Genomic DNA, 52,823 nt, shown 5'->3' with positions numbered 1-52,823 from the left:
CGAACGGGCCCGCAGCCTGCGGATCGAGCTTGCGGCGGACTACCTGGTGATGGCGGCCTGGCTCGCCTTTCTGAAGTCGCGGCTGCTGCTCCCTCCGGAGCCCGGGGACGAGGGGCCTTCAGCCGAGGACCTGGCGGCGCATCTGGCCTTCCAGCTGGAACGGCTGCAGGCGATGCGCGATGCGGCGGCGCGGTTGATGGGGCGCGACCAGTTGGGGCGGGATTTCTTTGCCCGTGGTGTGCCCGAGGACCTGACGCATCAGAAAAAGGTCAAGTGGACGGCGACGCTGTTGGACCTGATGCGCGCCTATGCGCAGATCCGCACGAAGGACGAGTTCCGGCCTTTCGTGCTGGACCGCGAGCATGTCTATACGATGGAGCAGGCGCTGGACCGGATGCGCGGGCTGATCGGCTATGCGGGCGACTGGGCGACGCTGGTGAGCTTCCTGCCCGAGGGCTGGGACGCGAGCCCGATGGCGCGGCGGTCCTCGCTGGCAGCGCATTTCGCGGCTGTGCTGGAACTGGCAAAGCGCGGGCAGGTGGTCTTGCGGCAGGGTGAGACCTTTGCGCCGATCGAGTTGCGGCTGAAGGACGGATGATGGCGACCGAGGACGCAACCGAAGAAAGCCTGTTCGACGCCCCGCCGATGGGCGAGCAGGAGCGGATGGTCGAGGCGATCCTGTTTGCCTCGGCCGAGCCCGTGACGCTGGCCGAGCTGCAGGCCCGGATGCCGCATGGCGCGGACCCGGCCGAGGCCTTGGTGCATTTGCGCAAGCGGTATGAGGGGCGGGGGGTGAACCTCGTCAAGGTGGGGGATGCCTATGCGTTCCGAACCGCGCCGGACCTGGGGTTCCTGATGCGGCGCGAGACGGTGGAGGTGCGGAAACTGTCGCGCGCGGCGATCGAGACGCTGGCGATCGTGGCCTACCACCAGCCGGTGACGCGGGCGGAAATCGAGGAGATCCGGGGCGTTGCGGTCAGCCGGGGAACGGTGGACCAGCTGTTGGAGCTGGACTGGATCAGGCTCGGCCGCCGCCGGATGACGCCGGGGCGACCGGTGACTTTCGTGGTGACGGAAACCTTCCTGGACCATTTCGGGCTTGAGTCTGCCCGCGACCTGCCGGGGCTTAAGGAATTGCGGGCGGCAGGGCTGCTCGATAACCGGCCCGCCCCGGGGCAGGCCCTGTCGAGCGACGACGAGGACGAGGCCACGGCGGGACAAAGCGAGCTTTTCGAGGACTGAGAGGCTCTGGAATTGGCGGCGAGCGGCCCCATATCAAGCGGGCGGTGAGGCGGAGGTTGAGATGGATCTGAACGGTCTGCTGAGGATGCTGACACGGATGTTCATGGGTAAGGCGATCAACGCCGGGATCGACTATGCCGCGCGTCGGGGCAAGCCCGAGGCGGAAATGACGCCGGAGGAACGCGAACAGGCCCAGAAGGGGCGCGAGATGGCGGCGCGCGCCAAGGAAATCCAGAAGGTCACTCGCCGGCTTTGGCGCTGAGGCCGCAGGGCTGGCCCAGGCCCAGCGAGGCAAGAGTCTGCGACAGCGGTTCAGGCAGGGCCAGGCCGCGCTGGATGTAAAGACCCGAGGCGAGTCGGTCATCCAACCGCGTCATCCAGGTGACTGACAGGAAGGGTGCGGGCGGCTGGCGGGAATGGTAGGCGTCCACCGAACCCAGATCTCCGGCAACCAGTGCCTGCAAGCCATATGACACGGCTTCGACCTCGGCCCGGGTTGCCCGCCAGCGCATCGGCTTCGGCGCCGGCATTCCCACCCCGGTCACCTGGACCAGGCTGATCCAGCCGTCGGACACCGCGAAGGTGCAGGACACCACATGGTCGGGCGAGGCATCGGGCCAGACCTCGAAGGTCAGGCGGTTGGCACAGGCGGGCAGGGCGGCCAAGGCGGTCGCGATGCCCCACACCAGACCCTGCAGACGTGACTGCCCCATCGGCGGCCCCTCTGGTCCTGGGGGAAGCCTAGCACGAATTGGCCGTCAGGCCGACCGGAATTGCTTGGCGAGTTTCAGCCCCTGGCCCTGATAGTTCGAGGCGATGCCCGCGCCGTACAACGTATCGGGCCGTTCCGACATGCGTTCATAGACGAGGCGGCCCACCACCTGCCCGTGCTCCAGCACAAAGGGTGCCTCGTGGCAGCGCACTTCCAGCACCCCGCGCGAGCCCGCCCCGCCCGCCGCGGCATGGCCGAAGCCGGGGTCGAAGAAGCCCGCGTAGTGCACGCGGAATTCACCGACCATGGCCAGGAAAGGGGCCATTTCGGCGGCATAATCGGGGGGGATCGTCACCGCCTCGCGGCTGACAAGGATGTAGAAGGCACCGGGGTCGAGGATGATCCGACCGTCAGTGGTGTGGAGTTCCTCCCAGAAGTCGCGGGCCGGGTAGTGGCCGATCTTGTCCAGATCGACGACCCCGGTATGCGGCTTGGCGCGGTAACCGACCAGCGTGCCCATGGCGGGTTTCAGGTCGACCGAAAAGCCCAGACCTTCGGAAATCATCGCCTCGCCCGAGACCAGCGGCTCGACGGCGTGAAGCGCGGTCAGCTCGGCATCGGTCAGGACCGCCTGACCCTGCCGGAAGCGGATCTGGTTCAGTCGCTGGCCTTCGCGGACCAGCACCGAAAAACTGCGCGGGCAGACCTCGGCATAAAGCGGGCCGGCATAGCCGTCGGGAATCCGGTCGAATTCCGTCCCGCCATCGGTGATCGTCCGGGTCAGAAGGTCCAGGCGGCCCGAAGAGCTCTTGGCATTGGCGACGGCACGGACGCCCGGGGGCAAGGCGACGCGTTCGGCCAGGGGAATCACGTAGACGCAGTTCTTTTCCAGGACCGCACCTTCGGCGAGGTTGACCTGGTGCATGGTGAATTCGGCCAGCCTCTCTTGCACGCTGCGGCCATGGCCGGCCAGGAACGAGGCACGGACCCGGTAGGCAACGGGGCCAAGCCGCAAGTCGAGACTGGCGGGCTGGATCTGGTCGTCGCGGATGTCAGGCGTTCCGGCAAGCGCGCCTTTGGCGATCAGCTGGCGCAGTCCTTGGGCGGGCAGCACTCCGGATGTCATGGCGTCCCCCCGTGGGCCAGATATGAAACCGCCCGCACTGCCGGGTGGCAGGCGGGCGGGTTTTCGATGGTCGGGCCGGAGAGATTCGAACTCTCGACCTCCCGCCCCCCAGACGGACGCGCTAACCAGGCTGCGCTACGGCCCGACACGGGGCGATACATACTGGTATTCCGGGCCGGTGCAAGCGGGAAAGCGCATGACGGACTTAGTCGCCGATGCCTTCGGCGCGGGCGGCAAGCCGGGCGCGGTGGCGGCGCAGGCGCGCGGCAATGCCCGCGAGTTCCGGCCGGTGCGCCTGTAGCGAGCCGTGCGGCAATCCCCTGATCAGGCTGGCAAAAGTCGCGTCGTCACGCAGGGTGGGTTTCCGCGGGGCGGCTGCCGTGGCAAGGGCGGGCGGCGCGTCGAACAGGGGCAGCCCGGCCTGGGCGGGCGCAACCGGGGCAGGCGACGCGACCGGAGGTGCTGGCCGGGTGTCGGGCATGCTGGCCGCTTCGACTGGCGCGACCGGTTCACGGTCGTCCATGGCAGGCGCAGTGCCGGTTTCGGCAACCGTCAACTCGTCCAGGGAAACGCTGTCATCGGTCAGCCCGGCCACCTGCCGCACACCGTGGTCGCGCAGGATCTTCTGCACACCCCGGATCGTCAGGCCCTCATCATGCAACAGCCGCTTGATGCCGGTCAGCAGCGCCACATCCGAAGGGCGATAGTACCGCCGCCCGCCCGCGCGCTTGACCGGCTTGATCTGCGGAAACCGGCTTTCCCAGAACCGCAACACATGCGCAGGCGTGTCGAGATGTTCGGCAACCTCGCTGATGGTGCGAAAGGCGTCCGGCGATTTGTCCACCCGCTAGACCCCTTTCAGCGCTTCTTTCCGGCCGCCACGCGGTCCTTCATCAGGTGCGAGGGGCGGAAGGTCAGGACGCGGCGGGGGGAGATCGGAACCTCTTCGCCAGTCTTCGGGTTGCGGCCGACGCGGGCGGTCTTGGACCGGACCGAGAAGGTGCCGAAGGACGAGATCTTCACCGTCTCACCGGAGGCCAGCGCATCCGACATGTGCTGCAGGACCGCCTCGACCAGATTGGCGGATTCGTTACGGCTGAGCCCCACTTCGCGAAAGACGGCTTCGCTGAGGTCCATCCGGGTCAGTGTCTTCTCGCTCATCTCGTCCCCCCATTGAGCTTGTTCGGACAAGCTTGTTGTCGGGGGAGATTGGGCCGGATGGATTTACGAGTCAATATCAACCACTTGGGAAGCGCTGTTAAAGGCGCTTACCAGCGCAGGACGACCGATCCCCAGGCCAGGCCGCCGCCGATGGCCTCCATCACGATGAGGTCGCCCGGCTTGATCTGGCCGCGGGCCTTGCCGACGGATAAGGCCAGGGGAATCGAGGCGGCCGAGGTGTTGCCGTGGTCTTGGACGGTGACGACAACACGCTCCATCGGGACCTGCATGCGTTTGGCGGTGCCCTCGATGATCCGGATGTTGGCCTGGTGCGGGACGATCCAGTCGATGTCCTCGCCGGTCAGGCCCGCCTTGTCCAGCGCGGTGTGGGCGGTTTCTGCCAGCTTTTCAATGGCATGGCGGAAGACTTCCTTGCCTTCCATCACCAGGTGCCCGGTGGTGCCGGTCGAGGTGCCGCCGTCGACGTAAAGGATGTCCTTGTAGCGGCCGTCCGAGTTGAGGTCGGTCGCCAGGATCCCCCGGTCCTTGTTGGTGCCGGCTCCTTCGACCGCCTCCAGCAACACTGCCCCGGCGCCGTCGCCGAAAAGGACGCAGGTGGTGCGGTCCTTCCAGTTCATCAGGCGGCTGAACGTCTCGGCCCCGATGACCAGCACGCGGGTGGCTTGGCCCGAGACGACAAGGGCGTTGGCATTCGCCAGGGCATAGACGAATCCCGCGCAGACGGCCTGGACGTCGAAGGCAAAGCCCTTGGTGATGCCAAGCGCGGCCTGGACCATGGTAGCGACGGAGGGGAAAGTCAGGTCGGGGGTCGAGGTCGCCACGATGATCGCGTCGATCTGGTCTGCGGCGATCCCGGCATCGGCCAGCGCGGCCTGGGCGGCGCGGGTAGCCAGGTCGCTGGTCATCTGGCCGTCGGCGGCGAAATGGCGGCGTTCGATCCCCGAGCGGGACTTGATCCATTCGTCCGAGGTCTCAACAATGGCTTCGAACTCGGCGTTGGGGACGACACGTTCAGGCAGGTAATGCCCGACGCCCCTGACTGCGGCGCGTATCGTCATTCGGTCGGATTGCCTCCGGTCGCTGGCCCCGCTTGCTGACGGTCGGCCTCCACACGGGCGGCATCCTGCCCCGCGGCTTCGGCGGATGCAACCCGCGCTGCAAGGCGTTCCAGGAAACGCACTTGTGCCAACTGGTAGGCCAGCCCGATTGCGGCGGCGACGCCCGTGGCATCGGCCGAGCCATGCGACTTGACCACCGTCCCGTTCAGGCCCAGGAAAACCCCGCCATTCACCCGGCGCGGGTCGATGCGCATTTGCAGGCGCTTCAGCGCCCCGCGGCCCAGAAGCGCGCCAAGCTTGGCCATCAGCGTCGAGGTCAGGCTTTGCCGCAAGAGGTCGCCCACCAGCCGCGCGGTGCCCTCGATGGCCTTCAGCGCGACGTTGCCGGTGAAGCCGTCGGTCACGATCACGTCGACGCGGTCCGAAAGGATGTCCGTGCCCTCGACAAAGCCCACATAGTCGAAACTGCCCGCCTCGGCGCTGTGACCCAGAAGCCGGTGCGCCTCGTGCAGCTCGGCCCGGCCCTTGTGTTCCTCGGTGCCCACGTTCAAGAGGCCCACGCGCGGGCGGGTGATCGACAAGCCGTTCCTGGCATAGGACGCGCCCATGAAGGCGTATTGCAGAAGATCGCCCGGATCGGCCTTCACGTCGGCACCCATGTCCAGCATGACGTTCATCTTGCCGGGGGTAGGGGTCGGGAAGAGGCTTGCGATGGCAGGACGGTTCAGGCCGGGAAGCTTCCTCAGCCGCAGCATCGACACCGCCATCAGGGCGCCCGTGTTGCCGCAGGACACCGCCGCCGCCGCCTCGCCATCCTTGACCGCGTCGATGGTCCCGAACATCGACGTGCCTTGCCCGTGTCGCATGACCTGGGCGGGCTTGTCCTCCATCTTCACCACGCGGTCGGCGTGGCGAATGGTGATGCGCGGGGCGAGATCGGGATGCCGGGTCACAAGCGGCCGCAGCACAGCCTCATCGCCGTGCAGGATCGCATCCATCCGGGGATGGCGCGCCAGGGAATCGATCAGGCCGGCAACGACGGCTGCCGGCCCGCGATCGCCACCCATGGCGTCAACCGAAATGACAACGCGCTCACTGGCCGGGGCAGACGCAGACTCTGGTCCGAGTGCCATCGGGACGGGCGCGGCGCGGGCGCGGCTTACGCCGCGTCTTCGTCCAGGTCGACTTCCCGCGCCATCGAAACGACTTCGCGCGAATCGTAGTGGCCGCAAGCGCTGCACACATGGTGCGGACGCTTCAGCTCGCCACAGTTCGGGCATTCGTTCGGGTTGGCGGCAACCAGGGCGTCATGCGCACGGCGCATGTTGCGGCGGGACTTCGTGGTGCGGTTCTGCGGGACAGCCATGTCTCAACCTTTGGGCAGTGGGGACATGCCCCGGATTTCCTTTGCGATTCAGCACCCTGACCGTCCCTTCGGACAGTAGCCTACGGATGCTGCTTCACAGCTTGAATGAGGCGCGGAACATACTCGGATTCCCGTGCTGCGCAAGCCCCTTTTCGCGGGTGCGAAACCGGCTTGGGCGGGAGTTCACTCAGCCGCCTTCCGACCCCGGTTCATCCTTGGCCGCAAGCTTGGCGGCAAGCCCTTGCAGCCCGGCAAAAGGCTTCAGATCCGCATCCGAAAGGGGCGTCACGCCCTGTTCCGCATGCACAATCTGGCCCAGCTCTGCCCCCGGCGCACGGGGATAAAGCGGCAGCGCCAGGGCCAGCGCCTCGGCCGCAACCTCGGCAAGGTCGATCACTTCGGGCATCGGCTCCTGGCTGTCGTCTTCGGGCATCTCGACCTCGTCGCCCTCGGGCTCTGCCAGCCCGGCGATATAGCGGCGGCGCACGGGTTCGGTCACGCTGGCCGGGACTGGGGCCAGGGTGATGCTGCAGGCCTGATCGGCGCGGGCGACAAGATTGGCTTCCAGCACCAGCTCATCCCGACCCGCGGGCCGGATTTCACCGGTCAGGTCCAGCGCATAGAGGGCCAGAAGGCCCAGCTCTTCGGCCAATGCCGCCCGTTCGGCGGCATCGGGGTGGTAGGCAAAGCGCGTGGGCTTTCGCGGGCTGAGCGCGCTGGTGCGAAAGCGGGTCGGGCGCGGTTGCGCGGGGTCGGACATCATCTGGGCCTTTGCGGCTGGGGCCTGGCTCCGGTCTGGCGGCGCCAAGCGGGCGGCTTGACGGTCACAGGCGGCAGGGTGCGGCGTTCCATTCTTGAACTTTGGGCTGATAGTCTGTTATCCCGAAGCCCAAGGGTTTTGAAGAACCCGCGTCGACATTCGGCGTTTCAGCGGGCATGAGGGCAGGCATGGCAGATTTCCGGTTGGCACGGTCGGTCCTTGCGGCCTGCCAGCATGTGCGGCGGCAGGGGCTGGTCCTGGTGCTGGTCGGTACGGTCGCGGCCTGCTCGCCCGTCTTCCGCAACCATGGCTATGTTCCGGCCGAGGATGAGCTTGCCCTTGTCGAGGTCGGCACCGACACGCGGGAAACCGTCGCCCAAAAGATCGGCCGCCCCTCGACCTCGGGCCTGTTGAACGACGTCGGCTGGTTCTACGTGCAAAGCCGCTACAAGCTGGTCGGCCCGCGCGAGCCGCAGGAAATCGACCGTCAGGTGCTGGCGGTTACCTTCACCGAGGCCGGCGTGGTCGAGAATATCGCCCGCTATGGCCTGGAAGACGGCCGCGTGGTCGAAATCTCGCGGCGGGTGACAGAGCCCAATGTGCGGGGGCTGTCGTTCATCCAGCAGATCCTGGGCAGCTTTGGCCGCTTGCAGGCCGGGGAAATCCTGTCCGACTAGTCTTTCGGATCGAAGGTCAGCGCGACGCCGTTGATGCAGTAGCGCAGGCCTGTGGGCCGGGGGCCGTCGGGGAAGACGTGGCCCAGATGCGCGTCGCAGCGGTTGCAATGCACCTCGGTCCGGCGCATGAACCAGCTGTTGTCGGACTGCTCGCCCACCATCTCGGGGTCGAGCGGGGCGTAGAACGAGGGCCAGCCGGTGCCGCTGTCGAACTTGGTCGCCTGGTCGAACAGCGGCGCGTCGCAGCAGACGCAGCGGTAGGTGCCGGGGTCCTTCGGGAAGTTGTCATGGGTGAAGGCGCGTTCGGTCGCGTGCTTGCGGGTCACCTTGTAGGCGAGGTCGGAAAGCTGGGCCTGCCATTCGGCATCGGTCTTGACGATCTTGTCCATCGGGGTCTCCTTTGTGGGCCAATCTAGGCTGCCTGTGGGCGGGGGGAAAGGCGTGGAAACACTCCGTAAAGGCAAGTTGATGGCGCGGCTGGCCGAGGGCCGGGACATGGACCGGGTCATGGCCTTCCGCCGGGCGGCCTTTCCCCGGGTTTCGGGGGCGGAGGAGGACGACCAGGATGCGCTGTCGGCGCATGTGGTGGTCGAGGGCGAGGGGGAGGTGCTGGCCTATTTCCGGGTGATGCTGTTCGGCTGGGGCGCGGGGCTGACGCAGGGCTATGCGGCGCGGTTCTATGATGTGGGGCCCTTGTCGGGCTATGCCCGGCCGATTGCCGAAATGGGCCGGTTCTGCGTCCGGCCCGGGGGAGTGCATCCGGATGTGCTGCGGCTGGCCTGGGGGGCGATGACGAAGGTGGTGGACGAGGGGCAGGCGGGGTTGCTCGTTGGCTGCACCTCGTTCCGCGGCGCGGGGTGGGAGGCGCATCGGGCGGGCCTGGCTCTGCTGGCGGCGGAGTTCGTCGGGCCGGTGGAGCACTTGCCGGGGCGGAAGGCGGCGGAGGTGGTGGAGTTGGCTGCGGCCGGGCCGGTGGGGGAGCGGAGGGTGACGCTGGCCTCGCTGCCGCCGCTTCTGCGGACCTATCTGGCGATGGGGGGCTGGGTGTCGGACCACGCTGTGGTGGATCGGGAACTGGACACGCTCCACGTCTTCACCTGCGTCGAGGTGGACCGGGTTCCGAAGGCGCGGGCGGCCAGTCTGCGTGCGGTGGCGGGGTAGTTGTCCACGGTGGACAGATTTCCAATCTTAGGGGTTTCAATGGGTTGGGCGCGGACGTTAACTTTCCGTCAGGGATTGGTCACCCCCCGCCGTGGAGTGCCTTGACGGCGTCGCCGATGGCGTAGGCTTCGGCTTCGACGGCCTGGTGGTCGCGGACGTAGCGTCTGGCGAATTCCAGGAGGCCCCAGCGGCGGAACTGTTCGACGTGCTTCACCTCATGCGCCCAGAGGGCGACGTTGTTTTCCGCATCCCACGCATTGGCGAAGACGATGGTGTCGACCAGGGTGATCGCGGTGGCGTCGCCGTGCCGCATCACGAGGGACTGTAGCGTCGAATCCTCGGGGATGCCGGTGCGGTATTCGATGCTGTCGAGGAGGTCGGCCGGATACCAGTCGAGAAGCGCCTGGCGGATGTGCGGTGGCATGGGCTGGGTGCCCTCGGCCCAGGCGGCGTCACGGGAGAGGACGAGCGCGTTGGCGAGCGAAGCGGCGGCGATGTCGAGGCTGGTCTCGACGATGGCGCGGCCGGTTTTCTCCCACGGCTGGCTGGGGTTTTGGGCCAGTGCGGGGGTGGTGAGAGCGAGGGCGAAGAAGAGGCTGCGCATGGCGGAAGGGTGCCAAGAGTGCCGCTGTCCTGCAACCGGGAGGCAAGGGTGGTGCCGGAAAGGTGACCGGGGGCGGGGCGACTAGCAGATTGAGCGCGTTCCGCGCGAAGACTCTTTGTCTCGTGATCTTGCGTGAAGGACGCAAGATCACTCGGAACTGCCTCCGGCGGGGATACTTGAAGACATGAAATGGGGCTGCCTTCAGGGCGAGGGCAGCCCTTGGGGCTTTACGCCCGCCCGCGACGGCCGCCGCGACGGCCACCGGCGGATTGGGTGGCGGCGGCGGATGCGTCGGCGAAGCTCAGGCCGCCTTCGACGGCTTCCAGCACCTTGGCGAAGCGGATCCATTCGCCGCCGTTCGCGTCGTGGTTCATCAGGAAGTTGGCGGCGCGGATCGCCTCCATTTCCTGCTGGCGGACCGGGTTCATGATCGCCGAAGTCATGCCCGCGCCGATGGCCATCGGCAGGAAGGCACCGTTGATGCCGTGGCGATGCGGCAGGCCGAACGAGATGTTCGAGGCGCCGCAGGTGGTGTTGACGCCAAGCTCTTCCCGCAGGCGACGGACGAGGGTGAAGACCTGCTGGCCCGCGCTGGCCATCGCGCCAACCGGCATCACCAGCGGGTCGACGACGATGTCATGCGCGGGGATGCCGAAATCGGCGGCGCGTTCGACGATCTTCTTCGCGACGGCAAAGCGGACATCCGGGTCGGGCGAGATGCCGGTGTCGTCGTTCGAGATGGCGACGACGGGGACGTTGTATTTCTTGACGAGCGGCAGGACGAGTTCGAGGCGTTCCTCTTCCCCGGTGACCGAGTTCAGAAGCGGGCGGCCTTCGCAGGCCTGCAGGCCCGCCTCAAGCGCGCCGGGGACCGACGAGTCGATGCACAAGGGCACGTCGACGGTCTGCTGAATGATCTCGATCAGCGCCTTCATCAGCGGCGGTTCGACGAAGTTGTTGTCGGCATAGCGTGGGTCTTCGGCCATCTTGTTGGTGAAGACGGCGCCGGAGTTCACGTCGAGGACCGTTGCCCCGCAGGCGACCTGTTCGAGGGCGTCCTTGATGACGGTCTCGAAGTTGCCGGCTTCCAGTTCGGCAGCAAGCTTCTTGCGGCCCGTCGGGTTGATGCGTTCGCCGATCACGCAGAAGGGTTCATCGAAACCGATGATGACGGTTTTCGTTTTGGATTCAACGACGGTACGGGTCATTCTTGAAGCTTTCTATCAGGCGGTGGCGGAGGCGGGAACGCCCGAGGCGCCGCCGTGTTCGGTGACCCAGGTGGCATTGGTCTTGATGCCGCCCAAGGGGAAGAAGTGGACCTGCTCGATCCCGAAACCAGGATTCGCGGCTTTGTGGGCGGCGAGGGCCTCGAGGACTTCGGTGGGTTCATAGGGCAGGAGGAGTTTGGTGACGTCCATCGCGCGTTTCTGCAGCACGCGGAGGCTTGGCCCCACGCCGCAAGCGATGGCGAACTTGATGAGGGTTTGCAGCTTGGCGGGGCCCGCGATGCCGATGTGGACCGGCAGCTTGATGCCCTCGGCTTGCAGGCGGTTGACCCAGTCGATCACCGGCTGCGCCTCGAAGCAGAACTGGGTAGTCATCGCCATCTGCGCGTCGGTGCGTTCCGCGAAGGCCGATTTCCAGCGGGCGGCTTCCATCACCATGCGGTCGGAGCCATCGGGATCGATGTCGCGGTTCCCCTCCGGGTGGCCCGCGACGTGGAGTCGTTCGAAGCCGGTAAAGGCCCCGGATTCAAGGAGTTCCATCGAGGAGCTAAAGTCACCGACCTGCGCGGCGGGGTTGCCCGCAAGGATCAGGCCTTGCTTTACGCCCACGTCCTTGTAGCGCGCGACCCAGTCGAACAGCGTGGCCTTGTCCTTGATGATGCGCGCGGGGAAGTGCGGCATCACGTCAAAGCCTTCGTCGACGATCCGCTTGGCGGTGGCGGTCATCTCCTCGATCGGGCTTTCGATGTTGGCGATGTAGACGCGGGTGCCCGAGGGTAGGATGTCGCGGAAGCTTTCCACCTTTTCGGCGGTCCGGGGCATGACCTCGATGGAATAGCCCTTGAGAAAGGCCTCAAGCCCGCCGGTCGCGGGGGCGGCTTCTTCCTTGCGGCGGAAATTGAACAGGGCCATCACGGTCTCCTTAAAGGTGGAAGGCTTGGGCGGGGTCATCAGGGCGTCAGGCCTTGGCCCAGCCTTCGGCGTCGATCAGGGTCTTGATGCGGGCGGTGTCGAATTCGGCTTCGAGCTTCGCGGCATAGTCGGCGGCGATGGTGTCGGGTTCGCCCTCGAGGTCCGCGACGACGACCTTGCGCCATTCGGCGAGATAGGCGTCGGCATCCTTGGCGCCGATCTTCATGGCGCAGCGGTCTATGGCTTGCTCAAACCGTTCGGGAAGCTGGACCTTGGAGCCGCGCCGGCCCTTGCCGACGATGACCTGGGCCGGGATGTCGCGCCAGTAGACGATGGTAACCTCGGCCATGTTCAGTTGATTCCCTGCGCTTCGTGTTGCCCTGTTGATAGACGTCGGTCCCCGACAACCGGTGTCGGTTTTCGACATGGCGCGCAATGGATGCGACCCCGGCTGCACTGCCGGAGCGGAAGGTAACCAAGCGCAGGGCGAAGGGCCAGCCCGTGGCAGCCCAGAAATCTTCATGAAGGTGATGAAGCGGGCTGGAGCCTGCAGGCTTACCAGCGGACGTTCATGCCGACCTGCAGCTGGTTGAATTCGACCTGCGAGGTGGTGGTGTCGAGGTAGTTCGACAGGTCAAGCTTGCCGAGATCGACGTGATCGTAGGACACCGCAAGCGTCACGATTTCGCCGATCCGCTGTTCGACCCCGACGCCCAGGGTCCAGCCTTCAAGGCTGGCATCGGCGATGGTCACCGCGCCGCCCACGTTGGTGGCAAGGGCGTCCGCCCTGGCGTAACCACCGCTGGCGAACAGAAGCGTGTTGTCCATGGCATAGCCGGCGCGGCCGCGCAGCGTCACCAGGTGGCTGATCTCGGTCTGGCAGTTGACGCAGGTGAAGTAAAAGCCGCTGGTCGGGGTGGCGGCAAGATCGCCGGTGTAAAGTGAAAGTGCCGCACCGAAGGCCAGGTTGCCGCGCTGCCAGTCATGGCCCAGCGAATAGGCGGAGACGCCGCCGTTCCAGGGGCCCGGGATCAGTTCGTGGTCGTCGAGGCTTTCGACCCGCCAGCTGTTGTCGCCCTGCGGCGTGGCGACGGCCGCCCCGAAATAGAATCCGGTCCAGTCGCGCGGGGTTTCCGTCCCCTCGGCCAGGGCGGGTGCGGCAAGCGCAAGGGTAAGCAGGCTGGCTGCCAGCAGGTCCGGTCGGTATGTCATCGCTGCCTCAATTCTTTTTCCGGCATTGTGCGGGCTGCGACTGCCTGCCGTCAACGCTTGCCGACAGTCTGGGTTAACGTCGCAGGCGGGTCGAACACGGATGCAACAGGGGGGTGACCGTGCCGTCCGCGGCCGTGCTTGTCAGGGCGGCAAAAGGCGACTACCTTGGGTCCAACCACAGATGGAGGGCGGTCATGACGCCCGAGCGTCCCCGTAGGGCGGACGCGACTGACGCGCAGGTCGAGACGCCAATGGCAGTTTCCCGCGCCGAGGAGCCGTCAGCCCTATCCGACCCGGGGTCGGCACCGTTGTATGCGGCGCTTGACCTTGGGACCAACAGTTGCCGGATGCTGATTGCCCAGCCGCTGGGCAGTCAGTTCACGATCATCGACAGCTTCTCGAAATCGGTGCAGCTGGGTGTGGGGCTGGAGGCCTCGGGCCGGTTGTCGCGGTCCTCGATGGGGCGGACGATCCAGGCCCTGCGGATCTGCGAGAAGAAGATCGAAAAGCACGGCGTGCGCCGGATGCGGCTGGTGGCGACCGAGGCCTGCCGCCGGGCGCGGAACGCCAAGGACTTCATCCGCCAGGTGCGGCGCGAGACCGGGTTGGGGCTGGAAATCATCGCGCCCGAGGAAGAGGCGCGGCTGGCGGTCATTTCCTGCGCGCCGCTGGTCAACCCTTCGACCGAGCAGCTTCTGGTGGTGGATATCGGTGGTGGGTCGACCGAGCTCGTCTGGATCGACCTTTCAGCGGTGGAGCCGGTGGATCGGCCGCGGGCGATCATGCGGCTGCACATGGGGTTCAACGCGCAAGGTGAGGGCGCGGTGGCCCGGGTGGTGGACTGGATCAGCGTGCCCCTGGGGGTGGCGACGCTGAAGGACCAGTTCGGCGATGTCGACGATGACGCGGCGCGGTTCGCGCTGATGAGCTGGTTCTTCGAGGAGAACCTCGCCAACTTCAGCCCCTACAATGCCAACAACCCGCGCGAGGGGTTCCAGATCATCGGGACCTCCGGGACAGTGACGACCGTGGCGGCAAGCTTTCTGAACCTGAAGCGCTATGACCGGACCAAGGTCGACGGGCTGCAGATGACCTCTGACCAGATCGACCTGGTGATCCGGGAATACCTGTCGCTTGGGCCGGAAGGGCGGCGGAACGACCCGCGGATCGGGCGCGACCGGCATGCGCTGATCATGTCCGGCGCGGCGATCCTGCAGGCGCTGATGCGAATCTGGCCGACAGACCGCTTGTCGGTGGCCGACCGGGGCCTTAGGGAGGGGCTTCTTTACGCGCAGATGAGCGCGGATGGCGTGCTGGCGGACGGGCCCTATACATGAGCGAGAAGCAAACTTCGGGGCGTGGCCAGCGCGAGCTGCGGGTGCGGGTGAAGACGGCGAAGGGGCGGAAGCTGTCCTCGACCCTGTGGCTGGAGCGGCAGCTGAACGACCCTTACGTCCAGCGGGCCAAGCGCGAAGGCTATCGCGGGCGGGCGGCCTACAAGATCATCGAACTCGACGACAAGTACGGCTTCCTGAAGCCCGGGGCGCGAGTAGTGGACCTGGGCTGTGCGCCCGGCGGCTGGTGCCAGGTGGCGGTGGACCGGGTGAATGCCCTTGGCCAGAACCCGAAGAAGCCGCAGGGCACGGTGCTGGGCGTCGACCTGCAGGAGGTGGAGCCGATTGCGGGGGCCGAGATCCACCAGCTGGATTTCCTGGCCGATGATGCGGATGAAAAGGTGAAGGGCTGGCTGGGCGGGCGGGCCGATGTGGTGATGTCGGACATGGCGGCGGCGGCGTCGGGTCACAAGGCCACGGATCACTTGCGCATCGTGGCGCTGGTCGAGGCGGCACTGGCCTTTGCCTTCGATGTGCTGGACGACGGCGGAACCTTCGTTGCCAAGGTGCTGGCGGGCGGGGCCGAGAACGAGATGCAGGCGATGCTGAAGCGGAACTTCCGCAAGGTCGCGAACGTGAAGCCTCCTGCCAGCCGGGCGGACAGTTCCGAGAAGTTCGTCGTGGCGATGGGCTATCGCGGGCGCGAGCTTGCGGGACCGGCGGAAGAATAGCGGCTCCTCGTTCGCCTTCGGCTTCTCGTCGCGGGGGCCCAGCGAGGAGTGGTCGAAGACCATCGACGAGCGGGTTCGGTCAAATGCAAATGAAAAAGGCGCCCGAAGGCGCCCGTTTTCCAGACTTGACCGGGGTCAGCCGCCCCAGCTGCGGACCGGGCCGCAATCCATGTGGACGAAGTTCGACCGCGAGTACTTGCCGACGCCACCCGCCGAACAGGCCGCCGCCGCCTTGGCCATCTGCCCGACGGACCGCGACGACAACCGCAGGTCGGCCGCCTGGCCCTTCATGTGCAGCGAATTCTTGGCCACGCCGCGCGACTTGGACCGCAGCATCGCGTTGGTCTTCGGGCAGCGGTAGCCCGAGAGCAGCATGTAGGGTTCCGAGACATCCATCAGCCGGTGCGCGGCTGCCATGATGTCGATCGTGCGCATGTCCATCTTGGTGGTGTCGTTCGACCGCCAATCGCGCATGAAGTAGTTGATTTCCTTGACGACTTCCGGGATGTACTCGCCTTCGATCCAGTAGATCGTGTCGATCGCCTCACCGGTGCGGCCCGAATACATCCGTATGCGGCGGATATCGCCTGCACCCTTGAGGACACCGAAGGCATTGCTGAGGGTGGGGGCTGCGATCACTGCTGTCGCTGCGAAGACACCAAGAAGACCGCGCCGAGAGACGCCCAAAAGTCGATTGTCCGTCATTCTAACGTCTGTCCCCGTGCTGTCTTCGACTGCGTGTCGCAGTTCTGCTGCCACTTCTTCCCCAAGTGCCCCGACCTTATGGCACAAGTCGAATCGAAGCTGAAGCGCCGATTGTCCGCGATGGGGGCAACACAACCTGAATCGGCAAATTTCTGCTTAACCGCCGCGAAATCCGCCGACTGTGCCCCTTCTGCATCGCTTGCCGCACCGTCTGTTGCCGGAGGCGACACAATTTTGCGGCCAAAGCGCGGGTCTTCGGCTTTGTGAATGGACAAGGTTCACGGTTCCGGCAAAAGATGATCACAGCGCTTCAAGGTATTGAGATCGAGGGTGGAATGACCTTTCTTGCCTTGCGCGGGCGGACCGTCCGGTCCTGGCTTGCGCCTTTGTCCCTGGTTGTGGTCCAGGCCGTTGCACCCGTCGCTTTCTCACAGACTGCCGCCTTCACCCAGTCGCTTGCCGCAAGCGCCTCGTCCGATGAGGTCGTGGCCGCCTGGTACCGCGAAACCGGCTATGAAACGCTGTGGACCGGCGCGGATGACGCCGCGCGCCGGACGGCGTTCCTGACCGCGATCCGATCGGCTGCGGATCACGGCCTGCCGGTGGCGCGGTATGATGCCGATGCGCTGATGGCCAAGCTGCGCGCCGCCGAGACCGAGGGCGACCGGGGCCGGGTCGAGGTGGAGATGACGCTGGCCTACCTGGCCTGGGCGCGGGACCTGACCTCGGGTGCGCTCGACCCGAAAGAGGTGGACGCGGGGATCCTGCGCGAGATCGACAGGGTCGACCCCAAGACGCTGTTGACCCGGATCGCCAATGGCAATCCCGAGGCAGTGCTGAAGTGGCTGGAGCCGAAGTCGACGGTCTATCTGCAGCTGATGAAGGCCAAGTTCGGGCTGGAAGCACAGATCGCGGCGGGCGGCTGGGGCGAACAGGTTCCGGCGGGGGCTCTCGGTCCGGGGGACACGGGGCCTGCGGTGGTGGCGCTGCGCGACCGGCTGGTGCGGATGGGCTATCTGGCGCCCACGTCAGTGGCCAGCTACGACCGCATGCTGCAGGCGGCAGTGACCGGGTTCCAGTTGAACCACGGGCTGACTGCGGATGGCGTGGTGAACGAAACGACGCTGGCCGAGATCAACATCGGCCCCGAGGCGCGGCTGAAATCGGTGATCGTCGCGCTGGAGCGTGAGCGTTGGATGCACTACGACCGGGCCAGCAAGCATGTCTGGGTAAACCTGCCCGACTTCCGCGCCCGCATCATCGACGGCGGCAAGACCATCTTTGAAACCCGCGTCGTGATCGGCAAGAACGTCCCCGACCAGCGCAGTCCCGAATTCTCGGACCAGATGGAGCATATGGTGATCAACCCCTCCTGGGGGGTGCCGCGGTCGATCATCGTCAAGGAATACCTGCCGCTCTTGCGCCAGAATCCGAATGCCGTCGGGCATTTGCAGATCATCGACGGGCGGGGCCGGGTGGTGCCGCGCAGCGCGGTGAACTTCGGGGGAAGCTTCCCCTATGGGATGCGCCAGCCTCCGTCGGATGGGAACGCGCTGGGGAAGGTGAAGTTCATGTTCCCGAACCCCTACAACATCTATCTGCACGACACGCCGTCGAAGTCGCTGTTCGACCACGAGGTGCGCGCCTACAGCCATGGCTGCATCCGGGTGGCTGACCCGTTCGACCTGGCGCATGAGCTACTGTCCTGGCAGACCGACAATGCCGAGGCCGAGTTCGAGGCAGCGCTGGAGACCGGTGACGAGACCACGGTCAAGCTGAAGCAGGTCCTGCCGGTGCATCTGGTCTATTTCACCGCCTATCCCGACCAGCGCGGCCGCATCGGCTATCGCCGCGACATCTATGGGCGGGATGCGGCGCTGTGGGAGGCGCTGCAGGCCGCCGGGGTGGAACTGGCGGGCGTTCAGGGGTAGACCTTGCGCTGATACAGCCGGGGGACCCATGGGCCACAAGATCCGTGACATCGCAACCGCGCTTGGCGCCGAGGCGGAGGGCGACCTTGACCTGACCGTGCGGGGCGCGGCCGAGCCTGCGGCGGCGGGTCCCGACCAGTTGGCGCTGGCGATGGACCCTCGGTACGGGGACGGAATCGCCAAGGGCGGGGCGCGGGCGGCGGTGGTCTGGCCGGGGGCGGATTGGCGCGGCATGGGGCTGCAGGCCGCGATTTTCGCCCCGCGCGGGCGGCTGGCGATGGCGGGGCTGACGCGGCTGATGGACCCGGGGCCTGCCATTGCGCCGGGGGTGCATCCGCTCGCAGTCGTGGAACCCACGGCCGAGATCGGCCAGGGGGCGGCAATCGGGCCCTTCGTGGTGATCGGCGCGGGCGTTCGGATCGGTCCGGGGGCGCGGATTGCAAGCCACGTCTCCATCGCCGAAGGCGCGCGGATCGGGGCCGAGCCACTGATCCTGCAGGGCGCGCGGATTGGCGCGCGGGTCACCATAGGCAACCGCTTCATCTGCCAGCCCGGCGCGGTGATCGGGGCGGATGGGTTCAGCTTTGTCACGCCCGAGAAATCCGGGGTGGAGGAGATCCGCGAGACGCTGGGCAGCCGCGCCGAGATCAAGGACCAAAGCTGGACCCGGATACATTCGCTTGGGGCCGTAACCATCGGGGATGACGTGGAAATCGGCGCGAATGTCTGCATCGACCGGGGCACGATCCGGGACACGCAGATCGGGTCGGGGACCAAGCTGGATAACCTTGTCCACATCGGCCACAACGTGCAGATCGGGCGCGATTGCCTGCTGTGCGGACAGGTGGGGATCGCCGGTTCGGCCCGGATCGGCGACCGGGTGGTGATGGGCGGGCAGTGCGGGGTCAACGACAACATCTTTGTCGGCAATGACGTGATCTGTGGCGGGGCAACCAAGATCTTCACCAACGCGCCTGCGGGGCGGGTGCTGCTGGGATACCCGGCGGTGAAGATGGAGACGCATGTCGAGATGCAGAAGGCGCTGCGGCGGCTGCCACGGCTGGCGGCCCGGGTGGCGGCGCTGGAAAAGGGCGATGCGGGCGAGGCGTCGGACGGCGAATGAGCAAGGCAGAGATCGAGGCGGATGTGATCGCGATTCTGGCCCGGCAGCTGTTGCTGTCGCCTGCCGACATCGCGCCGGATGCCGACATCGATGCGCTGGGACTGGACAGCCTTGGCAAGGCCGAGGCGATCTTTGCGCTGGAGGAACGGTTCGACATCTCGGTCCCGTTCAACGCGAACGAGCCCGACTTGCCGGATTTCGATTTCACCTCGGTCGACAGCATCGTGCGCGGGGTTGAGGAGCTGATTGCCCGGAAAGCCGGATGAGACGCGTCGTCGTCACCGGGATCGGCACGGTGAATGCGCTGGCGCAGGATGTGCCGGGGACCTTTGCCGCGTTTCGGGAGGGTCGCTGCGGGATCGGACCGCTGCAGTTCCGCGATGCCGACCGGTTGACGATCCGGATCGGGGCCGAGGTCCGCGACTGGCAGCCCGAGGCGCGGTTCAGCGCGAAGGACCTGCCGCTTTTCGACCAGGTGACGCAATACGCTCTGGTGGCGGGGGCCGAAGCGGTGGCGATGGCGGGCCTGCGAAACGGGATCGGCGCGCGCGGCGGGGTGATCCTGGGGACGGCGGCAGGCGGCATCCAGACCTGGGAGGACAGCTATCGCGCGGTCTTTGCCGAGGGGCGGAACCGCGTCTCGCCGCTGGTCGTGCCAAGGCTGATGCACAACGCTCCGGCCTCGCATCTGTCGATCCGGTACGGGTTGTCGGGGCCTGTCCTGGCCGTTTCCTCGGCCTGCGCCAGTGCGAACCACGCGATGGGGCTGGCGTTCCAGCAGATCCGCATGGGCGTGGCCGATGTGATGCTGACCGGCGGGGCCGAGGCGATGCTGTGCTTTGGCGGGGTCAAGGCCTGGGAGGGGTTGCGCGTCCTGGCCCCCGACGCCTGCAGGCCGTTCAGCCTGGGCCGCAAGGGCATGGTGATCGGCGACGGCGCCGGGGTGCTGGTCTTCGAGGCGGAAGAGCATGCCCGCGCTCGGGGGGCGCGCGTGCTGGCCGAGGTGGCGGGGTTCGGCATGACGGCGGATGCGGGTGACATCGTCGCGCCGAATGTGGATGGCGCGACGCGGGCGATGCAGGCGGCGCTGGCCGATGCGGGGCTGGGGGCCGGGGATATCGGTTACATCAACGCGCATGGCACCGGGACGCTGGCCAATGACCGGGCCGAAAGTGCCGCGATCCTGCAGGTGTTTGACAGGCCGCCGCCCGTCTCCTCGACCAAGGCGATGCACGGCCATGCGATCGGCGCGACAGGCGCGCTGGAGGCGCTGGCCTGCGTTATGGCGCTGACGGATGGGCTGTTGCCGCCGACCCTGGGGTTTCAGGCGCCCGACCCGGAGTGCCCGCTGGATGTCGTGCCGGGCACCGCTCGGGAGGCACAAGTGGCGGCGGTCCTGTCGAACGCCTTTGCATTCGGCGGGCTCAACGCAGTCATCGCCTTCCGCAAGGCTTGACGTAAAAGGGCCGACCCGAAGGCCGGCCCTCAGACCTGATCCACTGACGGTGGGTTATTCGCTTTTCTCGCCGTCTGCCGGTGCGGCCGCGGCGGCTGCGTCGGCCTTGTCATTCGCCTCTGCCACGGCATCGAATCCGGCGGTGAAGCCCTTCAGCGAGACGTTCAGCTCGACCTTGCTGTCCTGCGCCACGAAGGGAACGATGGCGATCAGCGCATTCGCGCCCTGCTTCATCTGCGCGACTTCCTCGGCGGTAAAGCCGATCCGGGCGACGCAGCCGATCTGAGTGCAGAAGGTGAAGGGGTACGCCTTCGGCGGGTTCCCATCGATCTGCAGCATCATCCCGGCGGTCAGCAGGGTTTCCAGCGGCGCGATGAAGGTACCCCCGGCGACGGCAGGACCTTCGGTGCCCTTGGGCAGATTGAAGAGCGTCAGCTCGGCGACCGAGTTGCCCTCCTTGTCCTTCAGCAGGGTGTAGAGCTGGCACGGGTCGATCCCGGTTTCCGTCTTCACGCAGCGCTGTTCCCAGGCCTCGAAGGTCGCGGCGGTGTAATTGGCACCGACGCCGTCGGCGCCGCCCACTTCCTGGCCCATCGACAGGTCGTTGGCCGGATCGGCAGCGGGGGCGGCCTCTTCGGTCTTCGGCGCTTCCTCGGTCGCCTCCTGCGCCATCAGCGGCGCTGCAGCCAGGGCAAGCAGGAGGGCCAGCGCGGTGCTCGTGGTCTTTGCCATCTTCGACATTTCCTTTGGTCGGTCGATTGTCTGGGCGGTCTCTAGCATGCAGGCCGGGGCAAGTCAGGTGCGAAAAACACGGCCCGGCGTGGTTCTGCCCGAGCCTCGCGCGAAAATGAAAAAGGGCCGGGAGAACCGGCCCTTCTTGTATCTGTTTTTTTGCTCCCTGTCGGACTGGCCGACTTCATGGGTTGGGACGCTACGGCGGAAAACTCGGCCCGTCAACGGGTTCTTTTGGGGAACGCGATAGAAAAAAAACCGCGCCTTTTCAAGGGCGCGGCCAGTCAACAGGGAGGAAGTCACCGTCAGCCCACAGGCAAGACCCGCGGCTGACCAGTTGAGTCTGGCAGAATGAAGTTAACAATGTATGTTTGCTGCGATCAGTGCAGGGACCCCGCCGGTTGGGGTCTTTCAACCACAAGTTGCAAGAGGCGAACGTGACCGATCAGGCAGGACAGGCGGACAGCATTTTCGTGGGCGGTGGCGGTGAAGGCTACGGCCTGCCGCAGCGGCTTCTCCTCAAGTACGGCAACCGGCACGGGCTGATTGCCGGGGCGACGGGGACGGGCAAGACCGTGACCCTGCAGATCCTGGCCGAGGGCTTTTCCGCGGCGGGCGTGCCGGTGTTCATGGCGGATGTGAAGGGCGATCTTGGCGGGCTGGCGGCCCCGGGGTCCGAGACGCACAAGCTGCACGAGCCGTTCACCAAACGCTCGGCCCAGATCGGGCTGGACCTGCAGTATCGCGGCTTTCCGGTGATCTTCTGGGACCTGTTCGGCGAGAAGGGGCATCCGGTGCGGGCGACGGTCGACGAGATGGGGCCGCTTCTCTTGTCCCGGCTTCTTGAACTGTCCGAGCCGCAGGAGGGCGTGCTGAACGTTGCCTTCCGCCTGTCGGATGAGGAGGAACTGCCGCTTCTGGACCTGAAGGACCTGCAGGCGCTGCTGACCTTCGTGGCCGAGAATGCCGAGGAAATCTCGGGCCGCTATGGGCTGGTGTCAAAGGAATCGGTCGGCGCGATCCAGCGGCGGCTTCTGGTGCTGGAGAACGAGGGCGGGGGGAGCCTCTTTGGCGAGCCCGCGCTGGACCTGGCGGACCTGATGACGGTGGATGCCAGCGGGGCGGGGCGGATCAGCATCCTGGCGGCGGACAAGCTGATGAACTCGCCGCGGCTTTATGCGACCTTCCTGTTGTGGCTGCTGTCGGAACTGTTCGAGCTGCTCCCAGAGGTGGGGGATCCGGACAAGCCGAAGCTCGTCTTCTTCTTCGACGAGGCGCATCTTCTGTTCACCGATGCGCCCAAGGCGTTGATTTCCAAGGTCGAACAGGTGGCGCGGCTGATCCGGTCGAAGGGCGTGGGGGTCTATTTCATCACCCAGAACCCGGCGGACGTGCCCGATACGATCCTGGGGCAGCTGGGCAACCGGGTGCAGCACGCGCTGCGGGCCTTCACGGCGAAGGACCAGAAGGACCTGGCCAAGGCCGCCGAGACTTACCGCCCGAACCCGCGCTTCAAGATCGACGAGGCGATCCGCGACGTGGGGACCGGGGAGGCGGTGACCTCGCTTCTGGAAGCCAAGGGCGTGCCGGGGATTGCGGAGCGGACGCTGATCCGCCCGCCGTCCAGCCAGCTCGGGCCTATCGACGCGGCGGCGCGGGCGACGGTGATGGCGGGCTCGCCCGTGAACGGGAAGTACGAGAAGGTCATGGACCGCGACAGCGCCTATGAACGGCTGCGGGCCCGGGCCGAGAGGGCCGCGCGCGAGGCGGCAGAGCTGGAACAGCGCCAGGCCGACGAAAAGCGCGAGTTCGAACGCGCGCGGCGCTATGATGCGGACGGCTATGCCGACAGGCCGAAGAAGACCAGCGGGGGTAGGTCGGATTCGATCGGGACGGCTTTTGCCAAGAGTTTCGCCCGGCAATTGGGCACAAGGTCCGGCCAGGCTTTGGTGCGGGGTATCCTGGGGTCGATCTTCGGCAAGCGCTAGGCGCGGCGCAGAAGGGTTTCCAGAAGCCCGGCCAGGGCGGCATGGGCGCGGGCCGGGCGGTCTTCGACTGCCGGGCCTTCCGCCGCCCAGAAGGCGAGGTTGATCGTGGCCCCGTTCAGAAGATGCCCCAGCGCCTCGGCGTCCCGGACGGCGAGCGTTTGCGCGTCGATCAGGGCCTGGATGTCGGCGACCATCTCGCCGAAGCCTGATTCCATCAGGATATCGACCGATTTCATCCCCAGGACGGCAGGCGCGTCCTGGAACAGGATGCGGCAGCGGTCGGGGCGTAGGACGCCGTCGAGATAGACGTGAAAGCAGCGCTGGAAGGCGGTCCAAGCGTCGGCGGAAGCATCGGCGGCGGCCTGCATCTCGGCGCCGATTTCGGTGTCGATCCGGCGGAGGACGGCTTCGAAGAGGCCCGCCTTGTTGGTGAAGTGGTGGTGAAGCGCGCCACGGGTGACCCCCGCCTCGGCGGCAAGGGCATCAAGCGAGACCTCGGCAAAGCCACGCTCGGCAAAGGCGCGATGGGCGACGGCGATCAGCCGGTCGGTGGTTTCCTGCGCAGCCTCGGCGCGAGTCTTGCGGTCAGTTGACATACGGCCCGTATGTGAGTAGCTGAATTGACATACGGACCGTATGTCAAACAGGAGCCCTGGGCAAGATGTCCCGCTTTGCCGCCATCCGAAAAGAGGTTCCGGCGATCCTGGCCTTGACCGTGCCCATCGTGGCGGGGCTTGGGGCATCGACTCTGCTCGGGGTCACTGATTCCGTGATGCTGGCCCCCTTGGGCCCGTTGCCGCTGGCGGCGGTGGGGATCACCAATGCAGTGGCGGTGATCCTGTTCGCAGCGATCTACGGGCTTCTCTCGGCAATGTCGGTCCGGGTCGGCACCGCATATGGCGCAGGGCAGGGGCGGGCGATACCGGCGATCCTGCGCAACGGGCTGGTGCTGGGCGCGCTGGTCGGTGTGGCGGGGGCGGTCGCGATGCTGGCGTGCTGGTGGGTCCTGCCCTGGCTGGGCCAGCCGAAAGAAGTGCTGGCTATCATGTTTCCCTACTGGGTTGCCATCTCATTGATGCTGGTTCCGTTTTCCGTGCTGACAGTGTTCAAGGCTACGTTCGAGGCGGTGGACCGGCCCTGGCTCGGCGCCGGTTTTGCCTTCCTGGCCGTGGGGATCAACGTGCCGTTGAACTATGCGCTGATCTGGGGCGTTGGGCCGCTGCCGATGCTGGGGCTGACCGGGGCGGGCATCGCCTCGCTGGCGGCGGAGAGCCTGGCGCTGGCGGCGGCCTGGGTGTTCTGGACCCGGGCGCGGTCGATGCGGCGGTTGCGGCTGCGGCGCGGGATCAGTGGGGCCGAGATCGTGTCCGTCGCGCGCGAGGGGGCACCTCTTGGCCTGATGTACGTGGCCGAAACCGGCGCGATGGCGGTGGCGACGCTGATGATCGGGACCTTTGGTGCGGTGGCGCTGGCCGGGAACCAGGTCGCGATGAGCGTGGGGGGCCTGCTGTATATGGTACCGCTGGGGCTGGCCGGCGCGGTGGCGATCCGGGTGGCGCAGGAGCGGGGCGCGGGCAATCTGGAGGCGTTGCGTCCGGTGACCTGGGCGGCGCTGGGGCTGGGGACGCTGTGGCTGGTGGGGGCGGCGGTGGCGCTGGGGCTTTACGGCGGCACGGTCGCGGGTTGGATCACCGATGAGCCCGAGGTCATCGCGGTGGCGACGGCGATCTTCCTGGTCTTTGCCTTCGCCCAAGTGATGGACGGGGTGCAATCGACGATGACTGGCGCCTTGCGCGGGCTGTCCGACACTGGCTTTCCGGCGGTGGTCTCGCTGGCGGCTTACTGGGTGCTGGGCCTGCCCTTGGGGTGGGTTCTGGCGCATCAAGTCGGGATGGGGCCAGCAGGCATCTGGGCAGGCTTCGTCATCGCGCTGGGGCTGGCGGGTGTGGTGCTCGTCTGGCGCTTCCTTCGGCAGACGGGACCGGCTAGGGTCGCCGCAACGGATGGAGGAGACCTATGAAACGATCCCGCATTAACGAGATCATGCGCGCGGCGGACGACATGATCCGCCACTACGGCTTTGTGCTGCCGCCCTTTGCCAACTGGTCGCCGGCCGAGTTCAAGGCGCGCACCGACGCAAGCGCCATTGTCGACGCCCGCTGCGGCTGGGACATCACCGATTACGGTCAGGGCAAGTTCGACGAGATGGGGCTGTTCCTGTTCACGTTGCGCAACGGGCGGCTGGCCGACCTGCAACGCGGCGGGGGCATGTGCTATGCCGAGAAGCTGTTGATCTCGCGGCAGGACCAGCTGTCGCCGATGCACACCCATGTCATCAAGGCCGAGGACATCATCAACCGGGGCGGGGCCACGCTGGTGATCGAGCTCTATGGCTCGGACGACAAGGGCAACTTCGCCTGGGACAAGGGCGGGGTGGTCTGGTGCGACGGGATCAGGCGGCCCTACGGCCCTGGCGAAAAGCTGAAGTTCGCGCCCGGCGAAAGCGTGACCCTGATGCCGGGCGACTGGCATGCCTTCTGGGGCGAGGGGGGCGATGTGCTGATCGGCGAGGTCTCGACCGTGAACGACGACCTGACTGACAACATCTTCCGCGAACCCATCGGCCGCTTTGCCGAGATCGACGAGGACGAGGCGCCCTGGCACCTGCTGGTCAGCGATTATGACCGCTGGCTGAAGTAGGCCTTGGGCAGAATGACAAAGGGGGCGCCTCCGGGCGCCCCTTTTGCAATTTCATGAGCCTTCGCTCAGTTTTCCGGCGGGCAGACGCCGTTCACCAGAGGGACCTTGCAGGCCGGGGCTGCCGGGTCCGCCGCAGGCGCGGGGGTCGTGGTGGTGGTCGTGGTCGAGGTCGTGGCCGCCGGGGTGGCGACGGCGATGGACGGGGGCGGCAACACCTTCAGCGCGGGCACGGCACCAGCGGGAACCACGACCTCTGCCTTGGGCTTGGCGGCGGCGACCTTCGGAACGACGGGAGGCGGAATATACAGGCCCTTCGGCATCTCGCCCGAAGCCGTCAGCACGATCACCTTCTCGCCGCCCTTGATCCGGCTGTAGAGGTCGATGACGTCCTGGTTGATCATCCGGATGCAGCCGGACGAGGCGTTGCGCCCGATTGACTGCCATTCCGGCGTGCCGTGGATGCGGTAGCCATAGTCGCGGCCGCCCGAGGTCAGGTAGATCGCGCGGGCGCCAAGCGGGTTGGTCGGGCCGCCGGGCTGGCCGACTTCGTCGAACTTGGCAAGCTCGGGCTTGCGGGCGATCATTTCCTTCGGCGGGATCCACCGCGGCCAGGGCTTCTTCTCGGACACGATGGCCTCGCCCGACCATTCGAAGCCGGCCTTGCCGACCGCGATGCCGTAGCGGATCGCCTTGTTCTTGCCGACGACGTAGTACAGCAGCTTGGTCTTCGGGTTGATGATGATGGTGCCGACGGGCTGGTCGGTCTCATAGGCCACGACCTGACGGCGGTGGCTTTCCGGGATTTTCTCCAGCGGCAGGGCCGGGATCTCGATCCCTGCGTCCATCGTGGCGACATACACGTTCTCGCCCGACTTCGGCAGCGGTTGGGACGACGCGGTCGGGCCGGCGGCCGGATCGACGCAGGCAGCCAAGAGTCCAAGAGCAAGGATCGCGGGCGCGAGGGTCACACGGCGCAAAAAGTGGCGGGAAGTGTCAAGCATGAACCGGTCCAATTCCAAAAGCGCTGCTAACATCATGTCGCAGGCGCGATTTTTCGCACGCTAGACGAGGCTTTTCCACAGGTCAAACCGGGGGGATGTCCAGTAGCGATCACGGGGACGTGAGAATCACCGAATCTTCCGCATAGTTGCACTCGCGCCGCAGGTTTCGCCTGTCAAAGCGTGGTGCGCAGCGACCAAAGCTCGGGGAAGAGCTCGACATCCAGCATCCGACGCAGGTAGGCCACGCCCGAGGTGCCGCCGGTGCCGCGCTTGATCCCGATGACACGCGCCACGGTTGTCAGGTGGTTGAAGCGCCAGCGGCGGAAGTAGTCTTCGAAGTCTACCAGCTTTTCGGCCAGCTCATAGGCCTGCCAATGGGTGGTAGGGTCGCGGTAGACGGCGGCCCAGACCTTTTCCACCCCGGGGTGCGGGGTCCAGGGCTGGCGCAGGTCGCGGGCCAGGATTTCCGGCGGGACGGGGTGACCGGCGCGGGCGAGGAAACGCAGCGCCTCGTCATAAAGTGGCGGGCGCGCCAGTTCCGCCTCAAGCCGCGCGGTCAGGTCGGGGCGGTGGGCGTGGGGCTTCAGCATGGCAAGGTTGCGGTTGCCGACGGCATATTCGATCAGCCGGTACTGCCAGGACTGGAAGCCGGAGGACTGGCCCAGGCTTTCGCGGAAGGTCGTGTAGTCCGACGGCGTCATGGTGCGCAGCACGTCCCAGGCCGAGTTCAGCTGTTCAAAGATTCGCGCCACGCGGGCCAGCATCTTGAACGCCTCTTGCACGCGGTCGGCGGCGATCATGCCGCGCGCCGCGTCCAACTCGTGCAGCGCCAGGCGCATCCAGAGCTCGGAGGTCTGGTGCTGGATGATGAACAGCATCTCGTCATGCGCATCCGACAAGGGCTTTTGTGCACCCAGGATGCGGTCGATCTGCAGGTAGTCGCCATAGGACATGCGGCCGTCAAAGGCCATTTGCGCGCCATCCTCGGCGGGGTTGAAGGGGCAGGTGGTCATTGCAGTCTCCGGTTTGAAAGGGGGTTTCAGGGTCGGAGAGCAGGCTTTCGGTTGAGGATCGACAGGTTGCCCATCCGCCGCCACTGGGCGATCCAGCCGGCAGGGCGGCAGACGGGGGGCAGGGTCAGCTGCCGCATGGCAGGCCCAGGGCGCGGCAGGTTTCGGGGTCCATGCGGCGGTCGGGGGCGTCTGCGCTGGCGACCCCCATGCCGCCGACATAGCCAAGGACGGCCCAGGACATCCCCGCAGCCTCGGCGGCAGTGCGCTTGTCGGCGATGAAGGCCAGATACCACTCGCGCGGATAGGACCGACCGTCAATGGTATGCAGCGCGCCGAATTCGCCCATGAAGATCCGGTCGCGCGGGATGCCGTGCTCGTCCGCCCAGGCGGCGGCGCGGTCGATCTCGGCGGTGACGATGCTGTCGGGGTAGGCGCGGTAGTCGGCGATGGCCTTGTCGATCAGCTCCCCATCCGCCTGACCCTCGACTGCGGCCATCCGATCCTTTGCGGCAGCGGCAAGCTCGGCTGCAAGGTCTTCGGTCACGGCAGAGGGCGGATAGGGCAGGTCCCAGACGTATTTCTCGGGCGCCGAGGTCCAGGTCGCGCCCTGGTGGCTGAAGAGGAAGGGCTCATAACTGTGGAAGGTCCACAGCACGTTGTCGTCGGCGATCAGCGCGGGGTCGAGGCTGGCCAGCGCGTTGGCCTGGCTCCAGCAGGCGCCGGTCAGGACAAAGGTCAACTCGGGTGCTGCGGCACGGGCGGCGGCGTGCAGTTCGGCCTGCATCCCCGGCCAGCGCGGCGGGGCGCCGGCATAGACCGCCTCGCAGTCGAAGGTGGGCTCATTGAGGAACTCCAGCACGACCTGATCCTGCGGGAGGGTGGACAGGTCGGTGGCCAGGCGGGCGACCAGCGTGACGTAATCGGGCCAGAGGTCGCCCAGGATGTCCTCCATTCCGCCGGTTTCATCGCCGCGGGGCAGGGGGTGGAGGTCGACAACCACCTTCAGCCCGGCATCCAGCGCCATCTGGGTCGCGGTGCGGATGCCCGCGATCAGCTGGTCCTGGCTCTCGCCGGGGCCGAACGCCAGCATCGGGCCGGGATCGATGGGCATCCGGACGAAGTCAAAGCCCTGTTCGGCCAGCACCTCCAGCATGCGCGGCGTCACTTCGCGCTGCCAGTCGGGGTAGGGGTCCAGCGTGGACGGGTCGGCCAGCATCTCGCCAATCGTCAGCCAGTCGATCCAGAGCCCGAGGTTCAGCCCGCGCTTCAGGCTGACCGGTTCGGCCAGCGCCGTGCCGGGCAGGATCAGGGCAAGGGCGAGGGCTGCGGCGCGGAGCATAGGAGTCCTTGTCTTGCGCGCCGGTCAGGTGACGCGGGCGCGCGCTTTGAATTCCGGCTTGTCCCAGGTGCCATAGTCCATGATCCGGGCCAGCACGGATACTGCCCGGGCAACGTCGTCCTCGTCGATATACAAGGGCGTGAAGCCAAAGCGCAGGATGTCCGGCGCGCGGAAATCGCCGATCACGCCCTCGGCGATCAGCGCCTGCATGATGGCATAGCCTTCGGGGTGGCGGAAGCTGACCTGGCTGCCGCGCATCAGGTGCGATCGCGGAGTGGCCAGCTGCAGCATCGGCGCGCGGGCCTCAACGCCCTTGATGAACTGGTCCTGCAGGCGGAGCGACTGGGCATGCACCTCGCGCAGGTCGATGCCGTCCCAGACGTCGAGCGCGGCCTCCAGCGCAGCCAGCTGCAGGACGGGCGGGGTGCCGACGCGCATCCGCTCGATCCCGGCGCCTGGGCGGTAGGACAGGTCAAAGGCGAAGGGCGCCTCGTGCCCGAGCCAGCCCGACAGGGCAGGGCGGGCGGTGTCGGCGTGGCGGGGGGCCACGTAGATGAAGGCCGGGCCGCCGGGGCCGGAGTTCAGGTACTTGTAGGTGCAGCCCACGGCAAAGTCGGCGCGGGCCTCGGTCAAGTCCACCGGGATCGCGCCTGCCGAATGCGCCAGGTCCCAGATCGTCAGCGCCCCCATCTCATGCGCGCGTTTCGTGATGTCGGTCATGTGGTGGCGGCGGCCGGTGCGGTAGTCCACCTCGGTGATCATCGTCACGGCGACGGTATCGTCGATGTGCGCCATGACTTCCTCGGGTGCCACGGTCTTCAGCCGGTACTGGCTCCCCAGCGTGCGGCAGAGCCCTTCGGCCATGTAGAGGTCGGACGGGAAGTTGCCGGTGTCGGACAGGATCACCCGGCGTTTCGGGTTCATCTCCAGCGCCGAGGCGAGCGCCTGGTAGACCTTGATCGACAGGGTATCGCCCATCACCACGGTGCCGGGGGGCGCGCCGATCAGCTTGCCGATCCGGTCGCCGATCACCGCGGGCTGTGCCATCCAGCCGGCCTTGTTCCAGCCGCGGATCAGCATTTCCGCCCATTCCTCGGTCATCACCCGCGCCATGCGGTCCGGCGCGGTCTTGACCATCGGGCCAAGCGAGTTGCCGTCCAGGTAGACGACCCCTTCCGGCAGGTGGAAACGGGCCTTGGTCGCGGCGAAGTCGATGGGCATGGCGGGGCTTTCTGGCGTCATTCGGTGTTCAGCGATCATTGTAGTGGTTCCGAAACAGTTTCAAGCTTGAAATTTCTCTGGCTTGTCGGCGGCTGGCCACTGCGCAAGACTGGCGGGATGAGACATGACCGCATTGTCGAGACGCCAGATGGCAGTCGGGCCGATCCCTTTGCGCCAGGGATGGTTCGCCTGCGCCAGGCAGTCAGGGCCGAGTTCCGCGCCGTGGTGGGCGAGGCCTCGGTGATCCTGCGGGTGGAGCAGGGGCGCAAGGTGGTGCGGGGTGCTCTGACGGGTGAGGTCGGCCCGGGCGGTCTGGCGCTGTTTCCGGCTGGCCTGGCCCTGGATGTCGAAAACCATCCGGCCGCCGATGGTCCCTACCGCGCGACGGCCATTCTGATCCCGCCGCAGGTTGCGGCCCCTCGCGGGATGTCGCGGGCTTTCCGCTGTGAGGATGCCCGTGCCGGGGCCGCCTTTGACCGTGCGTTGGACCTGTTGCGCCGCCCGGCGGTGCCGCAGGCGATCCGCGACCATGCGGTGCTGGAGGTCCTGCTCTGGCTCGACGCCGCCGGGGTCCGCCTGCCACCCCCCGCGCCGCCTGGCTTTGCCGACCGGGTGCGGACGCTGCTGGCGGCAGACCTTGCACGCGACTGGACGGTGGATGCGGTGGCCCAGGCGCTGGCGGTCAGCGAGGCGACCCTGCGTCGCCGCCTGACGGGGGAGGGCGGGTTTGCCGCCCTGCTGGCCGACCTGCGGATGAACCGGGCACTGGGGCTGTTGCAGGGGACCGACTTGCCAGTGGCCGTAGTGGCGGCCGAGGTCGGCTATGCCTCGCCCTCGCGCTTTGCCCTGCGGTTCCGGGCGCGGTTCGGGCTGGCCCCGGCGGCGATCCGGCAGGGCTGATCGGTCCGGCACCGCGATTGATCGGCGCGGCACGGCGGGGCCGGGGCCCGGCGCCTATGCTGGGGCTTCCCATATGTAGGAGTATCCCGATGCGCTTCCGCCTTGCCTTTGCCCTGTGCCTCGCCGCCAGCCCCGCCCTGGCCGAGATGACCCTGACCTCGCCCGATTTCACCGAGGGCGCGACGCTGCCAGAGGCGCAGGTCTTCAACGCCATGGGCTGCACCGGCGGCAACACCTCGCCCGCGCTGGAGTGGTCGGGCGCGCCGGAGGGCACGAAAAGCTATCTGGTCACCGCCTATGACCCGGACGCGCCGACGGGGTCGGGTTGGTGGCATTGGACGGTGGCCAACATCCCGGGCGATGTGACGGGCCTGCCCGCAGGGGCCAGTCCCGCGGCCCTGCCTGAGGGTGCGGTCGAAGGCCGGACGGATTTCGGCGCGCCGGGCTTTGGTGGCGCTTGCCCGCCGGAAGGGGCCGCCCCGCACCGCTATGTCTTCACCGTCTACGCGATGCCCGAAGCCACGCTGCCTTTGGACGCCAATGCCTCGGGCGCGATGTTCGGCTTCTATGCCAACGCCATGGCGCTGGATGATGCGACCCTGACGGCCACCTTCGGCCGCTAGGCTTGCAGCCGGTTGACGTAGCGTCTAGAGGGGCCTGAAAGGAGGCCCCTCGATTGCGTTCCTTGATCCGCGAGATCGATATCCCACCCAGCTGGCTGGCGCTGCACATCGGCGCGGCCTGGGTGCTGTCGCGGGTCTCGCCTGCGGTCTTCGGCGTCTGGGGCGCGGGCCTGGGGAAGGTCCTTGTCCTGCTTGGCGGTCTGCTGATGGCGGCGGCAATCCTGCAGATGACCTTGCGGCGGACGACGGTGATCCCGCGCCGCGACCCTTCGGCGCTGGTGACTGGCGGGGTTTTCGCCTGGTCGCGGAACCCGATCTACCTCGGCGATGCTCTGATCTTGACGGGCGCGATCCTGTGGTTGGATGCCCTCCTGGCGCTGCCCCTGGTCGCGAGCTTTGTCTGGCTGATCCAGACCCGCTTCATCCGCGACGAGGAGGCGCGCCTGACGCTGGCCTTCGGACCGGAGTTTGACCTTTGGGCTGCACGGACGCGGCGCTGGTTCGGTCGGCGTGGGTAATTTGTGCTGCGGGCGCAAACAGGGTTTGAAATATTGTTGCGCGGTGATAAGTGCACTGGGTCAGTTTATGACTGCAAAGTTAACTGCGGGGGATGCGGGTGAAGATCGGAGCCTTGACTGAAGTTTTCCCGGGCGAGAACCGGGTTGCGATGACACCGGATTCGGCGGTCCAGCTGGCGAAGCTCGGGCATTCGTCCTGCATCCAGGCCGGGGCCGGCGCGAAGGCGGGCTTCTCGGACGCGGCCTATGCGGCGGCGGGGGTCGAGGTGCTGCCCGATGCGGCCTCGGTCATCAAGGCGGCGGATGTTATCGTCAAGGTACGGGGGCCGGACGCCAAGGAACTGGCGACCCTGTCGGACGGGCAGACGCTGATCTCGTTCTTCTGGCCCGCGCAGAATGCCGAGCTTCTGGAAGCAGCGGCGAAGAAGAACCTGACCATTGTCGCGATGGACATGGTGCCGCGGATTTCCCGCGCGCAGAAGATGGATGCGCTGTCGTCGATGGCGAACATCGCGGGCTACCGCGCGGTGATCGAGGCCGGGAACAACTTTGGCCGTTTCTTCACCGGCCAGGTGACGGCGGCGGGCAAGGTGCCGCCCGCCAAGGTGCTGATCGTCGGCGCGGGCGTCGCAGGGCTTGCAGCCATCGGGACCTCGACCAGCCTTGGCGCGATCACGCTGGCCTTTGACGTGCGGCCCGAAGTGGCCGAGCAGATTGAATCGATGGGGGCGGAGTTCGTCTACCTCGACTTCGCCGAACAGGCGCAAGACGGCGCGGCGACGGGGGGCTATGCGGCGCCCTCGTCCCCCGAATTCCGCGAGGCGCAGCTAAAGAAGTTCCGCGAGCTTGCGCCGGACATGGATATCGTCATCACCACCGCCCTGATCCCCGGCCGGCCCGCGCCGAAGCTGTGGACCGAGGACATGGTCAAGATGATGAAGCCGGGCTCGGTCATCGTCGACCTGGCCGCCGAGCGGGGCGGCAACTGCGATCTGACGGTGCCGGACCAGAAGATCGTCACCGACAACGGCGTGACCATCGTCGGCTACACCGACTTCCCCAGCCGGATGGCGGCACAGGCTTCAACCCTTTATTCCACCAACATCCGTCACATGCTGACGGACCTGACGCCCAAGAAGGACGGCATCATCCTGCACAACATGGAGGATGACGTGATCCGGGGCGCGACCGCGGCGCATATGGGGGCGGTGACCTATCCGCCGCCACCGCCGAAGATCGCGGCCATCGCGGCGGCGAAGCCCAAGGAGAAGGCCAAGGAGCTGACGCCCGAGGAACGCCGGGCGCAGGAAGTGGCGGCCTTCAAGGCGCAGACCCGGAACCAGGTCGGGCTGCTGGCCATCGGCGGGGGCCTGATGCTTCTGGCGGGGCTGTACGCTCCGGCCAGTTTCATGAGCCACTTCATCGTCTTCGTGCTGGCGGTCTTCGTGGGCTTCCAGGTGATCTGGAACGTCAGCCACAGCTTGCACACACCGCTGATGGCGGTCACGAACGCGATTTCGTCGATCATCATCCTTGGCGCGCTGATGCAGATCGGGTCGGGGAGTTTCCTCGTCATCATCCTGGCAGCGCTTTCGGTCTTCATGGCCGGGATCAACATCTTCGGTGGCTTCATGGTCACCCGGCGCATGCTCGCCATGTTCCAGAAGTCGTAAGGGGGCAGACATGGCATATGGATTCACCACGGCTGCCTACGTCGTTGCGGCGGTTCTCTTCATCCTCTCGCTGGGGGGTCTTTCTGGCCAGGAAAGCGCCAAGCGCGCGGTCTGGTACGGGATCGTCGGCATGGCGCTGGCCGTCGCGGCCACGCTCTACGGCCCGGGCTTCGGCCTTTGGTGGCTGTCGGTCCTTCTGATCGCAAGCGGCGGGGCCATCGGCTGGATCGTCGCCCAACGCGTCCAGATGACCGAGATGCCGCAGCTTGTGGCCGCGATGCACAGCCTCGTCGGCCTTGCGGCGGTCTTCATCGGCTTCAACACCCATATCGAACTGGTCCGCATCGCCGGGATGGATGAGGCGGCGCGGGCGGCCCTGACCGGCTTTGCCGCGACAGTGGCGCACAAGACCGGGGTCGAGATCTCGATCCTGCGGGTCGAGACGTTCCTCGGCATCTTCATCGGCGCGGTGACCTTCACCGGCTCGGTCATCGCCTATGGCAAGCTGGCGGGCAAGGTCGACGGCAAGGCGAAGAAGCTGCCGGGGGGCCATGCGCTGAACGCGGGCGCGGCGATCCTGTCGGTCGTGCTTCTGCTGGTCTATCTGCAGTCGGGCTCAACGCTCGCGCTGATCGGGATGACCTTGGCCGCGCTCTTCATCGGCTATCACCTGATCATGGGGATCGGCGGGGCGGACATGCCGGTCGTGGTTTCGATGCTGAACAGCTATTCCGGCTGGGCGGCGGCGGCGATTGGTTTCTCCTTGTCGAACGACCTTCTGATCGTCGTCGGTGCTCTGGTGGGCTCGTCGGGGGCGATCCTGTCCTACATCATGTGCAAGGCGATGAACCGGTCGTTCATTTCGGTCATCCTCGGCGGCTTCGGCGGCACGACGGGGCCTGCGATGGAAGTCACCGGCGAGCAGATCGCCATCGACGCCGAAGGTGTGGCAGCGGCGCTGAACGATGCCGACAGCGTCATCATCATCCCGGGCTACGGCATGGCGGTGGCCCAGGCGCAGCAGTCGGTCTCTGAGCTGACCCGCAAGCTGCGGGCGAAGGGCAAGAACGTCCGCTTCGCGATCCATCCCGTGGCGGGGCGTCTGCCCGGCCACATGAACGTGCTTCTGGCCGAGGCGAAGGTGCCCTATGACATCGTGCTGGAGATGGACGAGATCAACGAGGACTTCCCCGAAACCGACGTCGCCATCGTCATCGGCTCGAACGACATCGTGAACCCGGCCGCGCAGGAAGACCCGAACAGCCCCATCGCGGGCATGCCGGTGCTGGAATGCTGGAAGGCGAAGCAGGTCTTCGTGTCGAAGCGCGGGCAAGGGACGGGTTATTCGGGGATCGAGAACCCGCTGTTCTACAAAGAAAACACGCGGATGTTCTACGGCGACGCGAAGAAGTCGCTGGATAGCCTCTTGCCGATGATCGAGTGACAAAGACGTAGGGTGGGCAACTTGCCCACCCTACCTTTTCATTCCTTCCGTGACGCGCGCTTGCGTTCGTTCGGGTCCAGCTCGCGCTTCCGCAACCGGATGATTTTCGGCGTGACCTCGACCAGCTCGTCGTCGTCGATATAGGCAATCGCCTCTTCCAGGCTCATCTTGATATGCGGCGTCAGGCGGACGGCTTCGTCGGTGCCCGAGGCGCGGACGTTGGTCAGCTTCTTGCCTTTCAGCGGGTTGACCTCAAGGTCGTTGTCGCGGGAGTGTTCGCCGATAATCATCCCCACATAGACCTGTTCCTGCGGGCCGATGAACATCCGGCCGCGCTCTTCCAGGTTCCACAGCGCATAGGCCACGGAAACCCCGGCCTCGGTCGAGATCAGGACGCCCTGGCGCCGGCCCTGGATCGGGCCCTTGTGCGGGGCGTGGCCGTGGAAGATGCGGTTCAGGACCCCCGTGCCGCGGGTGTCGGTCAGGAACTGGCCCTGATAGCCGATGAGGCCACGGCTGGGCACATGGGCAATGATCCGGGTCTTGCCGACGCCCGCGGGCTTCATCTCCACGAGGTCGCCCTTGCGTTCGCCGGTCAGCTTGTCGATGACCGCCCCCGAGTACTCGTCGTCCACGTCGACGATGACCTCTTCGATGGGTTCATGCCGCACGCCGTCGATGTCCTGCATGATGACGCGGGGACGGCTGATCGACAGTTCGAACCCCTCGCGCCGCATGTTCTCGATCAACACGCCCATCTGCAGTTCGCCGCGGCCCGAGACCTCGAAGGCCTCGCCGCCCGGCGTGTCGGCGACCTTGATCGCCACGTTGACTTCGGCTTCCTTCATCAGCCGGTCGCGGATGACGCGGGACTGCACCTTGTTCCCATCGCGGCCTGCCAGGGGCGAGTCGTTGATGCCGAAGGTCACGGTGATGGTCGGCGGGTCGATCGGCTGAGCGGGAAGGGCGGTGTCGACCTCCAGCGCGCAGAGTGTATCGGCGACGGTGGCCTTGGTCATGCCGGCAAGGGTCACGATGTCGCCCGCGACGGCCTCGTCGATCTGGGTCTGCGACAGGCCGCGGAAGGCGAGGATCTTGGTCACCCGGAACTGCTCCAGCCGGTCGCCGGTGCGCGACAGGGCCTTCAGCGTGGTGCCGGTCCCGATGCGGCCGGACTCGACGCGGCCCGTGAGGATGCGGCCAAGATACGGGTCGGCCGACAGCGTGGTCGCCAGCATCGAGAATGGCTCATTGACGCGGGCCAGGACCTTGGGCGCGGGCACATGGCGCACGATCAGATCGAAGAGGGCCGACAGATCCTTCCTCGGTCCGTCAAGCTCGGCATCCGCCCAGCCGGCCCGGCCCGAGGCGTAGACATGCGGGAAGTCCAGCTGGTCGTCATCGGCCCCAAGGTTGGCGAACAGGTCGAACACCTCGTTCAGCGCACGGTCAGGTTCGGCGTCGGGCTTGTCGACCTTGTTCAGGACGACGATGGGCCGCAGGCCAAGTGCCAGCGCCTTGGTCAGCACAAACTTCGTCTGCGGCATCGGGCCTTCGGCGGCGTCGACCAAGAGGCACACGCCGTCCACCATCGACAGGATCCGCTCCACCTCGCCGCCGAAATCGGCGTGGCCGGGGGTGTCGACGATGTTGATCCGCGTCCCGTTCCATTCGACCGAGGTGCATTTCGCCAGGATCGTGATCCCGCGTTCGCGTTCGATGTCGTTGGAATCCATGGCGCGTTCGGAAACCGCCTGGTTGTCGCGGAACGCCCCCGACTGCTTCAGAAGCTCGTCCACCAGCGTGGTCTTGCCGTGGTCGACGTGGGCGATGATCGCGATGTTGCGCAGTTCCATGGGGTCCGTTCCTGTAGGGTTGCGGCGCCCTTACAGGGTTTTGTGCCGACTGGCCAGAGCCTGTCAGGCGGCGATATAGCGGTCGCGGCGGTGGTTGACGGCCAGGAACAGGGAAAACGCTGCGGCGCCGAGGAAGCTGTAGGCGAGGGTGTCGAAGGGCATCACCAGGGCGGCGAGGCCAAAGATCACCACGTCGGATAGAAGCTGGGCATGGCCCGCGGGGAATCCGGTGCGGTCCTGAAGCTCGATCCAGAGGACGGAGAGCCCGCCGAAGCTGCCGCCATGACGGATGGCAGCAAGGGCCGCGATGCCGAAGAGAAGGCCGAAGAGGACGGCAGCGACGGCAGGCTCGATCCGGCCAAGCTCGATCCAGTTGGGCAGGACGGCGACGAGGGCAGAGAGGGCGGCGGTGGTGACCAGGGTCTTCAGGGCGAACCGTGCGCCCATCCGCTTCCAGGCAAGGCCCAGGAAGGGCAGGGTGACGGCGAAATAGACGGCGGGGAAGGGCAGGCCGGTGGCATGGGCGATCAGCACGGCAAGGCCGGTGGTCTGGCCGGTGACAAAGCCCATGTGGGTCAGGATATGCATCCCCAAGGCGGCCATCGTCACCCCGAAGGCGATCCCTTGCGCGTCGTCCACCGCACTGTGGCGCGGGCGGTCAGAGATCTGGTCGGGACGGTCGGGCATCGGGGCCTCCTGCGGGTCAAGTGGGTCATAATGGGTGACCTTTATAAAGTCAATAATGCTGACCTAAAAAAGCAGGAATGTTCTCGTTAGGTTCTTGACTGCCACGCCACATGCCGCTACGTCCACAACCTTTCGCGCAGCATGGAGGACGACATGACCGGGCAACTGCCATCGGCTGAAGTGTTCATTGCCACCAGCCTTGACGGCTTTATCGCGCGGCCTGACGGCGACATTGGCTGGCTTGTCGGCCGCCCGACACCCGAAGGCGAGGATTTCGGTTACAAGGCCTTCATGGACGGGATCGGCGCGCTGGTCATGGGGCGGGAAAGCTTCGAGAAGGTGCTGACCTTCCCGGACTGGCCCTACAAGCTGCCGGTGGTGGTGCTGAGTCGGACCCCCGACCGTGTGCGGGTGCCGGAAGCGCTGAAGGACAGGGTCCGGGTCAGCGGCGAAGCCCCCCGCGCGGTGCTGGAAGAGTTGGGGGCCGAGGGCGTCCGGCGCATCTACCTCGACGGCGGACAGACGATCCGGAGCTTCCTCGCCGAAGGCCTGGTGCGACGGATGATCGTGACGCTGATCCCGGTGCTGCTGGGGGAGGGGCGCCCGCTCTGGGGGCATGGGGCGGGGGATGTCGACCTGACGCTGGTCGCCGCGCGGCACTGGGGGAATGGGTTCGTGCAGGTCGAATACCGGGCATAGAAAAGGGCCGGAGGTTTCCCCCCGGCCCCATTTCCAAGCCACGGTGCGCAGTTGCACACCCTGCGAAGGTTACCCCTTCAGCGCCTTGTTCAGGTATTCATCCACCTTCTCCAGGTAGCCCATCGTGGTCAGCCACTTCTGGTCCGGCCCGACGAGGAGCGCGAGGTCCTTGGTCATGTGGCCGTCTTCCACGGTCTGGACCGTCACCTTTTCCAGCGTCGTGGCAAAACGCATCAGCGCTTCGTTGTTGTCCAAGGTCGCGCGGTGCTTCAGGCCCCCGGTCCAGGCGTAGATCGAGGCGATGGAGTTCGTGGAGGTCTGCTTGCCCTTCTGGTGCTCGCGGTAGTGACGCGTGACCGTGCCGTGCGCGGCCTCGGCCTCGACGATCTTGCCATCGGGCGTCATCAGGACCGAGGTCATCAGGCCCAAGGAGCCGAAGCCCTGCGCCACGATGTCGGACTGCACGTCGCCGTCATAGTTCTTGCAGGCCCAGACGTAGCCGCCCGACCATTTCAGCGCCGAGGCCACCATGTCGTCGATCAGCCGGTGTTCGTAGGTGAGGCCGCGCTTCTTGAACTCGTCGGCGAATTCCGCGTCGAAGACCTGCTGGAAGATGTCCTTGAAGCGGCCGTCATAGGCCTTGAGGATCGTGTTCTTCGTCGACAGGTACACCGGCACGTTCCGCACGAGGCCATAGTTCAAGGACGCCCGGGCGAAGTCGGTGATCGAGTCATCCAGGTTGTACATGCCCATGTAGACGCCGGCCGAGGGGGCCGAGTAGACGTCCTTCTCGATCACCGTGCCGTCGTCGCCGACGAACTTCATGGTGAGCTTGCCCTTGCCCGGGAACTTGAAATCGGTCGCGCGGTACTGGTCGCCAAAGGCGTGGCGGCCGACGACGATGGGCTGGGTCCAGTGCGGCACCAGGCGCGGGACGTTCTTGCAGATGATCGGCTCGCGGAAGATCACGCCGCCCAGGATGTTGCGGATCGTGCCGTTCGGGCTTTTCCACATCTGCTTCAGGCCGAATTCCTCGACCCGCTGCTCATCGGGGGTGATCGTCGCGCATTTGACGCCGACGCCGTACTGCTTGATCGCGTTGGCCGCGTCGATGGTGATCTGATCGTCGGTGCGATCCCGCTCCTCGATCCCGAGGTCGTAGTATTTTAAGTCGATGTCGAGGTAGGGCAGGATCAGCTTCTGCTTGATGAAGTCCCAGATGATCCGGGTCATCTCGTCGCCGTCGAGCTCGACGACGGGGTTGGCTACCTTGATCTTCGACATAAGCGACCTCCTGAGGATTCTCTGGGGGCCTCATAGCGGAAAAACCGAGCCATGGGAAGTGCGGTATGCGATTGTATACCGAAATTGGAGTGCTTACGCCGCAGGACGTCTCTTGGTTAGCCACCAAAGGATGATTGCAGAGGGAAGTGAGACGAAGACACCAAAGAGAAGGGGCCCGATTTCGGGAATGGGCCCTTTGGAGTCGCATTGTTCGTCTGTCGCCGGGCCACTGGCAATCAGCAGAGCAAACAACGACACAAGCATGCCTGCAATCATGGAAACATGGCGGACCTTGGGTTGTCTCGGGCCCGAAAAGATCAGAAACGGCAGATACGGCGCGACCGAAGATTCAAACAGACCCCAGTCCCACTTCGCTTTGCCAAGCAATTCGAGCAGCGCGGTGTCCCAACCCACGCCACTTTGGAAGCATATGTGCGACCACGATGCGAAGTAACGGAGGGCGAGCCCCCACGTCAGCGCGCTACAGATGGCGAACACTGTGACTGCGAGGAACGTGCGGATCACGAAAAGAAGCCGCGCGCTTTTGCCCGCACCCAGTCCCACAATTCCGGCGCGCCCTTGGCGATCTTCACGCCCACGCGGGATTCAAGCTGGTCGAAGGTCACGTTGTAGGTGGCCCAGGTCCCGCCGCCGGACATCAGGTTCGCCATCACCGGCTGCACCCGGTCGAGGCTTTTGGCAAACCGCGCGTCCGGAGTCTCCGCCGCCTCGAACTCCTCCCACAGCTCGCGAAGATCGTCGCGGAGGTCATTGGGGAGCAAGCCGAAAATGCGGTCGGCAGCCTTCGCCTCGGCGGCTTGCGTCTCCACACTCGCATGCGCCTGGCCGTTCTGCGAATGGATCGGCACGTCGCCCACGTCGATCTCCACCAGATCGTGGATCAACAGCATCCGGATCACCCGGTTGATGTCCACGCCCGGCCCGGCCTGATCGGCCAGCACCAGCGCGTACAAGGCCAGGTGCCAGGAATGCTCCCCCGAATTCTCTGGCCGCGTGCCATCGACCGTGGTCGTCGCGCGCATCACATGCTTCAGCCGGTCGGCCTCGTTCAGGAAGGCGAACTGGGCCTCCAGCCGGGCGGTCACGGTCAGTGACCAGAGCCGATCGTCTCGATCTCGGGCGGCTCGTCGTCGGGAACCTCGGGCATCACCCCGCCGCCACGCTTTGCGGCCAGCGCGCGTTCCAGGAACTCGCGGCCCCGGCGTTCGGCCAGGCGCACGCGGATCGAGGTCATGTAGGCCTCCTGGAAGGTGGGCGAGGCCGCCAGCAGGATCTCGCTGACCTTCTCATAGAACCGGTCGTCGCCCAGCTCACGCTCGGCGGCAAGGACATCGTCGGCCAGCTTGTCGGCCATCTGCTGCAGTGCGGACATTAACGCGTCGCCTCCGTCATCCTCCGACGAACGTAGTCGGAGACCGTCTGGATCATCGGTTGCATATGCGCCTCTTCATCCTTGAAGAAGTGGTCTGCCCCCTCGATCTCGGTATGGGTGATCGTGATGCCCTTCTGTTCGTGCAGCTTGCCGACCAGCGACTTGGTGTCCTTTGGCGGGGCAACCTTGTCGGCGGTGCCGTTGATGATCAGGCCCGAAGACGGGCAGGGGGCGAGGAACGAGAAGTCGTAAAGGTTCGCCGGCGGCGCGACCGAGACGAAGCCGGTGATTTCCGGCCGCCGCATCAAGAGCTGCATGCCGATCCAGGCGCCGAAGGAAAAGCCTGCCACCCAGCACTGTTTGGAGTTCTGGTTCATTGCCTGGAGGTAGTCGAGCGCCGAGGCCGCATCGGACAGCTCGCCGATCCCCTGGTCATACTCGCCCTGGCTGCGCCCCACGCCACGGAAGTTGAAGCGCAGGACGGTGAAACCCAGGTTGTAGAAGGCGTAATGCAGGTTGTAGACGACCTTGTTGTTCATCGTCCCGCCATAGGCCGGGTGCGGATGCAGCACGATGGCGATCGGCGCGTCGCGGTCCTTCTGCGGGTGGTAGCGGCCTTCCAGGCGTCCGTCGGGGCCGGCAAAGATAACCTCGGGCATTGCACTCTTCTCATGCAGGAGCGATTTCTTGACGCTTTCGCTCGGATAAACTAGAACCGTTCTAAAGTCGGCCCAGGACTGTTCCGGGTCGGGCTTTCGGGGCTTGACTGAGGTAATGTGCCCCGGGCTTGGCGTCAATGTGATTGCGATTCCCGAGAGCGGGAAGGGGGCGGGATGAAGCTGTCGACCAAGGGACGCTATGCAATGGTTGCGCTGGCCGATCTGGCGCTGGCCGAGGCAAAGGCGGGGGGCGATGATCTGGTGTCTCTGGCGGCCATCTCCAAGCGGCAGGACATCAGCCTCCCCTATCTGGAGCAACTGTTCGTCAAGCTGCGCCGCGCGGGTCTGGTCGAGGCGGTGCGGGGACCGGGTGGCGGCTACAAACTGGCGAAGACGCCGGACGAGATCCGGATTTCCGAGGTGATGCAGGCGGTGGAGGAAACCGTCGATGCCATGCACACCGGGGCGGGCGCAAGCGGAGGGTTGTCGGGCACCCGGGCGCAGTCGCTGACCAATCGGCTGTGGGAAAGCCTGTCGGCCAATGTCTATGTCTTCCTGCACCAGGTGCGGCTCAGCGACGTGGTGAAGAACGACCTGACCCCGTGCCCGGCGGTGCCGTCGCTTTTCCGCGTGGTGGATGAGGAATGAACCGGCTCTACCTCGACTGGAACGCAACCGCGCCGCTGCGGCCCGAGGCCAAGGCAGCGATGGTCGCGGCGATGGAGGTGGTCGGGAACCCGTCTTCGGTCCATGCCGAGGGGCGGGCCGCGAAGGGTCTACTGGAGAAGTCCCGCGCAAAGATCGCTGCGGCCCTGGGGGCGGACGGGGCGGATATCGTCTTCACCTCGGGCGCTACCGAGGCGGCTTCGCTGGCCCTTGCGGGCCGGGGGCTGGTCTGCGCGGGCGTGGAGCATGATGCGGTGGCAGCCTGGTGCGAGGCCAGCCTGCCGGTCGATGCGCAGGGCAGGGTGGCGGTCAGCGACCCCGCCCGGACGGCGCTGCAACTGGCGAATTCCGAGACGGGGGTGCTGCAGGACCTTCCCCAGGGCCTGGCGGTCAGCGACCTGACGCAAGGTTTTGGCAAGGTGCCAATGGCCTTCAACTGGCTCGGCTGCGACATGGGGCTTGTCTCGGCCCACAAGCTCGGCGGGCCCAAGGGGATCGGCGCGCTGGTGGTGCGGCAGGGGATCGACGTGCCACCGCAGCTGAAAGGCGGGGGCCAGGAGATGGGCCGCCGCGCGGGGACCGAAAACCTGATCGGCATCGCCGGTTTCGCTGCCGCCGCCGAGGCCGCTGCGCGGGATCTGGCCGCCGGGGTCTGGGACGAGGTCGCCGAACTTAGAAATATTCTAGAATCAGAGTTGTCGGCCCAGGCAAATGAGACTATTTCCGTCGGGAATGGTTTGCCTCGGCTGCCAAACACGCTGTGCCTGATCGCGCCCGGCTGGCGCGGTGAGACGCAGGTGATGGCGATGGACCTTGCAGGGTTCGCGGTCTCCGCGGGGTCTGCTTGTTCCAGCGGAAAGGTGCGGGCCAGCCGCGTCCTGACGGCGATGGGCTTTGACCCGGCGCTGGCGGGGCAGGCGATCCGGGTCTCGATCGGCCCGGGGGTGACGAAAGACGATGTGCTGCGGTTTGCCGGGGTGTGGACGGCCGCCTATGCCAAGGCCCGCGCGCGGGCTGCCTGAAAGGAAACGCCGATGAACATGCTGGAAACCGTCAATGGTCCCGAGGTGCGCGAAGGCGTCGACCGTGAGACGATCGAGACCGTCCAGGCGATGGCCGGCAAGTACAAGTACGGCTGGGAAACCGACATCGAGATGGATTACGCCCCGAAGGGGCTGAACGAGGATATCGTCCGTCTCATCAGCCAGAAGAATGGTGAGCCGGAGTGGCTGCTCGACTGGCGGCTTGACGCCTACCGGCGCTGGGTCAAGCTTGAAGAACCCCGCTGGGCGATGCTGAACTACCCGGAAATCGACTACCAGGATCAGTTCTACTACGCGACGCCGAAAAGCATGGCGAAGAAGCCCAAGTCGCTGGACGAGGTTGATCCGAAGCTGCTGGCGACCTATGCCAAGCTTGGGATTCCGCTGAAGGAACAAATGCTTCTGGCCGGAGTTGAAGGTGAGGCCGAGCCGCGGAAGGTGGCGGTGGATGCCGTCTTCGACTCGGTGTCGGTGGGCACGACCTTCAAGGCGGAACTCGCCAAGGCTGGGGTGATCTTCTGCTCGATCTCCGAGGCCGTGAAGGAACACCCGGAGCTTGTGAAGCAGTACCTCGGCTCTGTCGTGCCGCCCACGGACAACTTCTTTGCCACCCTCAACTCTGCCGTCTTCTCGGACGGGTCCTTCGTCTACATCCCCAAGGGCGTCCGCTGCCCGATGGAACTGTCGACCTACTTCCGCATCAACGCCGAAAACACCGGCCAGTTCGAACGCACGCTGATCGTCGCCGACGAAGGCTCTTACGTCAGCTACCTGGAAGGCTGCACCGCGCCCAAGCGCGACACCAACCAGCTGCACGCGGCGGTGGTGGAAATCGTGATCCTGAAGGACGCCGAGGTGAAATACTCCACCGTCCAGAACTGGTATCCGGGCGACGAGAACGGGGTCGGCGGGATCTACAACTTCGTCACCAAGCGCGCCGATTGCCGGGGCGACCGGGCCAAGGTGATGTGGACGCAGGTGGAAACCGGGTCCGCGATCACCTGGAAATACCCCTCCTGCATCCTGCGCGGGGACGACTCGCAGGGTGAATTCTATTCCATCGCCATCGCCAACAACGCGCAGCAGGCCGACACCGGGACCAAGATGGTCCACCTCGGCAAGCGGACGAAGTCGCGGATCGTGTCCAAGGGCATCTCGGCGGGCCGGGCGCAGAACACCTATCGGGGCCTTGTGTCGATGCACCCCAAGGCCAAGGACAGCCGCAACTACACGCAGTGCGATAGTCTTCTGATCGGCGACAAATGCGGGGCGCATACCGTGCCTTACATCGAAGTGCGCAACAATTCGAGCCGCGTGGAGCACGAAGCGACCACGTCCAAGGTCGATGACGACCAGCTCTTCTACTGCCGCTCACGGGGCATGGACGAAGAGGAAGCGGTTGCCCTGGTGGTGAACGGCTTCTGCAAGGAGGTCCTGCAGGCCCTCCCGATGGAATTCGCGATGGAGGCGCAGAGCCTGGTCGCGATCAGCCTTGAAGGGAGTGTGGGGTGACGGGTTCGTCGGAGTTCAGGAAACGGCTGGTGCCCAACAAAGTCGACCTCTTGCGGCTTGCTTACCTGGTCACTGCGTTTGCGTTTCCTGCATTGCTTGCGGCCGTGCTTTGGCCTGATCAGGGCGAGTCGGCCCTTTGGAAGCTGGTAGCCATTGTGCTCGGAGGGACGGTCTTTGTTGCGATGAAGACCTTCTACTATTTTGTTTCACTTCGCCAAACCGAGATTGAGCTTCGGGAGTCGCGCGAATGATCCTCTCCACCACCCCCTCGCTCGAAGGCCACAAGATCACCCGCTACCACGGCATCGTGACCGGCGAGGCGATCCTTGGCGCGAACATCTTCCGCGATTTGTTTGCTTCGGTCCGCGACATCGTAGGCGGCCGGTCCGCCGCCTATGAGGAGGAATTGGGCAAGGCCCGCCGTACCGCCCTGCAAGAGATGGAAGAGCGCGCGGCCGAACTTGGGGCAACCGCCGTCGTGGGGATCGACCTCGACTATGAGGTCATCAACAACATGCTGATGGTCACCGCTTCTGGCACTGCTGTCGACATCCTTACCGCGTGACATCGCATCCGACCCGACCATGACCCAACCCTTGCCCGCATCGCCTGCCGAAGCCAAGGAACGGCCCGAGGTCGTTCTCGTCTCGGCCATGCGCAACGAGGGTCCGTTCGTGCTGGAATGGCTGGCCTACCACCGCGTGATCGGGGTGGATCGGGTGGTCATTGTCTCCAATGGGTCAACAGATGGGTCGGACGACCTGCTGGCGGCGCTGGCGGCGGCGGGCGAGGTGACCTTCCTGCGCACCACGCCCGGGTATGGCGTTGCCCCACAGGACGCCGCTGTTCAGGCCTTCGAGGCTGAGGTCGGTTATCGTCCCGGGTTCTGGTATCTCTGGCTCGACGCCGACGAATTCCTGAACGTGCACGTCGGCGACCGCACTGTGCAAGCCCTGCTGGAACACCTGGGCGAGGCAGGCGCGCTGATGCTGAACTGGCGGCTGTTCGGGTCGAGCGGCAATGACAGCTTTCCCGGTCGCTATGTCTCGGCGGATTTTATCGGCGCGTCGAAGCTGGGTTTCATTGCCAATCTGGAAACGAAACCGCTGTTCCGCGCCGGCGACAAGTTCGCGGGCTTTTCGGCCAATTCGGCCGGCCTCCCTCGTCTGGTCGAGGGGGCCGAGGTCACGGTGGCGGACTGCCTGGGCGGCAATGGCAAACCCCTTGACCCGAAGAACCCGCGCACTGCGCCCTGGCTGACCCGCCAGCCCTATGCCGGGCGCAGTAACCTGGCCTCGCGGCACGAATTCGGCTGGAACCTGGCGCAGATCAACCACTATTCGGTCCGCACGCCAGACCATTTCCAGCTGAAGGCTGCGCGGGGCAGGGGCATGGTCTCGACCGGGCCGCGCCGTCCGAATGCCCGCCACACGCCGGAATATTTTGACCGCTTTGACCGGAATGAGGCCGAGGACCGCTCGATCCTGCACTGGGAGCCTGCCGTCACCGCCGAAATCACCCGGCTGATGGCGCTTCCGGGCGTGGCTGCGGCAAAAGCGCGGGTCGATCAGCTGGTGGCCGAGGCATTGGCCGCACTGGGAACCGGGACCAGCGGCGCGGCGGACCCGCTGCCGATGCCGCCGATAGTGCCAAACCGCGGAGGGGATGGCGAGATGGAGCCGGAAGACGAAGCCCCAAGCTTTGACCTGACCTTCGCGCCGAAGGAACGCCGCTTCCTCGTCCGGCACTATGAGGCGGCCGAGACGATCCTGGAATATGGCAGCGGCGGCTCGACCGTGCTGGCCGCCAAGCTGGGCAAGACCGTGTTCAGCGTCGAAAGTGACCACGACTGGGCCGACCGGATGGAGCATTACGTGGCGAGCCTCTCGGACAAGGCCAAGGTCCATTGGGCCGATATCGGGCCGACCGGCCCCTGGGGCGTGCCGATGAAACCGCGGGAACACCGCAAGTTCAGCGGCTATGCCCTGTCGGTCTGGGATCGCCCCGATTTCGTGCATCCCGACCTTGTGCTGATCGACGGCCGCTTTCGCGCCTCCTGCCTGGTTGCGGTTCTGCTGCGGGTGACGAAGCCCGTCACGGTGCTCTTCGACGACTATCTCAAGCGGGGCTATTACCACGGCGTCGAACGCCTGGCCCGCAAGGAAGAAATGGCGGGCCGGATGGCCCGCTTCACTGTCACGCCCGGCGCGATCCCGCCCGACATGGTCTCGACGGCCATCGGCTGGTTCACCGATGCGCGCTGAGACCAAGGGAAGATAAAAATGCTTGAAATCAATAATCTGCACGTCAAACTTGAAGAAGAGGACAAGGTGATCCTGCGCGGGGTCAACCTCAAGATCGGCGCGGGCGAGGTCCATGCGATCATGGGGCCGAACGGATCGGGCAAGTCGACGCTGTCCTATGTCCTGTCGGGCCGCGACGGCTATGAGGTGACGGACGGCTCGGCGACGCTGGATGGGCAGGAGCTTCTGGAGATGGAGCCCGAGGAACGTGCCGCGGCGGGCTTGTTCCTGGCCTTCCAGTACCCGGTGGAAATCCCCGGCGTCGGCAACATGACCTTCCTGCGGACGGCGGTGAACGCCCAGCGGAAAGCGCGCGGCGAGGAGGAGCTGAGCGCCGGCGACTTCCTGAAGATCGTCCGCGAAAAGGCCAAGACGCTGAAGATCGACGCCGAGATGCTGAAGCGCCCGGTCAACGTGGGCTTCTCGGGCGGTGAGAAAAAGCGCAACGAAATCCTGCAGATGGCCATGCTGGAACCCCGCATGTGCATCCTGGACGAAACCGACTCGGGGTTGGACGTCGATGCGATGAAGCTGGTCGCGGACGGGGTCAATGCGCTCCGCAGCGCGGGCCGGTCCTTCTTGGTCATCACCCACTACCAGCGGCTTCTCGACCACATCAAGCCGGACGTCGTCCACATCATGTCGGCGGGCCGCATCATCAAGACCGGCGGGCCAGAGCTGGCGCTGGAGGTCGAGACCAATGGCTATGCCGATATCCTGAGCGAGGTGGGCTGATGGCACTGCCGAAGGCGAAGGAAGACGCGCTGCAGGCGCGGCTCACGGCTCTGCCTGCCGTGGCGGGCAAGGGTTGGCTTGGGGCCGCGCGGGGTGAGGCGCTGGTGCGGCTGCAGGCGATGGGCCTGCCCATGCGGCGCGACGAATACTGGCGCTACACCGATCCGGCCAGCCTGAACGCGACCGAGGCGCCCGTGGCGCACCGGTTTGACGCCTCTGACGAGGCCGCGCCGTTCGACGGCATGGACCGGGTCCGGATCGTGTTCGTGGACGGCGTCTTCGACCCCCAGGCCTCGGATGACCTGACGCTTGCAGGCGTCACCATCGAGCGGCTGGCCGATGCCGGGGGCAAGGACATCCACTGGGCCCAAGGCACCTATGGCGTGCTTGAGGCGCGCGGCCAGACCCCCGTCGCCCGTCCCTTCGCGGCACTGAATTCGGCCTACGCGACCGATGGCGTGCTGATCCATGTGACCGGCAAGGCGGCAAAGCCCATCTCGCTGATTTACACCCATCAATCAGAGACTTCCGACGCGATCCTCCACCATTGCGTCAAGCTGGAACCGGGGGCCGAACTGACGCTGCTGGAAAACGGCCCCGCCGCCGCGCGCTTCTCCAAGGTGATGGAGGTCGACATCGCCGATGGCGCCAGTTTCCACCACATCCGCCTGCAGGGCCGCGACCACGAACGCCGCGCGGTGACGCATATCTTCGCCCGTCTGGGCGCAAAGTCCGAGATGCGGTCCTTCACGCTGACGGCGAACGGCCGCCTGACCCGCAACGAAGCGGTGGTCGAACTGACTGGCGACGAAGGCCGGGCGCATCTGGCCGGCGCCACGGTCGGCGATGGCGAGTTCCACCACGACGATACCGTCTTCATCACCCATGCAGCCGTAGCCTGCGAAAGCCGTCAGGTGTTCAAGAAGGTGCTGATGAACGGCGCAACAGGCGTCTTCCAGGGCAAGATCCTGGTGAAACCCGGCGCGCAGAAGACCGACGGCTACCAGATCAGCCAGTCGCTGCTTCTGGATGACGACAGCCAGTTCCTGGCCAAGCCGGAACTCGAAATCTACGCCGACGACGTGAAGTGCAGCCACGGCTCCACGTCGGGTGCCATCGACGACACGGCGCTTTTCTACCTGCAGTCGCGCGGGGTCCCACGCCGGACGGCGCAGGCGCTGCTCGTCCTGGCCTTCCTCGCTGAGGCCATCCAGGAGATCGCCGACGAGGACATTGCCGAGGACATCCGCGCGCGCCTCGAACGCTGGCTCGCCCGGCACGGGACGAAATGACCGGGGCGGGCCCATGTCGATAACCACCGACCTTGTCGCCACCTGGCGGCGCCCCCGGGCCATCCTGCGCCAGCACCTGGCGCGCGGGCAGTCCGAGCCGTTCGCACTGTCCTTCCTGCTGGTGTTCCTGCTGCTCGCCTTCGTTGGCCAATGGCCCGTCGCCGCCCGCGCGGCTTTCCTGGCCGGAGAGCCCTCGGCCACCCCGCGCATCGTCGCGCTGGCCTATGGCGTGCTTCTGTTGATCCCGGTTGCCTATCTAGTCGCCGCGGTGTCGCATCTGGCCTCGCGCGCGCTTGGCGGGCAGGGGACCTGGTATGGCGCGCGGATCGCGCTCTTCTGGGCGCTGGCAGCCATCGGGCCGCTGCTCTTGTTGCAGGGCATGGTGGGTGGCATGATCGGCCCCGGGCCCGCGCTGACCGCGGTGTCGATCGTGACCGGCGTTGGTTTCCTCTGGCTCTGGATCACCATGCTGCACGAGGCGCAAAGCGGATGACCCTTACCAATCGCATGATTTCGCTCGCGCAGTTGACGTTGCAGGACCCGAAGGCCGCGACTCGCGTGCTTCTGGCCGAAGAGGTGCCGCCTTCTGCGCGCACAGCGGGGCTTCTGCTGGTGGCGGTCCTGTCGGCGCTTCTGTCCAGCCTGCAGATCCAGATCAGCCCGCAGCCGATGGACCCGATCAGCGCCATGCTGCTGGCCAGCCCGTTTCGCACCGCCGTGGTGCAATGGGCCTTCCTGGCGCTGTCGGTCGTGCTGATCCACCGCGTCGGCCGTGCCTTCGGCGGGGTGGGCAGCTTTGCCGATGCGCTGTTGATCGTCGTCTGGCTGCAGTGCCTGACCCTGGTCCTGCAGGGGATTCAGTTCGTGACCAATGTGATCTCTCCCGCGCTCGCCGGGTTGATCGGGTTGGTCGGCTTCGTCGTGTTCCTGTGGCTGATGACCAGCTTCATCGCCGAACTGCATGGCTTCCGGTCCCGTGGGCTGGTTTTCCTCGGCATGCTGATCTCGGCCTTTGCGGCGGGGTTCGTCATCATCTTCCTGCTTGTGCTGCTTGTCGGGCCGGAGGCCCTGATGCCCAATGTATGACGTCCGGAAGATCCGCGCCGATTTCCCGATCCTGGCGCGGGAAGTGAACGGCAAGCCCTTGGTTTACCTGGACAATGGCGCCAGCGCGCAGAAGCCGCAGGTGGTGATCGACGCGGTGACGCGCGCCTATTCCCATGAATACGCCAACGTCCATCGGGGCCTGCACTACCTGTCGAACCTCGCGACCGAGAAGTACGAATCCACCCGCGGCATCCTGGCCCGCTTCCTGAATGCGGGGTCCGAGGACGAGATCGTGTTCACCACCGGCACGACCGAGGCGATCAACCTCGTCTCCTACGCCTGGGCCGCGCCGCGGTTCCAGCCGGGGGATGAGATCGTGCTCTCGGTGATGGAGCATCACGCCAACATCGTCCCCTGGCACTTCCTGCGCGAACGGCAGGGGGTGGTGCTGAAATGGGTGGAGGTCGATGGCAAGGGCGATCTTGACCCGCAGGCGGTGATCGACGCCATCGGGCCGAAGACCCGGCTGGTGGCGGTCACGCATATGTCGAACGTCCTTGGCACCGTGGTCGACGTTGCCACCATCTGCCGGGGCGCGCGGGAAAAGGGCGTGCCGGTGCTGATCGACGCCAGCCAGGCGGCCGTCCACATGCCGGTTGATGTCCAGGCCATCGGCTGCGACTTCTATGCCGTCACCGGGCACAAGCTCTATGGCCCGTCAGGCTCGGGCGGGATCTACATCAAGGCCGAGCGTCAGGCCGAGATGCGCCCTTTCCTCGGCGGCGGCGACATGATCCGCGAGGTCACGCGCGACAAGATCACCTGGAACGACCCGCCGATGAAGTTCGAGGCTGGCACCCCCGGCATCGTCCAGCAGATCGGCCTGGGCGTGGCGCTGGAGTATCTGATGGGCCTCGGCATGGCCAACGTGGCCGCGCATGAACGGTCTATCCGCGACTATGCGCGGGATCGGCTGAATGGGCTCAACTGGCTGAACGTGCAGGGGAATTCAGCGGGGAAGGGGGCGATCTTCAGCTTCACGCTGGACGGCGCGGCCCATGCCCACGACATCTCGACCATCCTCGACAAGCGCGGCATCGCGGTCCGCGCGGGCACGCATTGCGCCATGCCGCTGATGGAGCATCTGGGGATCACCGCGTCCTGCCGGGCGTCCTTTGGCCTCTACAACACCACCGAAGAGGTGGACGCCCTGGTGAGCGCGCTGGAACTGGCGCACGAGCTTTTTGCCTGATGGCGGGGCCCGAAAGCCCCGCCTGTCGCCCTTAGAACGACCACTTCATCCCGATCACCGCCGCGCTGTCGCTGGCCCCGGCGATGTTGCCGTAGTTTTCCGCGTGCAGGACTTCCATCAGGAATTCCGACTGCTTGCCCATCGGCACGGCATAGCTGATCGACAGGTCCATCTGCCGTTCCTGCGGCGCAAGGTCGATCCCGACCGAACGGACCTCGGACCCGCCGCTTGTGCGGACCGGAACCAGCATCTCGGCTGCGCCCGCGGTCACGGCGATCGGCATCGCGATGCCAAAGCTGATCCGGTCGCCTGCAGAAAACACGTCCCGCCCGCCCAGGTCCAGCCGCACCGCGTTGAAGTTCGCCTGACCGGAGCTGGAGATCGCCGTGGTGCTGCCGAGATCGGCGACGCCCAGCTCGCCCGACAGCGCGAAGAAGCCGCCGGCCTCGCCGGTGTCCGAGGACAGCGCGAGGGTGAGGGAGGCCATCGACGCCCCGCCCGAGCTGCCGCTGCCGGAAAAGCCCATCAGGCTGCCGCCGTCGCGCGCCAGCTTGATGCCCACATCCACCGCCAGGTCGCCGTCGCCCATCCGTTGCGACAGGGCGATGCCATAGTCCTCGGCCCCGCCCATCAGCACCGATGCCCGCGCGCCCTCGGGGCTTGCCAGTTCCATCGACTGGCCGGGATGCGCGGCGAAGGTGTCGGCCAGGGGCGACAGCGGTTGC

General features: G+C 66.1%; 61 protein-coding genes and 1 tRNA gene (1 of these 62 running past the window's edge). 31 read left to right on the top strand and 31 right to left on the bottom strand.

What is annotated here, in order from left to right:
- From AC2EAL_RS17390 to AC2EAL_RS17380, 3 genes are all read left to right on the top strand, one after another.
- Window positions 1-598 carry the 3' portion of a segregation and condensation protein A gene (locus tag AC2EAL_RS17390; RefSeq protein ID WP_484725498.1) on the top strand. It extends 191 nt beyond the left edge of the window, so only the last 598 of its 789 coding nucleotides appear in the window; its start codon lies off the left edge, out of view; the stop codon is at window positions 596-598.
- Entirely contained in the window at window positions 598-1,242 is a 645-nt protein-coding gene (gene scpB / locus AC2EAL_RS17385; RefSeq protein WP_484725497.1) for an SMC-Scp complex subunit ScpB, read from the top strand. The genes AC2EAL_RS17390 and scpB overlap by 1 nt, the downstream gene beginning before the upstream one ends.
- A 61-nt stretch (window positions 1,243-1,303) precedes the next feature.
- Complete coding sequence (locus AC2EAL_RS17380) at window positions 1,304-1,504, top strand: hypothetical protein (protein ID WP_484725496.1); 201 nt, start codon at window positions 1,304-1,306, stop codon at window positions 1,502-1,504.
- Here the strand turns inward: AC2EAL_RS17380 and AC2EAL_RS17375 are convergent.
- From AC2EAL_RS17375 to AC2EAL_RS17335, 9 genes are all read right to left on the bottom strand, one after another.
- Complete coding sequence (locus AC2EAL_RS17375; RefSeq protein ID WP_484725495.1) at window positions 1,482-1,955, bottom strand: hypothetical protein; 474 nt, start codon at window positions 1,953-1,955, stop codon at window positions 1,482-1,484. The two genes, AC2EAL_RS17380 and AC2EAL_RS17375, sit on opposite strands and share 23 nt — an antisense overlap.
- 45 nt (window positions 1,956-2,000) lie before the next feature.
- Window positions 2,001-3,080 (bottom strand): 2'-deoxycytidine 5'-triphosphate deaminase, encoded by a 1,080-nt coding sequence (locus AC2EAL_RS17370; RefSeq protein ID WP_484725494.1) that lies wholly within the window; start codon window positions 3,078-3,080, stop codon window positions 2,001-2,003.
- Window positions 3,081-3,147: 67 nt separating this feature from the next.
- Window positions 3,148-3,225 (bottom strand) — tRNA-Pro (locus AC2EAL_RS17365).
- A 60-nt stretch (window positions 3,226-3,285) separates the two neighbouring features.
- Window positions 3,286-3,924 carry a MerR family transcriptional regulator gene (locus AC2EAL_RS17360; RefSeq protein WP_484725493.1) on the bottom strand — a complete coding sequence of 213 codons (639 nt, stop codon included), beginning with the start codon at window positions 3,922-3,924 and terminating at the stop codon, window positions 3,286-3,288.
- A gap of 14 nt (window positions 3,925-3,938) precedes the next feature.
- The gene (gene ihfA, locus AC2EAL_RS17355; RefSeq protein WP_137112158.1) at window positions 3,939-4,241 is read right to left on the bottom strand and encodes an integration host factor subunit alpha; all 303 of its coding nucleotides are present in this window, start codon (window positions 4,239-4,241) and stop codon (window positions 3,939-3,941) included.
- A gap of 107 nt (window positions 4,242-4,348) precedes the next feature.
- Window positions 4,349-5,320, bottom strand: coding sequence for a beta-ketoacyl-ACP synthase III (locus AC2EAL_RS17350; RefSeq protein WP_484725492.1), 972 nt, complete (start codon window positions 5,318-5,320; stop codon window positions 4,349-4,351).
- On the bottom strand, window positions 5,317-6,453 hold the full coding sequence (gene plsX, locus AC2EAL_RS17345; RefSeq protein ID WP_484725491.1) for a phosphate acyltransferase PlsX: 1,137 nt from the start codon (window positions 6,451-6,453) through the stop codon (window positions 5,317-5,319). The genes AC2EAL_RS17350 and plsX overlap by 4 nt, the downstream gene beginning before the upstream one ends.
- A 26-nt stretch (window positions 6,454-6,479) precedes the next feature.
- Window positions 6,480-6,686: a 50S ribosomal protein L32 gene (gene rpmF / locus AC2EAL_RS17340; protein ID WP_128516887.1), complete on the bottom strand. Its 207-nt coding sequence runs from the start codon at window positions 6,684-6,686 to the stop codon at window positions 6,480-6,482.
- 187 nt (window positions 6,687-6,873) lie between these two features.
- Window positions 6,874-7,446 (bottom strand): YceD family protein, encoded by a 573-nt coding sequence (locus tag AC2EAL_RS17335; RefSeq protein WP_484725490.1) that lies wholly within the window; start codon window positions 7,444-7,446, stop codon window positions 6,874-6,876.
- Window positions 7,447-7,634: 188 nt separating this feature from the next.
- Here AC2EAL_RS17335 and AC2EAL_RS17330 point away from each other — a divergent pair, with 188 nt between their 5' ends.
- Window positions 7,635-8,123, top strand: a complete 489-nt coding sequence (locus AC2EAL_RS17330; RefSeq protein ID WP_484725489.1) for an outer membrane protein assembly factor BamE — start codon at window positions 7,635-7,637, stop codon at window positions 8,121-8,123.
- Here AC2EAL_RS17330 and msrB read toward each other — a convergent pair.
- On the bottom strand, window positions 8,120-8,512 hold the full coding sequence (gene msrB, locus AC2EAL_RS17325) for a peptide-methionine (R)-S-oxide reductase MsrB (protein WP_484725488.1): 393 nt from the start codon (window positions 8,510-8,512) through the stop codon (window positions 8,120-8,122). The two genes, AC2EAL_RS17330 and msrB, sit on opposite strands and share 4 nt — an antisense overlap.
- A 52-nt stretch (window positions 8,513-8,564) precedes the next feature.
- Here msrB and AC2EAL_RS17320 point away from each other — a divergent pair, with 52 nt between their 5' ends.
- The gene (locus AC2EAL_RS17320; RefSeq protein ID WP_484725487.1) at window positions 8,565-9,284 is read left to right on the top strand and encodes a GNAT family N-acyltransferase; all 720 of its coding nucleotides are present in this window, start codon (window positions 8,565-8,567) and stop codon (window positions 9,282-9,284) included.
- Window positions 9,285-9,363: 79 nt separating this feature from the next.
- On the opposite strand, the gene AC2EAL_RS17315 is transcribed toward AC2EAL_RS17320, so the two are convergent.
- From AC2EAL_RS17315 to AC2EAL_RS17295, 5 genes are all read right to left on the bottom strand, one after another.
- Window positions 9,364-9,888 (bottom strand): eCIS core domain-containing protein, encoded by a 525-nt coding sequence (locus tag AC2EAL_RS17315; protein ID WP_484725486.1) that lies wholly within the window; start codon window positions 9,886-9,888, stop codon window positions 9,364-9,366.
- Window positions 9,889-10,115: 227 nt separating this feature from the next.
- A complete protein-coding gene (locus AC2EAL_RS17310) occupies window positions 10,116-11,096 on the bottom strand; it encodes a methyltetrahydrofolate cobalamin methyltransferase (protein WP_484725485.1) in 981 nt (326 codons plus the stop codon).
- A 15-nt stretch (window positions 11,097-11,111) separates the two neighbouring features.
- Window positions 11,112-12,026 (bottom strand): methylenetetrahydrofolate reductase, encoded by a 915-nt coding sequence (locus AC2EAL_RS17305; RefSeq protein WP_484725484.1) that lies wholly within the window; start codon window positions 12,024-12,026, stop codon window positions 11,112-11,114.
- A 46-nt stretch (window positions 12,027-12,072) separates the two neighbouring features.
- Complete coding sequence (locus AC2EAL_RS17300; protein WP_137112167.1) at window positions 12,073-12,375, bottom strand: virulence factor; 303 nt, start codon at window positions 12,373-12,375, stop codon at window positions 12,073-12,075.
- Window positions 12,376-12,581: 206 nt separating this feature from the next.
- Window positions 12,582-13,238, bottom strand: a complete 657-nt coding sequence (locus tag AC2EAL_RS17295) for an outer membrane protein (RefSeq protein ID WP_484725483.1) — start codon at window positions 13,236-13,238, stop codon at window positions 12,582-12,584.
- Window positions 13,239-13,432: 194 nt separating this feature from the next.
- Between AC2EAL_RS17295 and AC2EAL_RS17290 the strand changes: the two genes are divergently transcribed.
- Both AC2EAL_RS17290 and AC2EAL_RS17285 read left to right on the top strand, forming a co-directional pair.
- Window positions 13,433-14,575 (top strand): Ppx/GppA phosphatase family protein, encoded by a 1,143-nt coding sequence (locus AC2EAL_RS17290; RefSeq protein ID WP_484725482.1) that lies wholly within the window; start codon window positions 13,433-13,435, stop codon window positions 14,573-14,575.
- Entirely contained in the window at window positions 14,572-15,303 is a 732-nt protein-coding gene (locus AC2EAL_RS17285) for an RlmE family RNA methyltransferase (RefSeq protein ID WP_484725481.1), read from the top strand. Before AC2EAL_RS17290 ends, AC2EAL_RS17285 begins: the two co-directional genes overlap by 4 nt.
- Window positions 15,304-15,438: 135 nt before the next feature.
- Here the strand turns inward: AC2EAL_RS17285 and mepK are convergent, their stop codons facing one another.
- Both mepK and AC2EAL_RS17275 read right to left on the bottom strand, forming a co-directional pair.
- Window positions 15,439-16,008 carry a peptidoglycan L,D-endopeptidase MepK gene (gene mepK, locus AC2EAL_RS17280; protein ID WP_484725480.1) on the bottom strand — a complete coding sequence of 190 codons (570 nt, stop codon included), beginning with the start codon at window positions 16,006-16,008 and terminating at the stop codon, window positions 15,439-15,441.
- On the bottom strand, window positions 16,005-16,283 hold the full coding sequence (locus tag AC2EAL_RS17275; RefSeq protein WP_484725479.1) for a hypothetical protein: 279 nt from the start codon (window positions 16,281-16,283) through the stop codon (window positions 16,005-16,007). The genes mepK and AC2EAL_RS17275 overlap by 4 nt, the downstream gene beginning before the upstream one ends.
- 60 nt (window positions 16,284-16,343) lie before the next feature.
- Between AC2EAL_RS17275 and AC2EAL_RS17270 the strand changes: the two genes are divergently transcribed.
- The 4 genes from AC2EAL_RS17270 to AC2EAL_RS17255 are packed head-to-tail and all read left to right on the top strand — an operon-like array spanning window position 16,344 to window position 20,518.
- Entirely contained in the window at window positions 16,344-17,939 is a 1,596-nt protein-coding gene (locus AC2EAL_RS17270; protein ID WP_484725478.1) for a L,D-transpeptidase family protein, read from the top strand.
- Between the two features lie 28 nt (window positions 17,940-17,967).
- A complete protein-coding gene (locus AC2EAL_RS17265; protein ID WP_484725477.1) occupies window positions 17,968-19,062 on the top strand; it encodes a UDP-3-O-(3-hydroxymyristoyl)glucosamine N-acyltransferase in 1,095 nt (364 codons plus the stop codon).
- Complete coding sequence (locus AC2EAL_RS17260; protein ID WP_484725476.1) at window positions 19,059-19,328, top strand: acyl carrier protein; 270 nt, start codon at window positions 19,059-19,061, stop codon at window positions 19,326-19,328. Before AC2EAL_RS17265 ends, AC2EAL_RS17260 begins: the two co-directional genes overlap by 4 nt.
- The gene (locus tag AC2EAL_RS17255) at window positions 19,325-20,518 is read left to right on the top strand and encodes a beta-ketoacyl-[acyl-carrier-protein] synthase family protein (RefSeq protein WP_484725475.1); all 1,194 of its coding nucleotides are present in this window, start codon (window positions 19,325-19,327) and stop codon (window positions 20,516-20,518) included. Before AC2EAL_RS17260 ends, AC2EAL_RS17255 begins: the two co-directional genes overlap by 4 nt.
- A 54-nt stretch (window positions 20,519-20,572) precedes the next feature.
- On the opposite strand, the gene AC2EAL_RS17250 is transcribed toward AC2EAL_RS17255, so the two are convergent.
- On the bottom strand, window positions 20,573-21,250 hold the full coding sequence (locus AC2EAL_RS17250) for an invasion associated locus B family protein (RefSeq protein WP_484725474.1): 678 nt from the start codon (window positions 21,248-21,250) through the stop codon (window positions 20,573-20,575).
- Window positions 21,251-21,687: 437 nt separating this feature from the next.
- On the opposite strand from AC2EAL_RS17250, the gene AC2EAL_RS17245 reads away from it, so the two are divergent.
- Complete coding sequence (locus tag AC2EAL_RS17245) at window positions 21,688-23,238, top strand: helicase HerA-like domain-containing protein (protein ID WP_484725473.1); 1,551 nt, start codon at window positions 21,688-21,690, stop codon at window positions 23,236-23,238.
- Here the strand turns inward: AC2EAL_RS17245 and AC2EAL_RS17240 are convergent.
- Window positions 23,235-23,834 carry a TetR/AcrR family transcriptional regulator gene (locus tag AC2EAL_RS17240; protein ID WP_484725472.1) on the bottom strand — a complete coding sequence of 200 codons (600 nt, stop codon included), beginning with the start codon at window positions 23,832-23,834 and terminating at the stop codon, window positions 23,235-23,237. The genes AC2EAL_RS17245 and AC2EAL_RS17240 overlap by 4 nt on opposite strands.
- A 65-nt stretch (window positions 23,835-23,899) precedes the next feature.
- Between AC2EAL_RS17240 and AC2EAL_RS17235 the strand changes: the two genes are divergently transcribed.
- Together AC2EAL_RS17235 and AC2EAL_RS17230 are read left to right on the top strand one after the other, a co-directional pair.
- A complete protein-coding gene (locus tag AC2EAL_RS17235; protein ID WP_484725471.1) occupies window positions 23,900-25,258 on the top strand; it encodes an MATE family efflux transporter in 1,359 nt (452 codons plus the stop codon).
- Entirely contained in the window at window positions 25,255-25,938 is a 684-nt protein-coding gene (locus AC2EAL_RS17230; protein WP_484725470.1) for a D-lyxose/D-mannose family sugar isomerase, read from the top strand. Before AC2EAL_RS17235 ends, AC2EAL_RS17230 begins: the two co-directional genes overlap by 4 nt.
- 65 nt (window positions 25,939-26,003) lie before the next feature.
- On the opposite strand, the gene AC2EAL_RS17225 is transcribed toward AC2EAL_RS17230, so the two are convergent.
- From AC2EAL_RS17225 to kynU, 4 genes are all read right to left on the bottom strand, one after another.
- The gene (locus AC2EAL_RS17225; protein ID WP_484725469.1) at window positions 26,004-26,906 is read right to left on the bottom strand and encodes a L,D-transpeptidase; all 903 of its coding nucleotides are present in this window, start codon (window positions 26,904-26,906) and stop codon (window positions 26,004-26,006) included.
- 206 nt (window positions 26,907-27,112) lie between these two features.
- Complete coding sequence (gene kynA / locus AC2EAL_RS17220) at window positions 27,113-27,952, bottom strand: tryptophan 2,3-dioxygenase (protein WP_484725468.1); 840 nt, start codon at window positions 27,950-27,952, stop codon at window positions 27,113-27,115.
- Window positions 27,953-28,076: 124 nt separating this feature from the next.
- Window positions 28,077-29,291, bottom strand: a complete 1,215-nt coding sequence (locus AC2EAL_RS17215; RefSeq protein WP_484725467.1) for a glycoside hydrolase family 5 protein — start codon at window positions 29,289-29,291, stop codon at window positions 28,077-28,079.
- Between the two features lie 24 nt (window positions 29,292-29,315).
- The gene (gene kynU / locus AC2EAL_RS17210) at window positions 29,316-30,533 is read right to left on the bottom strand and encodes a kynureninase (protein WP_484725466.1); all 1,218 of its coding nucleotides are present in this window, start codon (window positions 30,531-30,533) and stop codon (window positions 29,316-29,318) included.
- Between the two features lie 96 nt (window positions 30,534-30,629).
- Here kynU and AC2EAL_RS17205 point away from each other — a divergent pair, with 96 nt between their 5' ends.
- The 5 genes from AC2EAL_RS17205 (at window position 30,630) to AC2EAL_RS17185 (ending at window position 35,670) form a co-directional block, all read left to right on the top strand.
- Window positions 30,630-31,412, top strand: a complete 783-nt coding sequence (locus tag AC2EAL_RS17205; protein ID WP_484725465.1) for a helix-turn-helix transcriptional regulator — start codon at window positions 30,630-30,632, stop codon at window positions 31,410-31,412.
- 89 nt (window positions 31,413-31,501) lie between these two features.
- Window positions 31,502-32,035 carry a YbhB/YbcL family Raf kinase inhibitor-like protein gene (locus AC2EAL_RS17200; RefSeq protein ID WP_484725464.1) on the top strand — a complete coding sequence of 178 codons (534 nt, stop codon included), beginning with the start codon at window positions 31,502-31,504 and terminating at the stop codon, window positions 32,033-32,035.
- 53 nt (window positions 32,036-32,088) lie between these two features.
- Complete coding sequence (locus AC2EAL_RS17195; protein ID WP_484725463.1) at window positions 32,089-32,553, top strand: methyltransferase family protein; 465 nt, start codon at window positions 32,089-32,091, stop codon at window positions 32,551-32,553.
- Between the two features lie 98 nt (window positions 32,554-32,651).
- Window positions 32,652-34,226 carry a Re/Si-specific NAD(P)(+) transhydrogenase subunit alpha gene (locus AC2EAL_RS17190; RefSeq protein ID WP_484725462.1) on the top strand — a complete coding sequence of 525 codons (1,575 nt, stop codon included), beginning with the start codon at window positions 32,652-32,654 and terminating at the stop codon, window positions 34,224-34,226.
- 10 nt (window positions 34,227-34,236) lie between these two features.
- Window positions 34,237-35,670, top strand: coding sequence for an NAD(P)(+) transhydrogenase (Re/Si-specific) subunit beta (locus tag AC2EAL_RS17185; RefSeq protein WP_484725461.1), 1,434 nt, complete (start codon window positions 34,237-34,239; stop codon window positions 35,668-35,670).
- 38 nt (window positions 35,671-35,708) lie between these two features.
- Here the strand turns inward: AC2EAL_RS17185 and typA are convergent, their stop codons facing one another.
- Window positions 35,709-37,526 (bottom strand): translational GTPase TypA, encoded by a 1,818-nt coding sequence (gene typA, locus AC2EAL_RS17180; protein WP_484725460.1) that lies wholly within the window; start codon window positions 37,524-37,526, stop codon window positions 35,709-35,711.
- A 63-nt stretch (window positions 37,527-37,589) separates the two neighbouring features.
- Window positions 37,590-38,213, bottom strand: coding sequence for a YitT family protein (locus AC2EAL_RS17175; protein ID WP_484725459.1), 624 nt, complete (start codon window positions 38,211-38,213; stop codon window positions 37,590-37,592).
- A 153-nt stretch (window positions 38,214-38,366) separates the two neighbouring features.
- Here AC2EAL_RS17175 and AC2EAL_RS17170 point away from each other — a divergent pair, with 153 nt between their 5' ends.
- The gene (locus tag AC2EAL_RS17170; protein WP_484725458.1) at window positions 38,367-38,912 is read left to right on the top strand and encodes a dihydrofolate reductase family protein; all 546 of its coding nucleotides are present in this window, start codon (window positions 38,367-38,369) and stop codon (window positions 38,910-38,912) included.
- Window positions 38,913-38,981: 69 nt separating this feature from the next.
- Here AC2EAL_RS17170 and AC2EAL_RS17165 read toward each other — a convergent pair whose 3' ends face one another.
- The 5 genes from AC2EAL_RS17165 to AC2EAL_RS17145 form a co-directional block, all read right to left on the bottom strand.
- Window positions 38,982-40,196, bottom strand: coding sequence for an NADP-dependent isocitrate dehydrogenase (locus tag AC2EAL_RS17165; RefSeq protein WP_484725457.1), 1,215 nt, complete (start codon window positions 40,194-40,196; stop codon window positions 38,982-38,984).
- A gap of 93 nt (window positions 40,197-40,289) precedes the next feature.
- A complete protein-coding gene (locus AC2EAL_RS17160; protein ID WP_484725456.1) occupies window positions 40,290-40,721 on the bottom strand; it encodes a hypothetical protein in 432 nt (143 codons plus the stop codon).
- Window positions 40,718-41,302 carry an HD domain-containing protein gene (locus AC2EAL_RS17155; RefSeq protein WP_484725455.1) on the bottom strand — a complete coding sequence of 195 codons (585 nt, stop codon included), beginning with the start codon at window positions 41,300-41,302 and terminating at the stop codon, window positions 40,718-40,720. The genes AC2EAL_RS17160 and AC2EAL_RS17155 overlap by 4 nt, the downstream gene beginning before the upstream one ends.
- A 2-nt stretch (window positions 41,303-41,304) precedes the next feature.
- On the bottom strand, window positions 41,305-41,589 hold the full coding sequence (locus AC2EAL_RS17150) for a hypothetical protein (protein ID WP_484725454.1): 285 nt from the start codon (window positions 41,587-41,589) through the stop codon (window positions 41,305-41,307).
- Window positions 41,589-42,248: an alpha/beta hydrolase gene (locus AC2EAL_RS17145; protein ID WP_484725453.1), complete on the bottom strand. Its 660-nt coding sequence runs from the start codon at window positions 42,246-42,248 to the stop codon at window positions 41,589-41,591. Before AC2EAL_RS17145 ends, AC2EAL_RS17150 begins: the two co-directional genes overlap by 1 nt.
- Before the next feature lie 174 nt (window positions 42,249-42,422).
- Here AC2EAL_RS17145 and iscR point away from each other — a divergent pair, with 174 nt between their 5' ends.
- The 11 genes from iscR to AC2EAL_RS17090 are packed head-to-tail and all read left to right on the top strand — an operon-like array spanning window position 42,423 to window position 52,098.
- Window positions 42,423-42,896, top strand: a complete 474-nt coding sequence (gene iscR, locus AC2EAL_RS17140; RefSeq protein WP_484725452.1) for a Fe-S cluster assembly transcriptional regulator IscR — start codon at window positions 42,423-42,425, stop codon at window positions 42,894-42,896.
- Window positions 42,893-43,936 (top strand): cysteine desulfurase family protein, encoded by a 1,044-nt coding sequence (locus tag AC2EAL_RS17135; protein WP_484725451.1) that lies wholly within the window; start codon window positions 42,893-42,895, stop codon window positions 43,934-43,936. The genes iscR and AC2EAL_RS17135 overlap by 4 nt, the downstream gene beginning before the upstream one ends.
- Before the next feature lie 12 nt (window positions 43,937-43,948).
- Window positions 43,949-45,469, top strand: coding sequence for a Fe-S cluster assembly protein SufB (gene sufB / locus AC2EAL_RS17130; protein WP_484725450.1), 1,521 nt, complete (start codon window positions 43,949-43,951; stop codon window positions 45,467-45,469).
- Between the two features lie 29 nt (window positions 45,470-45,498).
- Window positions 45,499-45,720, top strand: a complete 222-nt coding sequence (locus tag AC2EAL_RS17125) for a hypothetical protein (protein WP_484725449.1) — start codon at window positions 45,499-45,501, stop codon at window positions 45,718-45,720.
- A complete protein-coding gene (locus AC2EAL_RS17120; protein ID WP_484725448.1) occupies window positions 45,717-46,034 on the top strand; it encodes a heavy metal-binding domain-containing protein in 318 nt (105 codons plus the stop codon). The genes AC2EAL_RS17125 and AC2EAL_RS17120 overlap by 4 nt, the downstream gene beginning before the upstream one ends.
- Before the next feature lie 19 nt (window positions 46,035-46,053).
- Window positions 46,054-47,733, top strand: a complete 1,680-nt coding sequence (locus tag AC2EAL_RS17115) for a glycosyltransferase family 2 protein (RefSeq protein WP_484725447.1) — start codon at window positions 46,054-46,056, stop codon at window positions 47,731-47,733.
- Window positions 47,734-47,751: 18 nt separating this feature from the next.
- Complete coding sequence (gene sufC, locus AC2EAL_RS17110) at window positions 47,752-48,507, top strand: Fe-S cluster assembly ATPase SufC (protein WP_484725446.1); 756 nt, start codon at window positions 47,752-47,754, stop codon at window positions 48,505-48,507.
- On the top strand, window positions 48,507-49,799 hold the full coding sequence (gene sufD, locus AC2EAL_RS17105; RefSeq protein WP_484725445.1) for a Fe-S cluster assembly protein SufD: 1,293 nt from the start codon (window positions 48,507-48,509) through the stop codon (window positions 49,797-49,799). The genes sufC and sufD overlap by 1 nt, the downstream gene beginning before the upstream one ends.
- A 13-nt stretch (window positions 49,800-49,812) precedes the next feature.
- Complete coding sequence (locus AC2EAL_RS17100) at window positions 49,813-50,292, top strand: YIP1 family protein (protein WP_484725444.1); 480 nt, start codon at window positions 49,813-49,815, stop codon at window positions 50,290-50,292.
- Window positions 50,289-50,885, top strand: a complete 597-nt coding sequence (locus AC2EAL_RS17095; protein ID WP_484725443.1) for a YIP1 family protein — start codon at window positions 50,289-50,291, stop codon at window positions 50,883-50,885. The genes AC2EAL_RS17100 and AC2EAL_RS17095 overlap by 4 nt, the downstream gene beginning before the upstream one ends.
- Window positions 50,878-52,098, top strand: coding sequence for a cysteine desulfurase (locus AC2EAL_RS17090; protein ID WP_484725442.1), 1,221 nt, complete (start codon window positions 50,878-50,880; stop codon window positions 52,096-52,098). The genes AC2EAL_RS17095 and AC2EAL_RS17090 overlap by 8 nt, the downstream gene beginning before the upstream one ends.
- A gap of 31 nt (window positions 52,099-52,129) precedes the next feature.
- Here the strand turns inward: AC2EAL_RS17090 and AC2EAL_RS17085 are convergent.
- On the bottom strand, window positions 52,130-52,823 hold a 694-nt coding region (locus tag AC2EAL_RS17085; RefSeq protein WP_484725441.1), incomplete at its 5' end, for a hypothetical protein.

It is taken from the genome of Tabrizicola sp. T74 (assembly GCF_057219935.1).
The sequence above is the reverse complement of the archived record's forward strand: the minus strand, read 5'-3'. Positions and strand labels throughout refer to the sequence as shown.

What these genes read in the sequence shown, in the direction of transcription:
- scpB (WP_484725497.1), top strand. Translation starts at nt 598, where the DNA reads ATGGCGACCGAGGACGCAACCGAAGAAAGCCTGTTCGACGCCCCGCCG.
- AC2EAL_RS17380 (WP_484725496.1), top strand. Translation starts at nt 1,304, where the DNA reads ATGGATCTGAACGGTCTGCTGAGGATGCTGACACGGATGTTCATGGGT.
- AC2EAL_RS17375 (WP_484725495.1), bottom strand. Translation starts at nt 1,955, where the DNA reads ATGGGGCAGTCACGTCTGCAGGGTCTGGTGTGGGGCATCGCGACCGCC.
- AC2EAL_RS17370 (WP_484725494.1), bottom strand. Translation starts at nt 3,080, where the DNA reads ATGACATCCGGAGTGCTGCCCGCCCAAGGACTGCGCCAGCTGATCGCC.
- ihfA (WP_137112158.1), bottom strand. Translation starts at nt 4,241, where the DNA reads ATGAGCGAGAAGACACTGACCCGGATGGACCTCAGCGAAGCCGTCTTT.
- AC2EAL_RS17350 (WP_484725492.1), bottom strand. Translation starts at nt 5,320, where the DNA reads ATGACGATACGCGCCGCAGTCAGGGGCGTCGGGCATTACCTGCCTGAA.
- plsX (WP_484725491.1), bottom strand. Translation starts at nt 6,453, where the DNA reads ATGGCACTCGGACCAGAGTCTGCGTCTGCCCCGGCCAGTGAGCGCGTT.
- rpmF (WP_128516887.1), bottom strand. Translation starts at nt 6,686, where the DNA reads ATGGCTGTCCCGCAGAACCGCACCACGAAGTCCCGCCGCAACATGCGC.
- AC2EAL_RS17335 (WP_484725490.1), bottom strand. Translation starts at nt 7,446, where the DNA reads ATGTCCGACCCCGCGCAACCGCGCCCGACCCGCTTTCGCACCAGCGCG.
- AC2EAL_RS17330 (WP_484725489.1), top strand. Translation starts at nt 7,635, where the DNA reads ATGGCAGATTTCCGGTTGGCACGGTCGGTCCTTGCGGCCTGCCAGCAT.
- msrB (WP_484725488.1), bottom strand. Translation starts at nt 8,512, where the DNA reads ATGGACAAGATCGTCAAGACCGATGCCGAATGGCAGGCCCAGCTTTCC.
- AC2EAL_RS17315 (WP_484725486.1), bottom strand. Translation starts at nt 9,888, where the DNA reads ATGCGCAGCCTCTTCTTCGCCCTCGCTCTCACCACCCCCGCACTGGCC.
- AC2EAL_RS17310 (WP_484725485.1), bottom strand. Translation starts at nt 11,096, where the DNA reads ATGACCCGTACCGTCGTTGAATCCAAAACGAAAACCGTCATCATCGGT.
- AC2EAL_RS17305 (WP_484725484.1), bottom strand. Translation starts at nt 12,026, where the DNA reads ATGGCCCTGTTCAATTTCCGCCGCAAGGAAGAAGCCGCCCCCGCGACC.
- AC2EAL_RS17300 (WP_137112167.1), bottom strand. Translation starts at nt 12,375, where the DNA reads ATGGCCGAGGTTACCATCGTCTACTGGCGCGACATCCCGGCCCAGGTC.
- AC2EAL_RS17295 (WP_484725483.1), bottom strand. Translation starts at nt 13,238, where the DNA reads ATGACATACCGACCGGACCTGCTGGCAGCCAGCCTGCTTACCCTTGCG.
- AC2EAL_RS17290 (WP_484725482.1), top strand. Translation starts at nt 13,433, where the DNA reads ATGACGCCCGAGCGTCCCCGTAGGGCGGACGCGACTGACGCGCAGGTC.
- AC2EAL_RS17285 (WP_484725481.1), top strand. Translation starts at nt 14,572, where the DNA reads ATGAGCGAGAAGCAAACTTCGGGGCGTGGCCAGCGCGAGCTGCGGGTG.
- mepK (WP_484725480.1), bottom strand. Translation starts at nt 16,008, where the DNA reads ATGACGGACAATCGACTTTTGGGCGTCTCTCGGCGCGGTCTTCTTGGT.
- AC2EAL_RS17270 (WP_484725478.1), top strand. Translation starts at nt 16,344, where the DNA reads ATGACCTTTCTTGCCTTGCGCGGGCGGACCGTCCGGTCCTGGCTTGCG.
- AC2EAL_RS17265 (WP_484725477.1), top strand. Translation starts at nt 17,968, where the DNA reads ATGGGCCACAAGATCCGTGACATCGCAACCGCGCTTGGCGCCGAGGCG.
- AC2EAL_RS17260 (WP_484725476.1), top strand. Translation starts at nt 19,059, where the DNA reads ATGAGCAAGGCAGAGATCGAGGCGGATGTGATCGCGATTCTGGCCCGG.
- AC2EAL_RS17255 (WP_484725475.1), top strand. Translation starts at nt 19,325, where the DNA reads ATGAGACGCGTCGTCGTCACCGGGATCGGCACGGTGAATGCGCTGGCG.
- AC2EAL_RS17250 (WP_484725474.1), bottom strand. Translation starts at nt 21,250, where the DNA reads ATGGCAAAGACCACGAGCACCGCGCTGGCCCTCCTGCTTGCCCTGGCT.
- AC2EAL_RS17240 (WP_484725472.1), bottom strand. Translation starts at nt 23,834, where the DNA reads ATGTCAACTGACCGCAAGACTCGCGCCGAGGCTGCGCAGGAAACCACC.
- AC2EAL_RS17235 (WP_484725471.1), top strand. Translation starts at nt 23,900, where the DNA reads ATGTCCCGCTTTGCCGCCATCCGAAAAGAGGTTCCGGCGATCCTGGCC.
- AC2EAL_RS17230 (WP_484725470.1), top strand. Translation starts at nt 25,255, where the DNA reads ATGAAACGATCCCGCATTAACGAGATCATGCGCGCGGCGGACGACATG.
- kynA (WP_484725468.1), bottom strand. Translation starts at nt 27,952, where the DNA reads ATGACCACCTGCCCCTTCAACCCCGCCGAGGATGGCGCGCAAATGGCC.
- AC2EAL_RS17215 (WP_484725467.1), bottom strand. Translation starts at nt 29,291, where the DNA reads ATGCTCCGCGCCGCAGCCCTCGCCCTTGCCCTGATCCTGCCCGGCACG.
- kynU (WP_484725466.1), bottom strand. Translation starts at nt 30,533, where the DNA reads ATGACGCCAGAAAGCCCCGCCATGCCCATCGACTTCGCCGCGACCAAG.
- AC2EAL_RS17205 (WP_484725465.1), top strand. Translation starts at nt 30,630, where the DNA reads ATGAGACATGACCGCATTGTCGAGACGCCAGATGGCAGTCGGGCCGAT.
- AC2EAL_RS17200 (WP_484725464.1), top strand. Translation starts at nt 31,502, where the DNA reads ATGCGCTTCCGCCTTGCCTTTGCCCTGTGCCTCGCCGCCAGCCCCGCC.
- AC2EAL_RS17185 (WP_484725461.1), top strand. Translation starts at nt 34,237, where the DNA reads ATGGCATATGGATTCACCACGGCTGCCTACGTCGTTGCGGCGGTTCTC.
- typA (WP_484725460.1), bottom strand. Translation starts at nt 37,526, where the DNA reads ATGGAACTGCGCAACATCGCGATCATCGCCCACGTCGACCACGGCAAG.
- AC2EAL_RS17175 (WP_484725459.1), bottom strand. Translation starts at nt 38,213, where the DNA reads ATGCCCGACCGTCCCGACCAGATCTCTGACCGCCCGCGCCACAGTGCG.
- AC2EAL_RS17170 (WP_484725458.1), top strand. Translation starts at nt 38,367, where the DNA reads ATGACCGGGCAACTGCCATCGGCTGAAGTGTTCATTGCCACCAGCCTT.
- AC2EAL_RS17165 (WP_484725457.1), bottom strand. Translation starts at nt 40,196, where the DNA reads ATGTCGAAGATCAAGGTAGCCAACCCCGTCGTCGAGCTCGACGGCGAC.
- AC2EAL_RS17150 (WP_484725454.1), bottom strand. Translation starts at nt 41,589, where the DNA reads ATGTCCGCACTGCAGCAGATGGCCGACAAGCTGGCCGACGATGTCCTT.
- AC2EAL_RS17145 (WP_484725453.1), bottom strand. Translation starts at nt 42,248, where the DNA reads ATGCCCGAGGTTATCTTTGCCGGCCCCGACGGACGCCTGGAAGGCCGC.
- iscR (WP_484725452.1), top strand. Translation starts at nt 42,423, where the DNA reads ATGAAGCTGTCGACCAAGGGACGCTATGCAATGGTTGCGCTGGCCGAT.
- AC2EAL_RS17135 (WP_484725451.1), top strand. Translation starts at nt 42,893, where the DNA reads ATGAACCGGCTCTACCTCGACTGGAACGCAACCGCGCCGCTGCGGCCC.
- sufB (WP_484725450.1), top strand. Translation starts at nt 43,949, where the DNA reads ATGAACATGCTGGAAACCGTCAATGGTCCCGAGGTGCGCGAAGGCGTC.
- AC2EAL_RS17120 (WP_484725448.1), top strand. Translation starts at nt 45,717, where the DNA reads ATGATCCTCTCCACCACCCCCTCGCTCGAAGGCCACAAGATCACCCGC.
- AC2EAL_RS17115 (WP_484725447.1), top strand. Translation starts at nt 46,054, where the DNA reads ATGACCCAACCCTTGCCCGCATCGCCTGCCGAAGCCAAGGAACGGCCC.
- sufC (WP_484725446.1), top strand. Translation starts at nt 47,752, where the DNA reads ATGCTTGAAATCAATAATCTGCACGTCAAACTTGAAGAAGAGGACAAG.
- sufD (WP_484725445.1), top strand. Translation starts at nt 48,507, where the DNA reads ATGGCACTGCCGAAGGCGAAGGAAGACGCGCTGCAGGCGCGGCTCACG.
- AC2EAL_RS17100 (WP_484725444.1), top strand. Translation starts at nt 49,813, where the DNA reads ATGTCGATAACCACCGACCTTGTCGCCACCTGGCGGCGCCCCCGGGCC.
- AC2EAL_RS17095 (WP_484725443.1), top strand. Translation starts at nt 50,289, where the DNA reads ATGACCCTTACCAATCGCATGATTTCGCTCGCGCAGTTGACGTTGCAG.
- AC2EAL_RS17090 (WP_484725442.1), top strand. Translation starts at nt 50,878, where the DNA reads ATGTATGACGTCCGGAAGATCCGCGCCGATTTCCCGATCCTGGCGCGG.